Origin of the sequence: Nitrospira moscoviensis (genome assembly GCF_001273775.1) — a bacterium.
Taxonomy (GTDB): domain Bacteria; phylum Nitrospirota; class Nitrospiria; order Nitrospirales; family Nitrospiraceae; genus Nitrospira_D; species Nitrospira_D moscoviensis.
The window spans coordinates 3,648,969-3,706,639 of sequence record NZ_CP011801.1; the positions used below are offsets into that span (position 1 = coordinate 3,648,969).

General features: G+C 65.3%; 49 protein-coding genes (2 of these 49 cut by a window edge). 1 reads left to right on the forward strand and 48 read right to left on the reverse strand.

The annotated features are described in order from the left end of the window. From NITMOv2_RS17755 to treZ, 14 genes are all read right to left on the reverse strand, one after another. A protein-coding gene (locus NITMOv2_RS17755) for an alpha-1,4-glucan--maltose-1-phosphate maltosyltransferase (protein WP_053381139.1) crosses the window boundary here: on the reverse strand, positions 1-513 show its 5' end (the start). It extends 1,482 nt beyond the left edge of the window; only the first 513 of its 1,995 coding nucleotides appear in the window; its start codon is at positions 511-513; its stop codon lies beyond the left edge, outside the window. A gap of 27 nt (positions 514-540) precedes the next feature. Next, positions 541-1,242 (reverse strand): hypothetical protein, encoded by a 702-nt coding sequence (locus tag NITMOv2_RS17760; RefSeq protein ID WP_053381140.1) that lies wholly within the window; start codon positions 1,240-1,242, stop codon positions 541-543. Further along, entirely contained in the window at positions 1,239-2,519 is a 1,281-nt protein-coding gene (locus NITMOv2_RS17765) for a hypothetical protein (RefSeq protein WP_053381141.1), read from the reverse strand. The genes NITMOv2_RS17760 and NITMOv2_RS17765 overlap by 4 nt, the downstream gene beginning before the upstream one ends. 40 nt (positions 2,520-2,559) lie before the next feature. Next, positions 2,560-3,765 carry a glycosyltransferase gene (locus NITMOv2_RS17770; protein ID WP_053381142.1) on the reverse strand — a complete coding sequence of 402 codons (1,206 nt, stop codon included), beginning with the start codon at positions 3,763-3,765 and terminating at the stop codon, positions 2,560-2,562. 234 nt (positions 3,766-3,999) lie between these two features. After that, positions 4,000-5,673, reverse strand: coding sequence for a maltose alpha-D-glucosyltransferase (gene treS / locus NITMOv2_RS17775; protein ID WP_053381143.1), 1,674 nt, complete (start codon positions 5,671-5,673; stop codon positions 4,000-4,002). A 19-nt stretch (positions 5,674-5,692) separates the two neighbouring features. Further along, the gene (locus tag NITMOv2_RS17780) at positions 5,693-6,361 is read right to left on the reverse strand and encodes a DUF5752 family protein (RefSeq protein ID WP_145976410.1); all 669 of its coding nucleotides are present in this window, start codon (positions 6,359-6,361) and stop codon (positions 5,693-5,695) included. A gap of 42 nt (positions 6,362-6,403) precedes the next feature. Beyond that, positions 6,404-9,298: a malto-oligosyltrehalose synthase gene (gene treY / locus NITMOv2_RS17785; RefSeq protein ID WP_053381145.1), complete on the reverse strand. Its 2,895-nt coding sequence runs from the start codon at positions 9,296-9,298 to the stop codon at positions 6,404-6,406. Positions 9,299-9,314: 16 nt separating this feature from the next. Continuing rightward, complete coding sequence (locus NITMOv2_RS17790) at positions 9,315-10,571, reverse strand: glucose-1-phosphate adenylyltransferase (RefSeq protein WP_053381146.1); 1,257 nt, start codon at positions 10,569-10,571, stop codon at positions 9,315-9,317. A 60-nt stretch (positions 10,572-10,631) separates the two neighbouring features. Beyond that, entirely contained in the window at positions 10,632-11,261 is a 630-nt protein-coding gene (locus tag NITMOv2_RS17795; RefSeq protein ID WP_053381147.1) for a TetR/AcrR family transcriptional regulator, read from the reverse strand. A gap of 37 nt (positions 11,262-11,298) precedes the next feature. Beyond that, entirely contained in the window at positions 11,299-11,595 is a 297-nt protein-coding gene (locus NITMOv2_RS17800) for an isoamylase early set domain-containing protein (RefSeq protein ID WP_053381148.1), read from the reverse strand. A 39-nt stretch (positions 11,596-11,634) separates the two neighbouring features. Continuing rightward, complete coding sequence (locus NITMOv2_RS17805) at positions 11,635-11,892, reverse strand: hypothetical protein (protein WP_053381149.1); 258 nt, start codon at positions 11,890-11,892, stop codon at positions 11,635-11,637. A 32-nt stretch (positions 11,893-11,924) separates the two neighbouring features. After that, a complete protein-coding gene (locus NITMOv2_RS17810) occupies positions 11,925-12,146 on the reverse strand; it encodes a YtxH domain-containing protein (protein ID WP_053381150.1) in 222 nt (73 codons plus the stop codon). 54 nt (positions 12,147-12,200) lie between these two features. Continuing rightward, a complete protein-coding gene (locus NITMOv2_RS17815; protein WP_053381151.1) occupies positions 12,201-12,476 on the reverse strand; it encodes a hypothetical protein in 276 nt (91 codons plus the stop codon). 197 nt (positions 12,477-12,673) lie between these two features. Next, positions 12,674-14,557 carry a malto-oligosyltrehalose trehalohydrolase gene (treZ, locus tag NITMOv2_RS17820; RefSeq protein WP_053381152.1) on the reverse strand — a complete coding sequence of 628 codons (1,884 nt, stop codon included), beginning with the start codon at positions 14,555-14,557 and terminating at the stop codon, positions 12,674-12,676. Positions 14,558-14,719: 162 nt separating this feature from the next. Between treZ and glgX the strand changes: the two genes are divergently transcribed. Further along, positions 14,720-16,867: a glycogen debranching protein GlgX gene (glgX, locus tag NITMOv2_RS17825; RefSeq protein WP_053381153.1), complete on the forward strand. Its 2,148-nt coding sequence runs from the start codon at positions 14,720-14,722 to the stop codon at positions 16,865-16,867. Between the two features lie 81 nt (positions 16,868-16,948). Here the strand turns inward: glgX and NITMOv2_RS17830 are convergent, their stop codons facing one another. The 34 genes from NITMOv2_RS17830 to NITMOv2_RS18000 form a co-directional block, all read right to left on the reverse strand. Then, entirely contained in the window at positions 16,949-17,875 is a 927-nt protein-coding gene (locus NITMOv2_RS17830) for a mechanosensitive ion channel family protein (protein ID WP_083448163.1), read from the reverse strand. A 31-nt stretch (positions 17,876-17,906) separates the two neighbouring features. Next, positions 17,907-18,842, reverse strand: a complete 936-nt coding sequence (locus NITMOv2_RS17835) for a hypothetical protein (RefSeq protein ID WP_145976411.1) — start codon at positions 18,840-18,842, stop codon at positions 17,907-17,909. A gap of 355 nt (positions 18,843-19,197) precedes the next feature. Beyond that, the gene (locus tag NITMOv2_RS17840) at positions 19,198-21,963 is read right to left on the reverse strand and encodes a cation-transporting P-type ATPase (protein ID WP_053381156.1); all 2,766 of its coding nucleotides are present in this window, start codon (positions 21,961-21,963) and stop codon (positions 19,198-19,200) included. Continuing rightward, positions 21,960-22,193 (reverse strand): adenine nucleotide alpha hydrolase family protein, encoded by a 234-nt coding sequence (locus NITMOv2_RS17845; protein ID WP_053381157.1) that lies wholly within the window; start codon positions 22,191-22,193, stop codon positions 21,960-21,962. The genes NITMOv2_RS17840 and NITMOv2_RS17845 overlap by 4 nt, the downstream gene beginning before the upstream one ends. A gap of 4 nt (positions 22,194-22,197) precedes the next feature. Beyond that, positions 22,198-22,539, reverse strand: a complete 342-nt coding sequence (locus NITMOv2_RS17850) for a NapC/NirT family cytochrome c (RefSeq protein WP_053381158.1) — start codon at positions 22,537-22,539, stop codon at positions 22,198-22,200. Beyond that, on the reverse strand, positions 22,536-25,004 hold the full coding sequence (locus tag NITMOv2_RS17855) for a phosphoketolase family protein (RefSeq protein ID WP_053381159.1): 2,469 nt from the start codon (positions 25,002-25,004) through the stop codon (positions 22,536-22,538). Before NITMOv2_RS17855 ends, NITMOv2_RS17850 begins: the two co-directional genes overlap by 4 nt. 178 nt (positions 25,005-25,182) lie before the next feature. Continuing rightward, a complete protein-coding gene (locus NITMOv2_RS17860; RefSeq protein WP_202967257.1) occupies positions 25,183-27,015 on the reverse strand; it encodes a glycoside hydrolase family 15 protein in 1,833 nt (610 codons plus the stop codon). A 129-nt stretch (positions 27,016-27,144) separates the two neighbouring features. Beyond that, positions 27,145-28,542, reverse strand: coding sequence for a glucose-6-phosphate dehydrogenase (locus NITMOv2_RS17865; protein WP_053381160.1), 1,398 nt, complete (start codon positions 28,540-28,542; stop codon positions 27,145-27,147). Between the two features lie 36 nt (positions 28,543-28,578). Further along, the gene (locus tag NITMOv2_RS17870) at positions 28,579-29,247 is read right to left on the reverse strand and encodes a cyclase family protein (RefSeq protein ID WP_053381161.1); all 669 of its coding nucleotides are present in this window, start codon (positions 29,245-29,247) and stop codon (positions 28,579-28,581) included. Positions 29,248-29,272: 25 nt separating this feature from the next. After that, the gene (locus NITMOv2_RS17875; protein WP_053381162.1) at positions 29,273-29,728 is read right to left on the reverse strand and encodes a c-type cytochrome; all 456 of its coding nucleotides are present in this window, start codon (positions 29,726-29,728) and stop codon (positions 29,273-29,275) included. A 130-nt stretch (positions 29,729-29,858) separates the two neighbouring features. Further along, on the reverse strand, positions 29,859-30,146 hold the full coding sequence (locus NITMOv2_RS17880) for a sll1863 family stress response protein (RefSeq protein WP_053381163.1): 288 nt from the start codon (positions 30,144-30,146) through the stop codon (positions 29,859-29,861). Positions 30,147-30,161: 15 nt separating this feature from the next. Next, positions 30,162-30,593 (reverse strand): cupredoxin domain-containing protein, encoded by a 432-nt coding sequence (locus NITMOv2_RS17885; protein WP_053381164.1) that lies wholly within the window; start codon positions 30,591-30,593, stop codon positions 30,162-30,164. 239 nt (positions 30,594-30,832) lie between these two features. Beyond that, positions 30,833-31,453: a response regulator transcription factor gene (locus NITMOv2_RS17890; protein WP_202967258.1), complete on the reverse strand. Its 621-nt coding sequence runs from the start codon at positions 31,451-31,453 to the stop codon at positions 30,833-30,835. Then, positions 31,450-33,417, reverse strand: coding sequence for a PAS domain-containing sensor histidine kinase (locus tag NITMOv2_RS17895; RefSeq protein WP_053381165.1), 1,968 nt, complete (start codon positions 33,415-33,417; stop codon positions 31,450-31,452). The genes NITMOv2_RS17890 and NITMOv2_RS17895 overlap by 4 nt, the downstream gene beginning before the upstream one ends. A gap of 122 nt (positions 33,418-33,539) precedes the next feature. Beyond that, positions 33,540-34,712 (reverse strand): ATP-binding protein, encoded by a 1,173-nt coding sequence (locus NITMOv2_RS17900; RefSeq protein WP_053381166.1) that lies wholly within the window; start codon positions 34,710-34,712, stop codon positions 33,540-33,542. A gap of 131 nt (positions 34,713-34,843) precedes the next feature. After that, complete coding sequence (locus NITMOv2_RS17905; RefSeq protein WP_053381167.1) at positions 34,844-36,112, reverse strand: PAS domain-containing sensor histidine kinase; 1,269 nt, start codon at positions 36,110-36,112, stop codon at positions 34,844-34,846. 142 nt (positions 36,113-36,254) lie between these two features. Further along, positions 36,255-39,605: a CheR family methyltransferase gene (locus NITMOv2_RS17910; protein WP_187299259.1), complete on the reverse strand. Its 3,351-nt coding sequence runs from the start codon at positions 39,603-39,605 to the stop codon at positions 36,255-36,257. A gap of 200 nt (positions 39,606-39,805) precedes the next feature. Then, complete coding sequence (locus NITMOv2_RS17920) at positions 39,806-40,477, reverse strand: chemotaxis protein CheB (protein WP_053381170.1); 672 nt, start codon at positions 40,475-40,477, stop codon at positions 39,806-39,808. Then, positions 40,464-40,856, reverse strand: a complete 393-nt coding sequence (locus NITMOv2_RS17925; RefSeq protein ID WP_145976412.1) for a hypothetical protein — start codon at positions 40,854-40,856, stop codon at positions 40,464-40,466. The genes NITMOv2_RS17920 and NITMOv2_RS17925 overlap by 14 nt, the downstream gene beginning before the upstream one ends. A 56-nt stretch (positions 40,857-40,912) precedes the next feature. Further along, positions 40,913-43,687, reverse strand: coding sequence for a cation-translocating P-type ATPase (locus NITMOv2_RS17930; RefSeq protein ID WP_083448166.1), 2,775 nt, complete (start codon positions 43,685-43,687; stop codon positions 40,913-40,915). An 8-nt stretch (positions 43,688-43,695) separates the two neighbouring features. Beyond that, positions 43,696-44,703, reverse strand: a complete 1,008-nt coding sequence (locus NITMOv2_RS17935; RefSeq protein ID WP_053381172.1) for a sodium:calcium antiporter — start codon at positions 44,701-44,703, stop codon at positions 43,696-43,698. Positions 44,704-44,926: 223 nt separating this feature from the next. Beyond that, complete coding sequence (locus tag NITMOv2_RS17940) at positions 44,927-48,061, reverse strand: efflux RND transporter permease subunit (RefSeq protein ID WP_053381173.1); 3,135 nt, start codon at positions 48,059-48,061, stop codon at positions 44,927-44,929. Beyond that, on the reverse strand, positions 48,058-49,242 hold the full coding sequence (locus tag NITMOv2_RS17945) for an efflux RND transporter periplasmic adaptor subunit (protein ID WP_053381174.1): 1,185 nt from the start codon (positions 49,240-49,242) through the stop codon (positions 48,058-48,060). Before NITMOv2_RS17945 ends, NITMOv2_RS17940 begins: the two co-directional genes overlap by 4 nt. Before the next feature lie 150 nt (positions 49,243-49,392). Continuing rightward, positions 49,393-50,034, reverse strand: a complete 642-nt coding sequence (locus tag NITMOv2_RS17950) for a DUF2238 domain-containing protein (RefSeq protein WP_202967259.1) — start codon at positions 50,032-50,034, stop codon at positions 49,393-49,395. 8 nt (positions 50,035-50,042) lie between these two features. Next, positions 50,043-50,681 carry a DUF2238 domain-containing protein gene (locus NITMOv2_RS17955; protein WP_238590390.1) on the reverse strand — a complete coding sequence of 213 codons (639 nt, stop codon included), beginning with the start codon at positions 50,679-50,681 and terminating at the stop codon, positions 50,043-50,045. A 140-nt stretch (positions 50,682-50,821) separates the two neighbouring features. After that, positions 50,822-51,280, reverse strand: a complete 459-nt coding sequence (locus NITMOv2_RS17960; protein ID WP_053381176.1) for a response regulator — start codon at positions 51,278-51,280, stop codon at positions 50,822-50,824. Positions 51,281-51,481: 201 nt separating this feature from the next. Beyond that, positions 51,482-51,883: a response regulator gene (locus NITMOv2_RS17965; RefSeq protein WP_053381177.1), complete on the reverse strand. Its 402-nt coding sequence runs from the start codon at positions 51,881-51,883 to the stop codon at positions 51,482-51,484. Between the two features lie 32 nt (positions 51,884-51,915). Beyond that, positions 51,916-54,441 carry a hybrid sensor histidine kinase/response regulator gene (locus NITMOv2_RS17970; protein WP_053381178.1) on the reverse strand — a complete coding sequence of 842 codons (2,526 nt, stop codon included), beginning with the start codon at positions 54,439-54,441 and terminating at the stop codon, positions 51,916-51,918. 18 nt (positions 54,442-54,459) lie between these two features. Beyond that, a complete protein-coding gene (locus tag NITMOv2_RS17975; RefSeq protein ID WP_053381179.1) occupies positions 54,460-55,158 on the reverse strand; it encodes a S16 family serine protease in 699 nt (232 codons plus the stop codon). Continuing rightward, positions 55,155-55,574 (reverse strand): PilZ domain-containing protein, encoded by a 420-nt coding sequence (locus NITMOv2_RS17980; RefSeq protein ID WP_053381180.1) that lies wholly within the window; start codon positions 55,572-55,574, stop codon positions 55,155-55,157. Before NITMOv2_RS17980 ends, NITMOv2_RS17975 begins: the two co-directional genes overlap by 4 nt. Positions 55,575-55,626: 52 nt before the next feature. Then, on the reverse strand, positions 55,627-56,043 hold the full coding sequence (locus tag NITMOv2_RS17985) for a response regulator (RefSeq protein WP_053381181.1): 417 nt from the start codon (positions 56,041-56,043) through the stop codon (positions 55,627-55,629). A gap of 139 nt (positions 56,044-56,182) precedes the next feature. Further along, entirely contained in the window at positions 56,183-56,842 is a 660-nt protein-coding gene (locus NITMOv2_RS17990) for a response regulator (protein WP_053381182.1), read from the reverse strand. Between the two features lie 76 nt (positions 56,843-56,918). Further along, complete coding sequence (locus NITMOv2_RS17995) at positions 56,919-57,506, reverse strand: response regulator transcription factor (protein ID WP_053381183.1); 588 nt, start codon at positions 57,504-57,506, stop codon at positions 56,919-56,921. Positions 57,507-57,541: 35 nt separating this feature from the next. After that, positions 57,542-57,671, reverse strand: the 3' portion of a protein-coding gene (locus tag NITMOv2_RS18000; protein ID WP_053381184.1) for a hypothetical protein. Its footprint extends 62 nt past the window's final position; 130 of the gene's 192 nt are visible here — the last part of the coding sequence; the start codon falls outside the window, past its right edge; it ends in the stop codon at positions 57,542-57,544.

Here is a 57,671-nt window from a genome sequence, read left to right on the forward strand (position 1 = left end):
GACGAGTTGTTGCACGTCTTGGCTCAAGGCCAGCCGGCTGCGGTCGGCGTCGCTCCGGTCCTGCCGCCCGAGCTCGTCCGCCCACCGCTGCAACTGCGCGCGATCGTCTCCGGACGCGCGGCGGCCCGTCTCCTGGATCAGGCGGGCGCCGACGAGGAGCTCGACCGGCACGCGCTGACCCGCCTCGAGCTTCTTGGCGAGGTCCCGGCGCCAGGTGGCGAAATGATCGACCCACCCCAGGACCGTGTACCGGTAACGGCCCAGCGCGGACACCTCGAAGGAGGCCCGCCAGCGATCGTTGCCGAGCGGTTCCATCGGCGCCTCGGCCCAGTGGGCGTCCTGTTCGCGGCGGTACGCCAGCCGCACGCCCAGGACGTCATGGCCGTCGGCGAACACGTCCGCTTCCACCACGACGGTCTCGCCGCAGGCGCGCTTGATCGGAAAGCGCCCGCCGTCGATCTCCGGCGTGACGCCTTCCACCACCACCCGCCGCGGTCCGGTTGCCTCCTGCATCGATGAACGCTCCTCTTCGCCGCCCGTTCAAATGTGCGTCAGCTCGTCCTCTTCCGTCTTCTTCTTCCGGAGGCGGCGCTCCAGCCCTTCGCGTGCGATGTGCCGGCCGCCCAATCCCAGGGCGATCGCGAGCGCCAGCACGATGCCGCCGAACGTAATGCTGAACGCGGCCACCACGATGTCCTTCGCGATCCCGAGCTGCGTCAGCACCATGGCCGCCGTGAGCAGCCAGATGCCCCAGCGGACCAGATTGGCGATGATGCGCGCCTCCCGAACCTGCGCGTTGACGGCGGAGATCAACGCCGCCTCCGCCATGAAGTTGGCGAGCATGACGCCGAACAGCAACAGAAACGCCGCGGCCACGACGTTGGGCAAAAACCAGAGGAAGAGGCTCATGAGATTCGCCGTCGCCGGCAGGCCGAGCGCATCGATGCCCATCAGCGCAAACAAGAGGAAGACCATCCAAAACGACAGGCGGCCGATCACCAGCGACGTGCGCTGCGGCACCCCCGCCCGCGTGAGGGACGGCCAGAGGCCCATCCGCTCGCAGAAGGCGTCGAAGCGGACGGCGGACAGGAGCCGCAACAACAGAAATTTGACGAGCCATCCGGCCGCGACGCCCAGCACTAAGAAGGTGACCAGCGCGAGGAGCTTCGGCAGCAACAACGCCAGCCGCATGCTGGTGTCGCGGAACGCCTCGGACATCGCTTCCTGCCACATCTCGCTCATGAGAACCTCCATCGCTCGACCAGATAGGGCTTGGTGCGCGCAAAGGTGTCGCAGAGTTCTTCGATCGCGTCCTCCACGTCCTCCGGCTTGCCGTCGCGCGTCCGCAGCACCAGCGACGCCATCCATCCCAGATAGAGCGGCGTCAACGACTTGAGCACGTGGTCCTGATGCAGGACCTTTTCATGGTAGGCCAGCGCGAAGTCATACACCGTCTGGGCCCACAGCGCGGCCGGGAAACGGAAGTCCTCCGCCTCGGTCAACCCCAAGGGGAGGATCCCGGACAAGGTCTCGGGCGACAGGATGATCTCCCAGAGCGGCAGCAGATCGCGCAGCCCCTGCCGGAACCCCCGGATCATGCGCTCGACGTTGACCGGAGCGCGATCCTGCCCCGGCCGATAAGGCAACCCGACCTGGGGCACGGGCAGTGATCCGCTGCGCTGTTCCCACACGTCCTGGTACCGCTCCATAAAATGGAAGAGCGAGCCGACGGCCTGGGTCAGCACCGACGAGAGGTCCTCCCCGATCCGCCCCGGCTCCACGATCTTCTCGCCCAGCCCGGCCTGGCAGATCGGTCGGCCTTCCGCCACGGCGACCGTGGTCAACCAACTCTCGATGCCGTACTCCGCCGCCTTTCCTTCCCACAGGTCCCGCTCCAGATAGAGGCCGGCCAACGCGCCGGAGAATCCATAGCCGCCGCCGGTGTGATACCGCACCACCGCGCCGTACAAGGCACGATTGAGCGGGTAGATCAGGCTGTTCGTCAAACTGCCCTCGTAGCGGGGCCGAAGAAAGACCGGCGCCACGTAGTCCGCGCGGCCTTCCATCACCGGCCCCAGCAGCCAGGGCAGCCAGTCCGACGTGACGGAGCGGACGGCCGGGTCGACGACGGCGCAGGCCGACGCTCCGGCCTGCCGCGTCGCCGTGAAGAAGGTCCGAAACGCCTCTTCGCGGCCGGGCACTCCCGACTCCGACAACCGGGGCAACGCGCCCATCCCCACCGACGCGCCGCCCGACTGCCGACGGAAGAAGGCGGTGGGGATTTGCTCGCCGATCGCCTGTTTCAAGAGCTCCGGAGTGCCGTCCTGCGATCCCGCGTCGGCGTTGATCAGCACCGTCGCGGAGCCGGGAAACGCCTGGCGCAACCCCGCCGTGACGGCCTGGGCCACCGACCGCACCGTCGCCGCATTGTTGAAGGTCGGCAGGCCGACCAGGATATCGACGCGCGTGAGAGCCGGCAGCTGATCGCGGATCTCCTGCCACAGGGTGTCGCCGGTCATGGTCCCCGCCTCTCCCTCGCCGGTGCCCTGTCTTGCGGCGTCACGCGAGGCGCCCCGTGAACAGATTCAACAGAGTCAGATATTCACTGAGGTGCCGCGTGATGAGAAAATTCCTCCGGACATGCTCGCGGCCCGCGCCGCCCATCCGCTGCATCAATCCCGGATTGTTCAGCAGATGCCGGATGCGGAAGGCCGCGCCTTCCTCCGAATGCACGAGGAACCCGGTGACGCCGTCGATGATTTGCGCGGAGAGGCCGCCGGCCACGCTGCCGACGACCGGCTTCCCCTTCCACATGGCTTCGGACACCGCGATGCCGAATCCTTCCCGAAGGGGCTTGTGCACGACGATCGCCGCCGCCCGCTGCAGCGCATTGAGCTCGAGGTCCGCTTCGGGGGGCAACTGTAACACGTGCACGTCCGGGTCGTTGCCCGCCGCGTTCTTGATCTCCGCCACGACCGCTTCGCCCTCCGGATTGTGCGCGACGCCGCCGCCGGCCAGCACCAGCCGGCACGCGTGATGCTGCTTGACCAACCGATAGGCCCGCAGCGTGCCCATGGGATCTTTCACCCGTTCGAACGGGGTCATCTGCAGCAGGATCGGCTTGTCTCTCGGAATCGCCAGACGTTCGAGCGCCTGGCTCACCTCCGCCCGCGGCAATTCCCGGTTCTTGGCGCTCAGCGGATCGATCGACGGGTAGATCATGAACTTCGGGATCGGCAGGCGTTGCGCGAATCCGTCCAGGGAGAAGATCGCGGCGTCATACTTGAGGACGAAGCGACGCACGAAGCTCCAAGCGCGCCGCTGCGGCTGGGCCAGGTCCAGATGGCAGCGCCAGATCCATTTGCCGCCCTTGCGGTGTTCGACGAGCGCCGCCGGCTGCGGATCGTGGATCATCACGAGATCGGCGTCCAGGTTGAGCGCCTCGGCGTTCCGGCGGTTGACCTTCAGATAGGCCTGTTGCATCGGCTCGGAGAGCTCCTGCTCCCGTCCCTGAAGCGCATGGACCATGCGCCGGGAGATCTCCAGAAACTGCTGGTCGCCGGTCAGGACTTCCCAGCGCGCCACCACGCCCAGCGCGTTCAGGATCGGAATCAGGCGGCGCAGGATCTCCGCCATGCCGCCGCCGTACCGGACGGCGCTGATGTGCAGAAACTGCCGGCCCGCCACCGACTCGCTCAGTCGGTACAGAAAATCGATCGTCCCTTTGGGGGCGACGTCCCGATAGTCATCCAGTTCGCGTGCCATGTCCCTCTTATACGAGGATCGATATCCCGCGGTTCGACTCAGAAAGTGTTGTCATCATGTGGTGATCCCACAGGATGCTCAAAAAGACCGTCCAGCGCGGCCGCAGGCGACGCAAGAACCGCAGGCGTACCCTTTTCACCCGCCGACCCCGAGCTGAGGCAGCTCCGACCCGGGGGGTACGTTGAGGATTCGTGCGAGCCGAGAACAAAGCTGGCGGTCTTTTTCAGCATCCTCTCAAATCAAGCTGTCTTCGATGCCATACGTCGGTTCTCCGGCGGTCGTTCGTTGGAGCTGGAACCAATAGTAGCCGTAGGGCGCGAGGCTGAGCATGTACGGCGCCTCGCCGACGGCGGGAAACCGCGATTCGCCGAACAACTCGATCGGCACCGCCCCCTTGAACTGCCGGATCTCCAGCTCCACCGCCTGGGCGGAGCCGGCGAGATTGTGCACCAGCAACAAGACGTCCTCGCCGTGCCGGCGGAGATAGGCGAGGACTTTTTCGTTGCGCGGCCGGAGAAACTCGATCGTGCCGCGGCCGAAGGCGCGATGCCGCTTCCGCACGGCGATGAGGCGCCGCATCCAATGCAGCAGGGAATGCGGAGTCTGTTGCTGCGCTTCCACGTTGGCGGTCTGATAGCCGAACAGCGAGTCGGCGATCACGGGCAAATAGAGCGCCGCCGCGTCGGCTTTCGAGAACCCGCCGTTCCGGTCCGCGCTCCACTGCATCGGCGTGCGGACGCCGTTCCGGTCCCCCAAGTGCACGTTGTCCCCCATCCCGATCTCGTCTCCATAGTAGATGATCGGACTGCCCGGCAGCGTGAACACGAGGCTGTTCAGCAGTTCGATCCTGCGGCGGTCGTTGTCCAGCAGCGGCGCCAGGCGCCGCGCGATGCCGATGTTGCGCCGCATCTGCGGATCCCGGGCGTAGGCGTAATACATGTAGTCGCGCTCCTCGCCCGAGCACATCTCCAGCGTCAGCTCGTCGTGATTGCGCAGGAACAGGCACCACTGGCAGGTCTCGGGAATCGGCGGCGTATGGATGAACATGTCGACGATCGGATGCCAGTCTTCGCTCCGCAGCCCCATGAACAGCCGGGGCATCAAGGGAAAGTGAAAGGCCATGTGGAATTCGTCGCCGTCGCCGAAATAGGGCCGCACGTCGGCCGGCCATTGATTCGCCTCCGCCAGCAGGATGCGGCCCCGGTAGGCCTCGTCGATCCGCTTGCGGACCTCCTTCAAATAGGCGTGGGTCTCCGGCAGGTTCTCGCAGATCGTGCCTTCCCGCTCGAACAGGTACGGGACCGCGTCGCACCGGAAGCCGTCCAGCCCCTGGTCCAGCCAGAAGGACAAGACGTCCAACATGGCGCGGCGCAGATCGGGATGGTCGTAGTTCAAATCCGGTTGATGGCTGAAAAACCGGTGCCAGTAATAGGCCTGCGCCACGGGATCCCAGGTCCAGTTCGATTTCTCCGTGTCGATGAAGATGATGCGGGCCTTCTCGTATTTCTTGTCCGTGTCGCTCCAGACGTAGTACTCGCGCTTGGGGGACTGCGGCGAGCTGCGCGACTCCAGGAACCACGGATGCTGGTCCGAGGTATGGTTCAACACCAGATCGGCGATGACCCGCATCCCGCGCCGATGCGCCTCGTCCAAAAACCGGCGGACGTCCTCCAGCGTGCCGTAGTCCGCGAAGACGCCCAGATAGTCCGCGACGTCATAGCCGTCGTCGCGCAGCGGCGAGGGAAAAAACGGGAGCAGCCAGATGCAGTTCACGCCGAGCCACTGGAGGTAGTCGAGCTTTTGGGTCAGACCGGGAAAATCCCCGATGCCGTCGTCGTTGCCGTCGAAGAACGCCTTCACGTGGACCTCGTAGAACACGGCGTCCTTGTACCAGAGCGGGTCCGTCATGGGCACAATCGTTCCCTCCTCATGCCCGACCGGCGGGCTCTTGTGCGAGGAACTCGTCGCAGGCGGTAATCAGGGCCGACCGCAGACGTTCCAGGCTGCCCACATAGGGATTGATGGACTGCAGCTTCTGCGCGAGGTCCGGCAGGCCCAACCCTTCGCGAACCCAGGCCGAGAAGTCGTTCTCCGCACGGGCCAGACGGTGGCGCGCTTCGAAGACGTGGTAATAGATCGCGCTCACTTCGACCTCGGCCAGGGCGCGGCGGAACGCCCGCAGCGTGGTCACTTCCAGCCCCGTCGGCACCTCGAGAATCCTCGACTGGTTGAAATGGAACGGCGCGCCGAAGATCACCCGCGGCACGATGGAGGTCCGGGACAGATGATCGTCGATGACCGAGATCAGCTCGTCGCGCAAGGCCTCCAGGTTGCCGTAGGCGAACGGGTCGACCACGGCCAGCCGTTCTCCCAGAACATGATCCCGCACCTCCATCGCGACCCACTGGGCAAAATCGTTCGGGTAGACCCGCTCCACATAGCTGTGGCGGAGGAAATAGCTGTGCGTGTGGAAGTAAATGGAGTCGAGCGGCACCTCCTCGATCAGCTCGACGAGGCGTTTTTCGTCCTCCGCCTCCTTCCCGAGGATTTCCCGCAGCTCGCTGCACCCGATGAATCGAAAGCTGTGCTCCGTCACGTCCATAGTCCTTCCGCCTGATCCGACCGACGCTCCGCCTCGCTATGGCCCGACCGACTCCAACAGCGCCACGGGACAGTCGCTCAAGACGTCCGCCACCCGCAGCACCTGACGGCCGACCTCTTCCTTGGAGGTCACCGTATCACCCGTCAGCACGTTTCGATAGTGCGCCGCCCGGCCGTCCGCCGGGATCCGCACCACCGTCTCACCCCACACCGGCGACCCGACCGGAACGGTGCCCGCCTCCCCGACCAGCCCGGACACCAACCGCGGCACGACGACCACCACCCGCGCCTCACCCCGCTGCCGCGCGTAGGCGCAGAGATGCCCGGCCTTGCTGCCGGCCGTTTCCGCCGCCAGGTAGTCGCCCTGCAGAAAGATGTCGGGTCGCGCGCGCCGGTACTGTAACCCCGTCATCGTCACGTACAGCTTGATCCGGCCGTCTTGCCGCGATTGGATCAGCTCACGCACCAAGCTGCGCCGATCACCCCCGGCCTGTATGCGCTCGGCGAGCGCGTCGAGGATGGCCGCGCGCGCCGCGACATCGACGGGCCGGCGGTTGTCCGGATCGACGAGGCTCAATTCCCACAGCTCGGTCCCTTGGTACACATCCGGGACGCCCGGCGCCGTAAGCTTGAGCAGCACTTGCGCGAGACTGTTCCATAGGCCGAATTGTGCCACACGAGCCTGGAACGGGAGAAACGTCGTCAGAAATCCGTTATCCGGGCGGCGATCGAGGACCGCCGCGACGAAGCGGCGCACCGCGGCTTCGTACGGCTCATGGGGGTTGACCCAGCTGGTGTGCACTTTGGATTCTCTGATCGCTTTCGTCATGTACGCCTCTATGCGCCCGCAGAACGAACGATACTCCCCGTCCTCCATCGGCCCGAACGGCCAGGCGCCGATCAGCGTCTGATAGAGCAGGTACTCCTCGTTCCGGTCGGGCGCCGGTTGGCCTTCGACGTCGCGCTTGTGACGCCGGTTCGCCCGGCTCCAGCGATTCACCAGCCTGCTCCAGTCCCGCGGCAGCTCGGACAGCACGTCGATGCGGGCGCGGACGTCCTCGCCGCGCTTCGTGTCGTGGGTGGACGTGGCGGAGAGGGACCAGGGCCAGAACCGCCGGCGCTCTTCCATCCGAGCGTGGAAGTCGGCCACCGAGACTCCGAACCGGCGCGGGTCGCCCCCCACCTCGTTCAGCGACACCAGGCGGTTGTACCGATAGAACGCCGTATCCTCGACGCCCTTGGCCGTCACGGGGCTGGTCGTCTGCTGAAACTTCATCACGAACTCACGTTGCTCTCGGCGATGCTCCTGGGTGCGGTCGTCCCATTCCTTCAAGAGCAGGGACCGGACGAAGTCAAAGACGACTCCGCTGACCGCCGGATTGCGCCGCTTCGCCCTGGCCACGGCCAGGCGGATGTAGGCGCGGTCCCGGTCGGACACCGGCTCGGGCCCGTCCGTCACGTAGGTGCGATAGATCGGAAAGCAGGCGATGATCTCCCGGATCGCATGGGTCAGGCTGTTCAAGGTGAAATCCCGCGAGCGGCGGTCCCGCTCCGACAGGAGGTTGAGCCGGTGCCCCAGGACGTTGATCTCGCTCGACATGGAAGCGGTCATGATCAATTGTTTGCTCTCGTACATCACGTCGTCGAAGGACGGCCGATGACGAAGAAACCGCGCATAGACGGCGTCCATGTCCCGTTCATGCGCGCCGTTCACGAACAGGCCGTTGACAAGGTTCAAGAAATCGTATCCCGTCGTCCCGTAGCACTGCCAGTCGGCCGGAAGCGACTCATCCGCGCCCAGGATCTTTTCCACCACGACGAAGAGGGGGCGGGGCTCGGCTTCGCCCGCCGCCATCGCCTGCAACCGGCGAAGATAGCGGCCGGGATCGTACAACCCGTCCACGTGGTCGATGCGCAATCCGGTGACGGCGCCCTCCCGCACGAGACGAACGATCAGCCGGTGGGTCTCGGCCAGGACCGTCTCCTGCTCCATGCGGATCGCGGCCAGCTCGTTGATGTCGAAAAACCGCCGATAGTTGATCTCTTCCGAGGCGACCCGCCAGTAGGCCAGCCGATAGGCCTGCTCGTTCAGCAGCGCGTCCAGAAGGTCGAAGCTCGCCGGATCCCCCGCCGTGCCGTTGAACCGCCGGATGTTGGCCTCCACCAACCCGCCCACCGTCCGGCTGTCCCGGACCAACGCCGCCAAGCGCTGGCGGATGATCTCTTTTTCCCGGTACCGCTCGCGCACCGATTCGGGAGCCGCGTCCGTGCGGCTCGGCAGATGGCGGAGCGCCGTGACGATGCTCTCCAGTTCCTGGAGATCGGGCGGCTCGTCCTCCGTGCGCCGAATCACCGCATCCAGCCCATGCGTGAGGATCATCGCCGACGGCTTGGGCGCGACCGGCAATTCATGATCGTAGTAGCGAACGACGAACCGTCCGTCGTCGAAGGCCAGGCGGATTTCCTGGTTTTCGAGGACCGCGCCGTAGAGATCGCCGAGAATGGGGAGCAGCACTTTGCCCTCGAGCTCGCGCTTGAGCGGAGCCCAATCGATGTCGAAGACCTCGGCATAGCGGGAACTGGGCCCGTTTTCCAGCACGTCCTGCCACCAACGGTTGGCCGATTGCGCGATCCCCATGTGATTCGAGACCACGTCCAGGATCAGCCCCATGCCGTGCGCCTGCAGCGTCCCGACGAACGTCCGGAAGTCTTCCTCCGTTCCCAGCTCGGGGTTGAGCGCGGTGGGATCGACGACATCGTAGCCGTGCAGGCTCCCGGGCACGGCGCTGAGAAAGCTCGACGCATAGCAGTCCGTGATGCCGAGCCGGTGGAGGTACGGCACCGCCGCCGTGGCGGCCGCGAACGGAAACGACTTGTTCAATTGCACCCGGTAGGTGGCCACCGGAATGCGCGGAGCGGTGCAGGGTGCCACGTGAAGCCCGTCCTTTTCAGCCGACGTGAGAGGGGCGGCTCCGGTCCCGTTGCCCTCGGGGCAAGACGACCAGTCCGGATTTGGTCACGTGATAGCGCGCCCGGTCTTTCGCCGCATCGAACCCGAGCTCGGTCCCGGCGGGAATCACGTTGAAGCGGTCCACGATCGCCCGGCGCAGCCGGGCCTTGGCGCCGACGACGGCGCCGTCCATGATGATCGACTCTTCGATCTGCGCGCCCTGCTCGATCGTGACATGCCGGCCGATCATCGAACGGCTGATCGTCGCTTCCACGATCCGCGAGCTTTGCTCGATGAGCGTGTCGTCCGCGCTGGTCCTGATGAGGCTGGCGGCCGGACCGTCATACTTGTCGGTCAGGATCGGCCAGCGCGTGTTCCGCAGATCGAAGATCGGGCATTCGCCCAGCAAATCCATGTGCGCCTGCCAGTAGGTCTCCAACGTGCCGACGTCGCGCCAGTAGCCGCGCTCCTCATAAGCGTGCAGCCCCGGCACGGCATTGTCCAGAAAGTTGTACGCCATCACGCGATGGGTCCGGATGAGCCGGGGAATGATCGCGCGCCCGAAGTCATGCGAGCCCGGCTTGGCGGCATCCCGCTCGAGCGCATCCAAGAGGACATCCGTATTGAACAGATAGTTGCCCATGGAAGAATAGGCGCGCTCCGGATCGCCGGGCATCGCCTTGGGCTGCTTCGGTTTTTCTTCGAACCCGGTGACCCGCGCCTCCTGCCGGCCTCGCCCGACCTCCACGATCCCGAACCCATGGGCGGCGTGCAGCGGCACCGGGAGCGCCGCCACCGTCACCTCGGCCCGCCGGTCCAGATGGAACCGGATCATCTGGCCGATATCCATGCGATAGACGTGGTCGGCCCCGAACACCGCGACGAGATCCGGATGGAAGTCCCGGATGAGGTTCAAGTTCTGGTAGACCGCATCGGCGGTCCCCTCGTACCACCCGCCGCGCGCCTTCATCTGCGGCGGAACCACGGTGATGAAGGTGTCCTGGATCAGACCGCTGAAGCGCCACGCCCGCCGGAGGTGCTCGATGAGCGACTGGGAGCGGTACTGAACCAGCACATACATGGACAGGATGCCGGAATTCAGGCAATTGCTCAGGACGAAGTCTACGATGCGGTATTTGCCGGCGAAGGGCACGGCGGGTTTGCTCCGCAGCGCGGTCAACGGCATCAGCCGCTCGCCCTTGCCCCCGGCCATGATCATCGCGAGCACACGAGGCTGGTGGGTCCGGTCGTTCATGCGGTGCCGCTCCTGTGTCGCTGCTCCGGCGCGCAAGCCCGGCCGAACCGGGGGCGCCGCTCAGATCAACGCCGACAAGCCCTGCTCGATCTGGTCGGCAATGGCGGCCCGCCGGTGCTTGACCTCGTCCACCGAACCCAATACCAGGTGATAGGTGAGCAATCCCGACGTGAAAGCGGCCAGCGCGACGGCCAGGTCTCTGGCCGACGTCCCGCCCTTCCCCCGCCCTTGCAAGGCCGGCTTCAGCAATTGCGCCAGTTGATCGAGGTGAATGTTGTAGATGTCGCGCAACTCCTTGCTCACCGCCGTCTGCAACTGCAGCAGGCCTCGCACCTGGTGGAACAACAACAGATAGGCGGGATAGTCGAGAAAGAAGGCGAGACGGGATTCCACGACGACGGGAACGAGACCCGCCCCGTTCGCGGACGACACGGCCGCCTTCATACGTGCGAGCAGCAGCTCCAGGCCCTCGCGCAGCAGCTCCGCCAGCAGCTGTTCCTTGGTGTCGAAATATTGATAAAAGGTGCCCTTCCCGATGTCCGCCCGTTCCGTGATGTCTTCGATCTTCGTCCAATAAATTCCCTTCTCATAAAACAGGCCGAGCGCCACATCGAGCAGCGCCCGACGGGTCTTCTCCCGGCGTTTCGCCACCCGGGTCAACGGCCTTGCGGCCGGCTTTACACCGCGCATGATCGTGATCCCCCGTCCGTCGCGAAGGAAGAGGACGTCACGCGACGACCCGCAGCGAATTGAACGAGCCGTGCTCGTTCGGCACCCGCTCCAGATTCAACGGATCTTCTTCCCACCGTTCGCCGTTCACGACGAATTTGTACTGATACGTGCCTGCGGCCAGGCGTAGCGTGGCCTTCCACAGCCCTCCGGCGTCGCGTTTGAGCGGCCGCGCTTTCGGGTCCCACCCGTTGAAATCGCCGGCCACAGTGACGACGGTCGCGGCCGGATCGAAGTACTCGAAGGACACGGTTTTCTTCTTTGCCGGCGGTTCTTTTCGGGTCTTCGCTCTCATGACTGCTCCGTGGGCCTATTCTGGTTCTTCGGGCCGGGACTATGCAACCAGGATATTTCCGCCGCGTTCCGGTTCCCCGGCCTCTTTGACCGCCCGGGCCCGGCGCCGCTCGCCGGCCCAACGCCGCTGGCTGTAATACGGCGTCACCGCGCCGCTGCGGTGTTTCAAGATCACCTGGTCGAACAGGTCTCCGCAGTTGACGCAACGCCAACCGGCGGAATCCATCTGGCCGGTCTTTTCGAAGAGATCGTTGAACCGCTCCGGGATGAGATACCCCTGACACCGTGCGCATGTCATGATGACCTCCTTTCATCTCCTCATGCCGGTCGTCAGGCGACCAGCCGTTTGCCCCGTTCGGCGACTCGGTGGGTCATGTCGCGGGCCTCCTGACTCAGCTCGGCGATCCGTTCTTTGACGTCTTCGGCAAAGACTTTCAGATGCCGCCGCGTCCGCGCGCCGGAGTGCGGTGCGGTCACGAGACCCACGCCCGCGCCGACCACGAGTCCGGCTACAAAACCCAGCCCTCCGTAGAATATGCTCTTGTCGTTCATGTGATGCCTCCTTTCCAGCTTCGGCTCCTCCGAGATGTCCGGACGGCGCCTCCTTCAGCCGACCGCGGCGCAGCGCCGTTCGGCGCAGATCCGGTTCATGTCTCTCACCAACTGTTCGATGGAGAAGAGGTCCCGCTGCTCGTGGCAGCGGCTGCACCGGGCGGCCAGCCGGGCCCGTTCGCCTTCCCCGCTCGTGACCCGGAAGACGAGATAGTAATGGCGGGCGCCGCAGCAGCGGCAGGCCTCGCCGTTCAGCTTCTCCACGATCCGTCGAGGCCGGCGTCCGGTTGTCCCGATGCGTTCCCTTCCCAGGTTCACACTCGCGTGCATCGCGCCTCCTTTCTTCAGATCCTCGACCGTCTCAAAACGACCAGAAATTGTCCGTGCAACCATAAAAGACTAACTATTCATTTCTGACTGTATGGTCAATTTATACCGATCGGGATCCCGCCGTCAATCATTTTTTAAGCGCGGGGCGTAGAAATATGCGGGAGCCGGACGGGGCCCCGGTCTCCGTCGCGGCGCCGTCAGGACGCGCGAACGAACAGCCCCGCCGCAAAGGCCGGCATGGACACGGGAGTTCCTTGAGGAGAGATGACGACGCGCGTTGGAAGGGACTGTCGACCGGCGGCCCCAAAATCCGCCGACGCGGCATCCAACTGTACGTCCCAGGCTCCCACCGGTTCATGTAAGAGCAGCGAGACCGGGAGCTTGCTGAAACCGAGCAGGATCAAGACGGCGGGGCCCTCACCGGATCCGTAGTGAACCGCCAACACCTGTTCCCCCTCATAGGCCCACACCCGGCGCGAGCCGGCGGCCGCTCGCCATAGTTCCTTCAACGGGTCGCGCTTGCGCAGCCGAATGAGCGCTTGGGTCCACCGCAGCAGGGCCGCGTGAGGTTCCATGGACCGGCGATCCAGGTTCAACCGCGAGCGCTCCAGCGTGGCCGGATCGTACGGGTCGGGAATGTCCTCCGGATTCCATCCAAAATGCCCGAACTCGGCTCGCCGCCCCTGGCGCACCGCTTCGACCAACCCGGCATCGCCGTGATCGATGAAGTATTGAAATGGCGCCGTCTCTCCGTACTCCTCGCCCATGAACAACAGCGGAAGGTTCGGCGAGAGGAGCACCGCCGCGGCGACGACCTTCAACGCCTCGGCGGAGAGCTGCGCCGACAACCGGTCTCCGACCGCCCGATTTCCGATCTGATCGTGGTTCTGGGCAAACACGACGAACTGCCTCGCCGGCCTCCCCTCCGGCGAGTTGCCGTGCCGCCGCCGGCGCGAACGGGAGTACTGTCCCGCATAGACGAATCCCTGCCGGATCGCAGTCGCCAGGTGGCCGAGCGTCCCGAAATCCTCGTAATAGCCCTTCCGCTCCCCCGTCACGACGGTGTGCACCGCATGGTGGAAATCGTCGTTCCACTGGGCATCCAATCCATAGCCGCCTTGGGTGGCCGGAGCGATCAGCCGGCTGTCGTTCAGGTCGCTTTCGGCGATGATCTGGACAGTCCGCCCGAGGCGCCGGGCCTCGGCATGCACTGTTTCGGCAAGCTCCTGCAGAATATGCGTGGCGCTGAAATCGAAAATCCCGTGGACCGCGTCCAACCGGAGGCCGTCGATATGGTACTCCGTGACCCAGTACAGGGCGTTGCCGAGAAAGAAGTGCCGGACCTCGTCGCTGTCCGGCCCGTCGTAATTGACGGCCTCGCCCCACGGCGTACGGTAGCGGTCGGTGAAATAGGGACCGAAGTCGCTCAGGTAATTGCCCTCCGGTCCGAGATGGTTGTAGACGACGTCCAGGATGACGGCGAGGCCCGTGGCGTGACAGGCGTTGACGAGGGCCTTGAGTCCGGCCGGGCCGCCATAGCCGGCCTGCGGTGCGAAGGGATAGACACCGTCGTAGCCCCAGTTGCGGGAGCCCGGAAATTGCGCGACCGGCATCAGCTCGATCGCCGTCACCCCGACTTCGTCCTTCAGATAGGACAGATGGGGGAGGATCGCGTCGAAGGTCCCGGCGGCCGTGAAGGTCCCGGTGTGGAGCTCGTAGAGGATCAACTCGTCCAATGCAAGTCCCGGCCAGCCTTGATCCGTCCAGTGAAACGCGCCGGGATCGACGACGGCGGAGGCGGCGTGGACTCCGTCGGGCTGCCACCGCGAAGCGGGATCGGGCCGGTGCTTCTCTCCGTCCAGGACGTAGCGGTACCGAGCCCCGGGGCCGATGCCTGATAAAACGCCCTCGTAGTATCCACGATCGCGCGGCTCCAGCGCCGCAGAGGTCCGGTTTGCATCGCACACCTGCACCGAGACGCTCTGCGCGCGAGGCGCCCAGACACGGAACCGGACGGTAGACGGGCTCAGCACCGTGGCGCCGAGATCCAATCGCCAAGTCTCCTCCTGCTGTCGCGGCATCAGGCGCCTCCTTATGAAACAGTCTGCCAGAACCGGCCGACGCAATGCCATGCGGAGAGCGGCATCGGTCGCCGGCCTCAAAGTCGCTTGCGTAATGGGCCGCCGCGCCGCTATAGGTAACTGACCGGGCGACTGTCCCGACGGCAGAACTCAGGAGGCTTCATGGAGCGAACATCTCTACGGGCTTGGCCCGGGCGCCCGTATCCCTTAGGGGCGACCTGGGACGGGGAGGGAGTCAACTTCGCGTTGTTTTCCGAGAATGCGACCGCCGTAGAGCTGTGCCTGTTCGACGGACCGGACGCCGGCTCCGAATCGCAGCGCATCCGAGTGGAAGAGCATACCGACCAGGTCTGGCACGTCTACATTCCGGGCTTATGGCCCGGACAACACTACGGCTATCGCGTCCATGGCCCCTATCAACCGGACGCCGGGCATCGGTTCAACCCGCACAAGCTGCTGATCGATCCCTATGCGAAATCGATCGCGGGCACCGTGGAATGGTCCGACGCCATGTTCGGGTACCGGATGGGCGATCCCAAGCAGGATCTCTCGTTCGATACGAGAGACAATGCCGGCAATATTCCGAAATGCGTCGTGATCGACCCGGCGTTCACCTGGGGCGGCGATCAGTTGCTCAGGACTCCCTGGGACAAGACCGTCATTTACGAAGCGCACGTGAAGAGCCTGACCGCACGCCATCCCGACGTCCCCGACGCCATGCGCGGCCGCTACGCGGGCTTGACGACGCCCGCCGTGATCGATCACCTGCTCGCGCTCGGCGTGACGGCCATCGAGCTGCTGCCCGTGCATCACTTCGTGCGGGACAAGCATCTGGCCGACCGGGGGCTCACGAACTACTGGGGCTACAACTCCATCGGGTTCTTCGCCCCGGACATCCGCTACGCCACGTCCCCGGTCCGCGGCCGGCACGTGCGGGAATTCAAGACGATGGTCAAAACCCTCCACAGCGCCGGCATCGAGGTCATCCTCGACGTGGTGTACAACCATACGGCGGAAGGCAACCATCTGGGACCGACCCTGTCGTTCCGGGGCATCGACAACGCCTCGTACTACCGGCTCGTGGACGACGACAAGCGCTACTACATGGACTACACGGGCTGCGGCAATACGCTGAACGTGACGCATCCGCGCACGCTGCAACTCATCATGGACAGCCTGCGCTATTGGGTACTGGACATGCATGTGGACGGATTCCGGTTCGATCTGGCCTCCGCGCTCGCCCGCGAGCTGCATGCGGTCGACCGCCTGAGCGCGTTTTTCGACATTCTCCATCAGGATCCCGTGCTCTCCCAGGTCAAGCTGATCGCCGAGCCGTGGGACGTCGGGGAGGGCGGCTATCAAGTCGGCAATTTTCCGGTGGGCTGGGCCGAATGGAACGGCAAGTTCCGCGACACCATCCGGCGCTATGTCAAAGGCGACGGCGGCCAAGTGGCGGAGCTCGCCTACCGATTGACCGGCAGCAGCGATCTGTACGGCATGAGCGGCCGCCGGCCCTATGCCAGCGTGAATTTCATCACCGCGCACGACGGCTTCACGCTCCATGACCTCGTCTCGTACAACGAGAAGCATAACGAGGCCAACGGGGAGCAGAATCGGGACGGGACCGACGACAATCTGAGCTGGAATTGCGGCGTCGAAGGGCCGACGGACGATCCGGCCGTGCTCGCCCTCCGGGAGCGCCAGAAGCGGAACTGCTTGGCTCTCCTGCTGCTGTCGCAAGGCGTGCCGATGCTGTGCGGCGGGGACGAGATCGGGCGCACACAGCGCGGCAACAACAACGCCTACTGTCAGGACAACGAGATCAGCTGGTTCGACTGGAAGCTCGACCGGACGCAGCGGGCGCTGCTCACGTACACGCGCACGCTGATCGCGTTTCGCAAGCGGCATCCCGTTTTGCGGCGCCGCCGGTTCTTTCAAGGCCGCCGCATCCGCGGCTCGGAGGTCAAGGACATCGCCTGGTTCCGGCCGGACGGCAAGGAAATGACCGACGACGACTGGAACGCGGGCTACGCCAAGTCGCTGGCCTATCGGCTCGCCGGCGAGGCGATCAGCGAGCGGGACGAGAAGGGCCGCCCGATCGTGGACCACACCCTGTTGTTTCTCTTGAACGCGCACCACGAGCGGCTGGCGTTCACGCTGCCGGCCCACAAACGGGGCGTGCGCTGGCAGCCGATTCTCGACACCGCCGTCGCCGAGCCGTCCGCGCGCACCGCCCGCCTGCTGAAGGGGGGCGTGCAGTACGATGTCGAAGCCCGCTCCGTCGTCGTCTTGGTGCTGCAACCGAAGTAAGACGTACCGTGGCGGACTCGCGCCGGCTGCATGAAGATCGGCCTCCTTGGACAGCCGTGTTTCCGACGCGGCGGCTCGCCGTCACACACCGGCCGGCGCTCCGCCTCGGTCCGCCTGCACGAGGAACGGCCGGCTCGCCTCCCCCATATATAGGGTGCGGTGGGGGAACGGGATCTCGATGCCTTCGGCGTCAAAGGCCTTCTTGAGCCGGCGGCGGTATTCACGCCCGACAGTCCATTGCTCCAACGGCTTGGTCTTGATGCGGATGCGGATGTTGACGGCCGAGTCGGCGAAGTGCTCGACCCCTACGATCTCGATCGGCTCCACAAATTTGCCCCCGAATTCCGGATCGTTCCGCAAGGCCTCCCCGACCTGCCGCATCACCTCGGCAGCCCGGTCCGTATCTTCTTTGTAGGCCACGCCCATATCCAGCACGAAGGCCGACCATTCCTTAGTCATGTTCGATAAGGTGGTGATCGCTCCGTTGGGAAAGATATGGACGACCCCGGAAAAATCGCGGAGGTTGGTGGTGCGGAACGTGATGGCCTCGACCAGGCCGCCGGTCCCGTTGATGATCGCCACATCGCCCAATCGGATTTGATCTTCCAGGATAATGAAGAACCCGCTGATCAGATCGCGGATCAGGTTCTGTGCGCCGAAGCCGATGGCCAAGCCCAGGATGCCGGCGCCCGCCAGCACCGGCCGGACATCCAAGCCCACCAGGGTCAAGATTTCGATGATCACGATGGACCAGATAAACGCCAACGCGATGGTGCGCAGAATGCCCGTGAGTGTCGCGGCTCGTTTCTGGGCCGTCCCGGGCACCGACTCGGTCCGTTCTCCGGCCAGCCTGATGATCCGTTCCAGATGCCCCAACCCGATCCGCACAAACCGGATCGCCGCGTACCCGAGCAGCACGACCACGCCGATCCGCACCGCCGCTTCCGCCACGGCGGCCCCCAGATGCATCAGCCACGGAACCATTCCTCCCCAGGACCATGCCTGCATACCATCCTCCTTTTGCATGATTTTCGATGCTCTAAAACTCGCGGATCACACGAACGCCGATCTCCGGCAGCGTCAGGTCCGTCGTGATGCGCACGCCCGCCCCTGCCTGGATCATCCAATGCAGGCCCACCTCATAGTGCGCCTGCGGCATGACCAGGACCGACGTGTCACCGCCGACGACCTGACTGACGTTCGTTTCCAGTCCGGCCACGAGCCGGGGCGTGACGTCGGCAAACAACGACACATTCGCCAGCAGCTCCGCGCGCCGCGCGGGCACGGCGCCCGCCACCTCGCCGCGGGCTCCCGTCATACCGAACAGGCTCCAGGTGTCGTCAAAACGCCATCCGGCTATGTACAGGAGCGCGGCCGTCCACACCGCCGGGTCGCGATCATACTGAATGATCGCCTGGGCGCCGTGGATGAACCGCTGGCGGAACGCCGTCCCGAAGGTCGTCTGGCCCGCGAACTTGTAGGCCTCCACCGTCGTGTCTTCCACGGGCAACTCGAATTCCACCGCCGACCCGTCCGCAAAGGCATACTCGATCTCGGGAGCCCATTCCACCCCTTTGCGGTCCCGGCTGCGGCGCACCAGCCCCAGCGGGTCCGGCGTGTTGTCGACACGGCGCGACCGCGGCCGGAGGGGAAACAGCGCCAACGTATTCGCTTCCCATTCTCCCCGCTTCGCGCCCAGCGGACGGACGAGGTCGAACACCATCGGCTCGGGAATGCGCGGGCCGCGCTCTTCTCCCGACACCCGTTCGATCGTCTCTTCTTCTCCCAGGTCCGGCATCATGCGCGGCACAACCACATCAGGAGCCTGAGTCCGCAGGGAGGCCATGACATCCCGAGCATGCGCGGCATTCAGGGATGGCGGCGGCGGAGCCGGCGGGCCGATGTCCATGGCCCGCGCCGGCCCGCAGAACATCCCGATCCATACAAACATCCATGTCGCCACCGATCGTATCATTGCGCCGCTCGATCACCATCCGGCTCATTCCGGCTCATAGCCGATTCCGACGATGAAGGCTTGACCCGTCCCTTCGCGGCCGGGCGCCGGCGCGCCGTTGTACCAACCATCATCATGGTGAGGAGGGCGTGAGCACCTGCTGTGGGAGGGTGAGCGCATTGCGCAGGACATCGATGGCCAATCGCGGGTGGTCCGTCAAGCCTGTGGCGAGAGATGAAGATCCCGCGGGCCGCAGGATCACCGGATTTTGCTCTTACGGCCTTTCACCAGCACGACGACGCCGATGATGCCGATCACGACGGCCAAAACGCCGAGCCATGCCAACGGTTCCATCAGAGTCTCCTTTCCATGTCCGTCAGACCGTCCGCGGCCGCCGCTGATTCGCCGCGTCCCACTGCCGCCGCAGCCATTTTTCCGCGCCGACGATGAGATAGACGGCGAGCGAGAGGGCTAGAATCGGCAGCCACGCGACGGCGTCAATCGGCACCGTGTGAAAGAGCCGGTTCATGATTGGCTGGTACGTCAACAGCAGCTGCAGCGCGACCATCGCGGCCACTCCGCGCCAGATCCACGGGTTGCTGAACAGGCCGACGTGGAACATCGTGTGCTCCAGCGACCGGCAATTGAACAGATAGAACAGCTCCACCATCACGAAGACGTTGACCGCCGCGGTCCGGGCAGCCGCGATCGACTCGGTCCGCTGCTCTTCCCAGAGAAACACGCCGTAGGCCCCGGCTAGCATCAACAACGACACGAGCACGATCCGTTCAATGAGCGTTCCGGTCAGAATCGGCTGGCTCGGCTCGCGCGGGGATCGCCGCATGATATCCGGCTCCTTGGGCTCGAAGGCCAGCATCAGGCCCAGCGCCACCGCCGTCGTCATGTTGATCCAGAGGATCTGCACCGGCAGGATCGGCAGCACCGCGCCGGCCGCAATGGCGGTCAACAGCACCAGCCCCTCCCCCATGTTGGTCGGCAGCGTCCAGACGATGAACTTGGTCAGATTGTCGAACACGCAGCGGCCCTCTTCGACGGCCGCCGCGATCGACGCGAAGTTGTCGTCGGTCAGGACCATATCGGCGGCTTCCTTCGCCACTTCCGTCCCGCCGCACCCCATCGCCACGCCGATGTTCGCCTGTTTGAGCGCCGGCGCGTCGTTGACGCCATCGCCCGTCATCGCGATGATCTGATCGCGCGCTTGCAGCGCTTCGACCAGCCGCAGCTTCTGCTCCGGCGACACCCGGGCGAACACGGCCGTGCGTTCCGCCGCGTCGGGCAGCGCCTCCCGCGACGTGGCCGCCAGATCCTGCCCGGTCATGACGGAGAGCTCGCCGTTCGGCTGATCCGTCCGCCCGTCCAAACCGATCTGGCCCGCGATCGCGCGCGCGGTCAACGCATGGTCGCCGGTGATCATTTTGACCGCGATCCCCGCGCTCTGGCAGGCGCGCACCGCCGCGACGGCTTCCGGCCGCGGCGGATCCATCATGGCTTGCAGACCGAGGAAGACGAGCCCTCCGTCGACATCGCGGTCGGCCAGCCTGTCGGCGCCCGGCGGCGGCGTTTTGCGCGCGAACGCCAGCACGCGGAGTCCCCGTCCGGCGAACGCCTCCGCGCGATCCAGGACGCGCTGCGGATCGAACGGCTGCTCCGTGCCGTCCGCCGCGAGCATCCGGTCGCAGAGGCCGACCACCTTTTCGGCGGCGCCTTTGAGGTAGATCATGACGTCCCGGCCCGACTCCAGACGGTGCAGCGTCGCCATGAACTGCCGTTCCGACTCAAAGGGAATGGCGTCCACCCGAGAGCACGCGCTCGCCATTCGATCGGGATCGACTCCGCCCTTGCGCGCCGCCGCGAGCAACGCCCCTTCGGTCGGATCACCCACGACCGTCCACCGGCCGTCGCGCTCGATCAGCCGGGCGTCGTTGCACAGGGCGCCGGCCAGCAGGACTTCGCGCAGCACATCGCGCAAACCAGGCTCAGGTTGAGGTCGAGGTTTAGCTTCAGCCTTAGCCTCAACCTCAGCCTCTCCTGCCTCCACAATACTCCCCACCGGCTCATAGCCGGCCCCCTCGACATCGAACACGCGATCTCCCGCGAGGATCGCCTGCACCGTCATCTCGTTTTTCGTGAGCGTGCCGGTCTTGTCCGAACAGATCACGGTGGTGCTGCCGAGTGTTTCCACCGCGGGCAGCTTGCGGATGATGGCGTGCCGGCGCGCCATCCGCCCCACGCCGATCGCCAGCGTGATGGTGACCGCGGCGGGCAATCCCTCGGGGATCGCGCCGACCGCCAGCGCTACCGCCGCCATGAAGATGTCCGTGACCGGCCGGCCGCGCCAGAGGCCCAGCGCAAAGGTGACGGCCGCCAATCCCAAAATCGCCGCGGTGAGGACCTTGCTGAAAGAGGCCAGCTTTTTGGTGAGCGGCGTCGCGAGCTGGGTCGTCTCGCCCATCAACTGGTGGATCCGCCCCAACTCGGTCTCGGTCCCCGTGCCGACGACGACGCCGGTCCCTTGTCCGTAGGTGACGAGCGTGCCCGAGAACGCCATGTTCTTCCGGTCCGCCACGACCGTTTCGGGAGGCAACACCTGGTCGGCCTTTTCGACCGGCAGGGATTCGCCGGTCAGGGCCGATTCATCCACGCGCAGCTCGCGCACTCCGGTGAGCCGCAGATCGGCGGGCACTTTGTCGCCCGATTCCAGCAGCACGACATCGCCCGGCACGATCTCGGCGGAGGTGATCCGGTGCTTCCGCCCGTCGCGCCGGACGGCGGCCTCGGTCTTCATCATGGCCGCCAGCGATTCCAGCGCCGCCTCCGCGCGCGATTCCTGGATGAAGCCGACGACGGCGTTCGCCAGCACGACGCCGAAAATCACACCCGCGTCGACCCATTCGCCGAGCAGGAGGGTGACGGCCGTCGCCGCCAGCAAGACGTAGATGAGCGGATGGTGGAATTGAAGCAGGAAGCGGATCAGCGGCCCCTGGCGCCGGACTTTCGGCAGGACGTTCGGACCGAACCGTTCGAGCCGCCGCGCCGCTTCATCGGAGGCCAGCCCCTTGGCCACATCGGTCTCCACGAGCAGCACGACTTCGTGGGCCGGCAGATGATGATGGAGGCTCATGAAGCCTCGTTCCCCTGCTCGTGAGGCGCGTCGAGCGGCGCTCGATGCGCATGCCGTCCGACGATCAGCACGGGGCATCCGGCCCGCCTCAGGATGGACTCGGCCACGCTGCCATGCAGGATCTCCACCTGCGCATCGAGCACCAGGGCCAGCTTGACCGCATAGGCGAAGGCCCGCCGGGCCGGCCGTTCGAAGTCGGTCGGAACGACGATGGCAGTCAGTCTCCTCATGGTCTCATCCCTCGCCCTGCCGTCCGGTTTCATCGGGGAAGCGGCCGGTCGTAAAGGCGTAGGTGTGCAGAAATCCGTACATCGCCTTGGCGGCGTATTTGTCGATCACGCCGTCCGACGTATGGCAGTCATTGCAGACCGCGACCGAGCGGTGGCTGCCTTTGATCCAGCCGGCGTACTGCTCCCGCATCACGTGGCAATTGACGCAGGCTTCGGGCTTGTCGGTGAGATAGGAGCCGCCGCGCGCGTAGACGAACGTGTAGACCCCGAGGCCGATCAGCATGCCGAGGCCGAGGGTCAAGGCCCAGATCGACGTCTGCCTGAGCGCCGGGCCGCGATGGCTCACGAGACGGGCTCCGGAATGATGAGCCCATGCGGACTCCGCTTGCCGGCCAGCGCCTCGCGCTCATCCTGCCTCAGGACCTGGTCGACCGGAAGCTGCAGGAGCGACGCCGCGTGAACCAGGCAATGGGCCCAGCTCGAGCGATTGACGAACAGCATCCCCGGCGTGCTCAGCGTCCCACCGTGGTTGATGTAGCCGAGCCCCGCCGTCTGCGGGCCGGTGTGCAGCGGGCCGAGCAGACCCAGGATCGTTTCCGGTCTGGTGTGCGTGACGAACAGGCGCGGCGCGACGCCGGCCGGGAAGAGCCGCGCGATCACCTCCGGCGAGGCCTGGTGGGTCTGTTCCGCGGCGGATCGCGCCGCGCGGAACCGCCCCGGCTCAAGGAGGTAGACGACGGTATGCGGGATTTCCTGCTCCGCCAGCCGCCGCGAGGCCGCCAGCACCTCCATCAACTGATAGGCGCCGACGGCCGCCAGGATGAGACGGGCCTGCTCCCGCCGGTAGCCGGCCCAGTCGAGCCGCAGGCCGCCGTCCTTCACCAGCGTCCGCGCTTCTTCGGGAGTCAAGAGATCGGGAATGACGTCCGCTTTCGGGACGACGAGGGTCCAGATCTGGCCGTGCGTCTGATAGAGCTGTTCCATCACGGCGGCGGCGCTGTTGAAGTCGGCGGGAAAGAGCACGCGCGAGACGTGCGACGGCTCGCCGAGCATCGCTTCCGCCATGCTCGGATCTTGATGTGATTGCTCGTTTTTCCCGTTCTCCCAGGTGTGCGACGTGAGGATCAGCGGCATCGACAGCCACCGCTGCGGCCGCCCCGCTTCCAGGCAATGGTTCGCGAAGATGATTTCCTGCCGCACCGCCCCATGCATCTTGCTGCCGAAGGCTTCGTACGTGTGCACCAGGTTGATGCCGCCTTTGTTGGCGAGCGCGGCGGACACCACCGCTTCTTCATTCAGCGCGGTGATGACGGCGCCGTCGATGGATTCCGGCACGGCCGGCTCGGGATCGGTCACGCGGAACTTGAGCCGTCCCAACGTCGCGACGAGCCGGTTCGACAGCATCTCATCCGGATTGCCGACCCGCGGGCGCAAGCCGGGATTCGCCTCCAAGACTGCGACGAACATCCGATCCACCGCCGTCATCGGCGAGGCCGTGGTCCAGCCTTCCAACGCGCGGCGCGCTTCTTCCAACACCGGCCGGAACGGCGGATCCGGAATCTTGGCCGCCGGCACGTCGCGATGGGCCAGGGCGTGATCGCGCTCGCGCGCTCGGGACGACGTCTCGTGCTGTTGAAAGAGGGTCACGGCGGCGGTGAGATCGGCCGGCGGGACCCAGAGCCGTTTCGCTCCCTCGTTGAACAGATCGGCGGCGCGGCCGTCGATGCGCGGATTCGCCATCAAGGGAAGGTTATGCGCCAGATTCGTGCCTTCGCCGGGAAAGCCCGCGCCTTTCGGGGCGACCGCGATCCCGTACGGCAGCGGGATCGGGTAGCGGCCGAGCCCCGATTGGACGGAGCCCCCCGCCGCTTCAAGCCGCCGCTCCATCTCGAGGATCGCCCAGAGAAAGGCGGCCGGGTCGCGGCCGTCGAAGACGATCGGATCGAACCCGTTCAGCTTCAAATGCTCGCTGAACCAGGCCGCGCCGCCCTGCTGCGACATCGTAGTCCGCTGATCGATGCGCCGGCCGTTCTTGATCATGATCGGCGTCACGATCCCGGAGTCTTCGGCCCGCCACCACCGCGGAGCCCAGTCGCTGCCGCGCTGTTCCTCGAACGCGCCGTCGGAGAGAAACGCGACGAGGCGCTCACCCGGCAGCGGCATGTGGACATACTGGAGCTCGGAGAATCCCAGGTACCCGCCTTCCGACACTCCTCCCGCCGTATGGACGTTGACATGGCTCCCCAGCGGAGAATCCTGGCGGCCGTCCCGGCCCAACCGGTACGAATAAAAATCCCGCACGTAACGGGTCAACCCGTCGTCGGTGACGCTGTACCGGGCGGCATGGGCGGCCGTCATGTTGCCCACCAGCAGATTCAATGAATCAACGGCGGCCACGCAATGGCCCTGTCCCATCAGCCATCCGCGGGTCACGCCCGTCAGGACGTTGGCGCCGAGATAGCCGGCATAGGCCGGCACCATGTTCAGCGATCCGCCGGTGTGGCCTTCGGGACGGACCTTGAAATCTTCCGTGTCGAGCGCCCGGCCGTCGAGGTACACGTTGCGGGCGTAGGTTTGATGGACGACCAGCCAGAGGGCGGCGCTCGTCAGGCGATCCAAACCCATGAGCAGGTCATAGAAGGCGACGGCATCTCCGGCCGCGCCGCGGCTCGTGAGGGACTGCGCCAACTCGTACACCGCCGCCTGCGTCTCGTCGTTGTGGCGGATCACGCCGTAGCCTTCGGCCCACCGGGCGAAGGCGGGGTCGCTCCGGCGGTACGCTGCGGCTTGTTCGGACGTGTGATCGTTCACGGTGAGGCTCCTTTGTTACCGAACGCTTGTCGTGTCGCACGAGCCGGTCGGCTTCGTCCCGCGCGGCGGCCCGCTCCCCTCCGGCGTCTTTCTTTATGATGCTCTCCGATACCGGATCATGTAGTACGGGCCCCACATGAGCAACCCGGCAACTACCCCGGTAAGTCAGAGAGCACGGTCATACGGTGCGCCCGGCCTGTTGGAACAGCTTGGCCAAATTGACGCCGCTCGAAATCACACCGATGTGGCTGAAGGCCTGCGGATAGTTCCCGAGAAAGGCGCCGGTGTCGGGATCGATTTCTTCGGGCAAGAGCCCGAGCGGGCCCGCCCGGGCGCAGAGCGAGTCGTACAGCTCCAGCGCGTCGTCGAGCCGTCCCTGCTTGGCCCAGTTGTCGACGAGCCAGAAGCTGCAGAGCAAGAACGCGCCTTCGTGGCCCGGCAAGCCGTCGGGCGAATCCTCCGGCAAATAGCGATAGAGCAGTCCGTTCCCTGCGCCCAGCCGCTCAACGATCGCGCGGGTGGTCGCCACCATTTTCGGATCGTCCGCGCGGACCACGCGCCGGAGCGGCAGCGCCAGGAGGCTGGCGTCCAGCCCTCCGCCGCCGAGATGTTCGGTGAGCGAGCCGATCGCGGGGTCCCAGGCTTCCGTCAGGACCGCTCGTTCGATCTCGGCGGCCGTCCGGCGCCACGCGTCGATGGAACCGGCGAGCTTGAATCGATCGGCCAGGCGGGCCGCGCGCTCCAGCGCCACCTGGCACATCGCAGCTGAATAGGTGAAGGGCCGGCCGCTCGTCCGCACCTCCCAGATGCCGTGATCGGGTTCCCGCCACTCGCGACCGGCGGCGTCGGCCAACTTGGCCAGGCGGGCCCAGAGCGTTTCCGGAATTTCGCCGTGATGCGCCGCCCACTGATAGGCGCAGTCCAGGATTTCCCCGTAGACATCGTGCTGCCGCTGCGCCGCGGCCGCGTTCCCCCAGCGCACAGGTCTGGACCGCCGGTATCCTTCCAAGCCGGGATCTTCGCGCTCCGTCGGCGGCATGCCGCCGTCGAGGTTGTACATCACCCGCGGACGGCCGTCCCGCTCCACGGCGTCCAGCACCCAGCCGAGAAAGCCCGCGGCCTCGTGCGACAGGCCGATGCGGTGAAGCGCATAGACGGAGAACGCGGCGTCGCGGACCCACGCGTACCGGTAGTCCCAGTTGCGCGTGCCCCCCATGCGCTCCGGCAATGACGAAGTCGGGGCGGCCACGATGGCGCCGTTTTCAAAGTGATCCAACAGTTTGATCGTGATGGCGGACCGGCGCACGAGGGCCGCTTGAGGACCGCGGTACTCGAGCGCCGCCAGCCAGCGCCGCCAGACCGAGACGGTGTCGTCATACAGTTTCGCCGGCTCGAAGTGATCGAGATGCGTATGGGACTGCCGCCAGCGCAGGAGCAGGTGCGCCGACTGTCCGGCCTTCAGCGTGATCCACGTGCGTAAGCCGGTGAGCGGGACGGTGGAGGAGAGATAGAGGTTGAGTTCCGGCAATGCGCGGCAACGGATTCGCAGCCCTCCGTCGCGCGGCTCCGCTTCCCCGCCGCCCCGCGGGGCGATGTCGATCCGCAGGCGTACCGTCCCGTCAACCACCGTCGCACGGCGCAGCAACTCGCGCCGTGTCGCCGGCACATCCTCGGTCAGGTCGGCGCCGGCCATGAGCGGACAGAAATCCGTGAGGCGCACCCGCCCCGTGGCGCTCTGCAAGTCCGTGATCAGCACCGCACTGTCCGGCTCGTACCATTGTCCCGACGCCAGCAACCCGTCCGGCGAGATCGTGAACGCCCCGCCGTCGACCGCGTCCAGCAGGCTACAAAACAGCGGTGGCGCGTCGAAGCGCGGCAGACACAGCCACGCGACGCTTCCGTCGCGGCCGACGAGCGCCGCGGTGGCGCCATCGCCCACCAGACCGTAGTCGGCGATCGGCAGATAGCCGTCGGTGTGAAGAATCGGTTTCATCGCGGATGGAGCCATCATGCCAGCCTCCTTCACGTCGAACGCGGGGCGAGGACGACCCGCTCGCAGGCGCTCCCCGTCATGCGGACGCCGCCGGGCCGCCGGACACGACCGGCACGCCGAGCTCCATCCGACTGAGTCTCCCGGCTCTCATGACGCCTTCCCGAACAGCACGGTCTGTTCCGCCTCCGGCGGACCGGCGGACCCCGCCGGATACTCGAGCAGCGGCACGCGATCTTCGGCCCAGCTCTCCAGAATCGGCTCGACGATCCGCCAGGATTCCTCCGCTTCGTCGTCCCGGATCGACAAGGTCAGATCGCCCTGCAGCACGTCGAGGAGCAGCCGGGCGTAGGCGGGCAGCCCGCCCGAGCCGCAGGGGCTCTCGAGCTCGACCCGGTCGAGCGCGAACAGCTCGCCGGGCGCGTTCACGTTGATCGCCAGTCCGATCCGGTCCGGATCCAGCTCGATCGTGAGCACGTTGGGCTGCGGCTGGGACTGCTGGCCGAACGCGAGATGCGGGACCGGCTTGAAGTGGATCGCGATCACGCGGCGGTCCCGATTCAACGCTTTGCCGGTCCGCAGCAGGAACGGCACGCCCGCCCAGCGCCAGTTGTCGATCACCAGCACCACTTGGGCAAAGGTTTCCGTCCGCCGGGCGGGATCGACGCCCCCCTCCTTTATATAAGGGAGGATCTCCCGCTCCCCGATCGCCCCGCGGCCGTAGCGCCCGCGCAACGTGCACCGGGCGACCTCGTCCGGCGAAAGCCGTCGAACCGCACGGAGCACGTCCACCTTGCGATCCCGCAGCTGCCGCTCGTTCAAACTCTGCAACGGCTCCATGCCGATCAGCGCCAGAAGTTGGAGCAGGTGATTCTGGATCATGTCGCGCAGCGCGCCCGTGCCGTCGTAAAACGACGCCCGCCCGGCGGCCGTCAGGGTTTCGTCCCAGATGATCTCGACCCGTTCGATGTGCTGGGTGTTCCAGAGCGGCTCGAAGATCCGGTTCGTGAAGCGGAATCCCAGGATGTTCTGGACGGTCTGCTTGCCGAGAAAGTGATCGAGCCGGAACACGTCCGGCTCGGGAAACGTGTCGTGCAGCAGGCGGTTCAGCTCCTGCGCCGACGCCAGGTCGGTTCCGAAGGGTTTTTCGAGCACCAGTTTGCTGCCCTTCGGCAAGCGGCCCGCGGCCAACGCTTCGACTGCCGGCTTGAAAAGGGCCGGTGGGAGCGCGAGGTAGGCGACGAGGGGATTCGCAATTCCGCCCAAGGCCTCCGCAACCTGACGCCGGTCGGTCACATCGACTTGCCGGTACTCCGTCCAGGCGAGCACGGCCGCGCGCGCGGAGGCCAGGATGGCCGGCGGCGCCTGGGCCATCTGCTGCTCGAGGTGACGGCGGAAGGCGTCGGTGTCCCACGCGTCCCGCGCCAACCCGACGATGCGGAAGCGGGCCGGCAACTGCCCCGCCTGGTGGAGCCGCGCCAGGGCCGGCATGAGATAGCGGGACGTCAGGTCGCCGGATGCGCCGAAGATGAGGAGCGTGTCGAGCATGGCGGTGGTTTGTTTGGTTTATCTGGTTTGTTTGGTTTATCTGGTTTGTTTGGTTTGTCTGGTCTGTCTGGTTCGGGGTTTGATGAAAGCGCGGGCGGGCGCGCCGTCGCCCTGCGCGATCTTGAGGGGGAGACAGATCAAGTCGTACGAGCCGGCCCGCACCTTCGACAGATCCAGCCCCTCGATGATCCACACGCCGGCATTGAGCAGCGCGCGGTGCGTGACGGCCGGGTCGCGATGAAACCCCGCCACCGACAAGTAGTCGATGCCGACGGTGCGCACCCGGCGCGCGGCGAGCCACCGGGCGGCCGCCTCGTCGAGATAGACGAAGTCCGTGACGAACCGATCCGTCTTCCAGCAGCGGGACGAGTTGCGGGTCTTGAACAGCAGGCGCTCGCCGCGGCGAATGCGCTGCGCGCGCAGCTCATGAAGCGTGATCGACTCCGGATCGCGGATCTCGATCACCCGCGCCGGGCCGATGGTCGCCGCCGCCGGCATGGTCTCGATGCCCCGACCGCCGGCCAGAAAATGCGCCGGCGCATCCATATGGGTACCGGTGTGAACGCCCAGCGCCAGCTCCGTCACGGTGCAGTCGTCGCCGCGTTCCATATCCAACCGCCGCGTGATTCGGACGGGCGGGTTGTCGGGCCAATGCACCATGCCGTCGCGAAGCGGCACCGTGATATCGATCCAACCGACAGCCATGTCCTCCCCGTTCCGGCGCGAGACGCTATTTGCAGAAGCTGCGCACGTACGCGATGATCTTCCAAGCCTCTTCTTCGCTCACGACCGCGGGCGACAACGACACCATGCCGGTTCCCTGAATGCCGTGCTTGACCGTCCAGAAGAGCTCGCCGTCCGTGCGCGCCTTCTGGAACGCGCAGTTGGTGAAATCGCGCGGCCCCGGATCGAGCATGGCGCCGGCCATGCCGTCGCCTTTGCCGCTCTTGCCGTGGCAGTTGAAACAGGTGCCTTTGCCCTCATAGAGAGCTTTGCCCTCTTCCACCATTTTGGCGGGCGCGCTCTTGGCGTCCTTGAACAACGGCGTGCCGAGTTTTTTCGCCTCGTCCAATTGCGCCGCCGGCACGCGCGGCTTCAGCGGATCTTTTTCCGGCGCGGACAGGGCGAGCGTCGCGGCCAACACGCTCACGCCTGCTGCGACCAGCCCGAATGTCCTTGTGTGCATGAAGGCCTCCCTCCTCGTCATGGTGGTTCTCGCAGCCTCAGGCTGCGCGCCGTTCCGACTTTCGGCCGCGCACGGTTTCCCGCTCCGCCTCTGGCGAACGCCAGAATCTCCCGTCGTCCGACGCCGACAGCTACTTGAACTTGGAGACGGCTCCGTCGACTGCGGTCTTGAGGTTGGCCCACGTCTCCTCGACCCCGCCCTTGAGTGATGCCCATGCATCTTCGGTCGACGCCTTCAGCTCGTTCAACTTGGCTTGAGCGGCTGCGATCTGAGCCCGCGCGCCGTCGATCTGTTTGTAGTACTCGATCCTAGCGCTCGCTTCCGCTGCATCCGCCTTCGCCTTCACCTGGTCCAGTGTGGCGGTCCATTCTTTGAGCTGCGCTTCCAGCTTGTCTTGATATGCCTCTTTGAGTCCCATGGGATCGATCCTTTCTTATTTGCCCATCGTGCCGATTCGGATAACTCCTGGAACAATGTTCTTCCCGCCAGGCAGCGCGGATTCCATTCTCAGGTTGTAGTTGACCACGCCCGGCTTCGTGAAGCACACGCTCGCGCTTTCGTTCGGCTTGATCGTCGCCGACTCCCGCATCGCCCCGAAGAGGTTCGAGAATCCGCGTTCACAAGACACGTCTTCCGCTTTGACATTGACCAAATCGATCCGCAACGGAAGCGTCCGCGAGTTGACCCATCTGACTTCGTCGCCGGGGTTGACGATCAGGTCCGCCGGTTCAGGTCCTTCAGCGATCCGAATATCGTGCACGACGCCCGAACGGCTGGTAGGCGGATGCGCGCAGCCCGCCACGGACAACCCCGCCACGAAACAAATCGACCACATGACCGCCAGACGACGACTGTGTGAATACATGTTCCCCTCCTCGATGATTAGAGATAGAAATCAAGCGTTCCATCGGCCCCAGAATCGAATAGCACGCTCGCTCTGGTTATGGATAGCGGGATAACTCCGACAGGACCGGCATGGTTGTCGGGGAAAGCCTGACAATGGAGGGAGTGGAATCGGCCGGCCGGCCGAGGAGAGGCGCTTACTCGATTCGAGCCAGCCCTTCCGCCGTCAACAGTCCCGATCCGACGGCGAAACGGACCAATTCAGCGCGGGTGCGCAAGCCGAGTTTCTCTGAGGAGACGCGCCCGGTAGGTTTCGACGGACTTGACGCTCAGCCCCAATTCCTCGGCCACCTGGGCGTTCGTAAAACCTTGCGCGACCCGGAGCAGCACCTCGCGCTCCCGGCGGCTCAGCCGATGGAGCGGCGCCGACGGCTCATCCCCTTGACCGGTCAACAGCCCCATGGCTTCTTCGCGAAGCGCCCCATCGGTGACGGCCAAATCGACGAACGTCCGCCCTTTGGCGACCGCGCGCACGGCGATCAGCAGCTCCGCATCGGCGACGCTTTTTGCGACGTAGCCCGTGGCGCCGGCCGCCAGCGCGGTGCGGACGTAGGAAATGTCGGTGTGCATGCTCAGGACGAGCACGTGCACGGCGGGCTGCGCCTGCCGGATCGCCGCGATGGCTTCCAGCCCGGAATGGCGCCCCATCGTGAGGTCCATGATCACGACGTCCGGCTCGATCTCCCGCGCCAGGGCCGCAGCCTCATCGCCGTCTCCGGCCTCCCCCACGACCTCCAAGTCCGGCTGGGCATTCAACAGCATCGCGAGACCGGTCCGCAGCACCGCATGGTCGTCCGCCAGCAGCACGCGAATCGCCGTCATGCACCCTCCCTCAACGGGATCTGCACGTAGACGGACGTGCCTTTCCCCGGTGATGATTCGATCGCCACGGTCCCGTTGAGCAATGCCGCCCGTTCATGCATGCTTTGGATGCCGAGCCCGGGCGGGCGGCAAGGTGCGCCGCCCCCGTCCACGTCGAACCCGCACCCGTCGTCTTCGATGACGGCTTTCACCTGTCCGGCCGTGCCGTGCAACACCACGCTCACCGTCCTCGCCGCCGCATGCCTGGCCGCATTGGTCAAGGCTTCCTGGATGATCCGGTACAACGTCGTTTCCACGGCGCTCGGTAAGCGGTCGGCCGCCAACCCATCCACGTGGACATCCGCCGCAATGCCGTGGGCCCGTCGGTACTCGCGCGCATATTGGCGCACCGCCTCCGCAAGCCCCAAATCGTCCAGCACGCTGGGCCGCAACCCCCGGGCGATGCGGCGCACTTCGTCGACCGCCTCCGCGGCGATCCGTCTCAGCGTCTTGGCCTGAGGCGCCGCCTCCTCCATCGCGCGGGCTTCCTCCAGCGACCGGAGCCCCACGGCGAGCGAGGTCAAGGTCTGCCCGATGCCGTCGTGCAGGTCGCGCGCGATCCGCCGGCGCTCGTCTTCCTGGGCCACCATGATCTTGCCAACCAGCCGCTCCCGCATGGCTTCAGCCCGTTTCCGCTCGGTAATGTTCTGGACCATGCCCAACGCAAAGATCGGCCCGTCTTCGCGATAGCGGAGCGCGGTGACGGTCAACTGTCCCCAGACCACCCCGCCGGCCTTGGTCCGATAGCGCTTTTCGATGTGATACGACCGGCGCGCGCCGCGCAACACTTCCTCCGCCAACCGGAGGTCCGCATCGAGATCGCCCGGATGCGTGATCTCTCCGAACGTCCTCCCGATCAGCTCGGGCGGGCGATACCCCAGCATCTCGCCGAACGCCTCGTTGACTTTCAGAAACCGGCAATCGGACCCGACGATGCCCATCCCGATCGGCGCCCCGTCGAAGATCCGGCGGAAACGCTCTTCGCTTTCCTTCAGCTCGCGGGTGATGCGCGTGGGCTCCGTGACATCGTTCACCACGGCGAGCCGCGCCCGCCAGCCGTCGATCGTGAACGAGTAGAGCCCGAGTTCGACGTCGATGATCGATCCGTCCTTCTTGCGGTGGCGCCAGTTGCCTTCGATCCTGGGGCTGTCTTGCGCCAGGGGCACGGCCTCCAGAAAGCGCGGCACGTCTTCGGGCGGCCGAATGTCCTTGGCGGTCATCCGCAGAAACTCCTCCCGCGAGTAACCGTAATGGCGCACGGCGGTCTCATTGACGTCCAGAAACGCGAGCGTGTCCAGATCCACGATCCACATCGGATAGGGCGCATGGTCGAACAGGAGCCGGTACCGTTCACGGCTTTCCGCCAGCAACCGCTCAGCCTTCGTCCGTTGCAGCAATTCGTCCTGGAGCGAGTCGACGGCATGGGACAGTTCGCTCGTCCGCTGCCGCACGCGGCGCTCCAACTCGGCATGGGATTCGCGCAGCGCCTGATGCGCCTCTCGTCTGGCTAGGCCCAGCTCCAGCGTGATCCACAGCAACACCACCGCAAAAAACCGGTTTGCCAGGTCGATCCAGACCGCCGTGCCGGCCGGCGAGAGAAGGAATCCCACCAGAGTCAATCCCGTGCACCCGGCGGTCACCAGCAGCGGAAACTGCCGGCGGGAGGACCACAGAGAAAAATACACCACCCCCGCGTAGAGAAACTCCGGCGCGGCCCCCAGCGGCAGCTCGAGATCAAGGACGAACAATCCGAGTATGAGCGCGATGAGCACGCCCTCGAAGAGGCCGCCGCGCTGGGCGTATCGGGCGCAGGACGCCAGCACCACCTGTGACCATTGTCGCCGGCCATTCCCTTCGCCATCGAGGGGATTGTCCGGCGCACCGCCAGGACAGTTCAGCCGGCTCCGAAAGAACGCGCGGGTCATGACTGCACCGCCTCCGCCGCCTAGTCTAGAGAGCCCCCTCAGGCTGCGCAAGGCGAACCGCCGCCGCAGCGGTGTCGGGACTGCCGCTTCGCGGCCCTGTCAAAGACGGGAGCCGGCCCGGCTCACAGCTCGCGGACGAATTGCAGCCAGGACATCGCTTTGACGCCTGGAGCCAAGGCGGTGGTCCCGAACGGGGTCGTCGAAGGCTGGTAGACCAGAAACATGTTCACGCCGCCGTGCGCTCTCTTCTCCCTCAAGGCTCGACCCAGTCGCTGCATCGGCGCAGCCATCGCCGGCGCCACCGTGCGCCCGGCCTTGCATTCCACGAGCGAAACCGATCCTCGCCGACCCGGAATCAAGAAATCCACCTCCAGCCCTTGCTCGTCCCGAAAGGAGTAGATCTCGGGGCGCCGGCCGGCGTTGATCTGAGCTTTGACGATTTCCGACGCGACGAACCCCTCGAAGAGCGGGCCGAGAAAAGGCGACCGTGCCAATTCGCGCGCCGAATCGATGCCCAGCAGATGGCAGGCCAACCCTGCGTCGGCGACGTACAGTTTAGGGGACTTGATCAGACGCTTGCCGAGATTCTCATAGAACGGCGGCACGATCAGCACCTGCGCCGTGGTCTCCAACACGCCGAGCCATTGCGTGATCGTCGGCACGCTGACGCCCAACGGCGCGGCCAAGTCGGTTTTGTTCAGAATCTGCCCATGGCGGCTGGCCACCAATGCGAGGAAGCGCCGAAATGTCGAGAGGTCCTTCACGGCCGTGACGGCGCGCACGTCCCGCTCCAGATACGTCTGCACGTAGGAATTGAACCACTGCGGCGCGGCGCCCGGACGCGCCACCGCCTCGGGATATCCTCCCAGGAGCAGGCTGACCTTGGGGCTTTCCCGCGTCGACAACGGGCGCAGTTGCAGCACGGCGGCCCGGCCGGCCATGGACTCCGTCACTCCCTGCATCAACGGCGCTTCCTGCGAACCGGTCAGCAGCCATTGGCCGGTCTTCCGGGGGCGCTGATCGATACGCACCCGCACCAGGCCGAACACTTCCGGCACATTCTGCACTTCATCGAGAATCACGGGCGGCGTCACGGAGTCGAGAAATCCGTGGGGGTCGGCCCGCAATCGAGCCACGATGGACGGATCTTCCAACAGGAAGTAGGCGGCCTCGGGGAAGAGATGCCGCAGGAGCCATGTCTTGCCGGCCCGCCTCGGCCCCGTCAGCACAACGGCCGCAAAGTTCCTTGCCGCCTTCCTGAGCGGCCCTTCCAGTTCACGATGAAGATATCGCATGGATGAGTATTCTAAAGTACGAGTTTAGAATTCTCAAGCCTGACGGAAGGTGATCGCCGACACCGGCCGGCGCATCATGATGACGAGAGGCGAGAAGAGGCGAGTGCGTGAAGACGACGCGCCGAAGACCGTCACGCCTCGCGGGGCGACGGAATCGTGACGGTGATCGTCGTGCCTTCGCCGGGGCGGCTCTCGATCGAGACCGTTCCGCCGAGCGGCCGCACTCGCTCGTGCATGCTGGTGAGGCCGATGCCCTTCCGGCTCTCCGACGGGCGGCCGGGATCGAATCCCGCTCCGTCGTCGGCGACCGTCAACGTGAGGCGGTCGGGACTGCCGGCCAGCCGGACGCGCACATGGGTCGCACGCGCGTGTTTATGGATGTTGGACAGGCTCTCCTGCAGCAGGCGATACAGGCAGACGATGATCGGCATCGGCAGGCGGCCGGGCACGTCCTCTTCCTCGAACTCGATCCGGAGACCGGCGTAGTCGGCCATCTCCTTGAGATGGCTCCGCATGGAGCTGGCCAACGACACGGTATCGAGATTTCGCGGATGGAGGTCGTGGGCGAGATGGCGGAAGTCCTCCAGGAGGTCGACGAGCTTTTTTCGCACCGATTCCAGGCGCGGGACCAGCGCGGGCTGGGCCGTCCGGAGCACTTTCGCCAGCGTATTGGCTTCCAGAATCGCGGCGGTGAGGCGCTGGCAATGATCGTCGTGCAGCTCGCAGGCGATCCGCCGGCGCTCTTCTTCCTGCGCCGAGAATAGTTTCCCCGCGAGATCACGCAGCTCGGCCCGGTTTCCTTCCAGCTCGAGTTGATGCCGGCGCAACACCTCTTCCGCTTCCTTGCGCCGCGTAATGTCTTTGAACGTGACACGCAGACAGCCGCCCTGGCCTTGATCGTTCCGAGCCGGGGCCGCTTGGAGGGAGGCAAAAAAGCCTCCACCGCGGGCTCGCTTCATTTCGAACTCACCGCTGTTCGGTTCTTGCTTGGCAACCACCTCCCGGCAGAACAGGATGAACCGATGGACATCGCGCTCGGAGAAGTAGGCATTGAAACTGGTCGGCGTCCGGCGTACCGGCTGTTCGCCCAGTAGCGCTAAACCGGCGGGGTTGATATCGATCATCCGGCCGGTAGAATCGATCGTGACGTAGCCGATGGGGATCGACTCGTACAATTCGCGATACCGGTTCCGGCTCTCCTCCGCCTCCGCCTGCGCCTTCCGTAGCTCGTGGCATTGCATCTCGAGCTCGATCTGATGCACGCGCAACTCATGGACCAGCGCCTCGACATTTTCCGGCGCGAGACTGGGGACCGACTGCTGCACCAGGCGGCTCAACTGCGTTTCGGCGCGCCGGCGAAGATCGTCCGGCTCTTGGGCGCGGCTCGCAAGGTTAGCCATAGAGACACCAGTCTTTCCGGCTTGTCTTTCCGGCTTGTCTTTCCGGCTTGTCTTTCCGGCTTGTCTTTCCGGAGACGCACCAGCTACCTATCCTGTTCATCTCTCCCTTACCCCTTTACCCCCGTTACCCCACTACCCCTCTTTACCCCGCTACCCCCTCCCTAGGCCTGACGATGGTGCCGATGCCGACCGGCATCCCTTCGCCGCCGGTGATGCGGAAGATCGTCAGCCGCACCGGCACACGCGTTCCGTCTTGGCGGATCAACTCCTTGTCGAACTCGCGGGGTTCGCCCGTCCCGAGCACATGCCTGACTACGGCCTCGTTGTCGCTGAGATATTCGGGCGGCGTGAGGTCCTGGTAGCGCCGGCGGCCGACGAGGGCCTCGCGGGGATACCCGAGCATGCGGGCGAGGGCCTCGTTTACGTCGACCAGGAGCCCCTCGGCCGTGGCGAAGCCCATCGCTTCAGTTGCCGACTGAAACAGCGCCGAGGTCCGCTCCTCCGCCTCGCGCCGCGGCGTCACTTCCAATCCGACTCCCCATTCGGCCCACCCGGGAATCGGCACTCGGCCCGCCAGGTTGAGCCACGTCACCCGTTTGATTGTCCCATCCTTGGCGGCGAGGCGCCACTCCCATTCTCCCGAGTCGGCGCCGCGCTGATCCCGCCCCCGGCCCAGCCGCGCGCGGGCGGCCGCCTCGTCGGGGAACAGCAGCTTCAGCTGGTCCGGGCGGCCGATGACCTCGTCCGCCCGATACCCCGTGACCCGTTCGCACTCCCGGTTCCACGCGATGATCCGATGATGCTCGTCGAACGCCGCGATCATGACCGGCATGTTCTCGAACAAGGTTTGCAGCCGCCGCTCGCTCTCGCGCAGCGACGCCTCCAGCTTTTTCACCGTGCCGATGTTCGTGAAGGTCAGCACGCCGCCGTCGATCACGTTGTCCATCGTCCGGTAGGGCATGATGCGCAGCAGATACCAGTCGCCCGTCTTCGTTTCGACCTGCAGTTCCTTGTACACCAGCGTGTCGAGCACCTCTTTCAGATCGTCGGCCAGCGATTCGTACTTCAAATTGGTCGCGATGTCGCTGATCGGGCGGCCGACGTCGGTCGGAATCAGCTTGATGACGGCCGCCGCCTGCGGGGTGAAGCGGGTGATGTGCAGATGGTTGTCGACGAAGACGGTCGCGATGTCCGTGCTGTTCAGCAGATTTTTCATATCGCTGTTGGCCCGCGACACGTCGTCCATCTTCTGCTGCAGCTCCGAGTTCACCGTGACCAGTTCTTCATTCAAGGATTGCAACTCTTCCTTCGATGTCGTCAGCTCTTCGTTCGTGCTCTGCAGCTCTTCGTTGGTCGACTGCAGTTCTTCATTGGCCGACTTCAACTCTTCCTGGGACGTTTCCATTTCCTCGATGGTGATCTGCAACTGCTCCTTGGTATGCAGCAGTTCCTTGGTAAGCGCGGTCGTTTCCTTGCCCCGCTTGCCGGTTCGTTCGGCGGCTCGGCCGTCGGGCGCCGGCTCCGGGCGTTTTCCCTCCTCGAACGCCACCAGCACCATGCCGCGGAGTCCCACCCGCCCCGTCACCGGCCTGACGATCACCGACACCGTCTCATAGCCTCCGTTCGCCTGCACGCGAATACCCTGTCCCGTGATTTCCCGCCGGTGGAGCAGGGCCTTGCGGATGAGGCTGCCCAATTCCAGCCGCAACCCTTCCCGGGCCATCGTGAAGATGTTCATCGCCGCTTCCCCGGACGCCGGCTCCAGATACTTCCCCGTGCGCCCCTGGATGTACAAGATTTCTCCGCCTTCGTTGACCAGGACCGACGGGGGGGCGAACCGCTCCAAGAGAATTTGGCGCGACGCCTCGGCCAGGGAAATGCCCAGCTCCGTCTCCGACTTGCGGGCTCCCGGCGCCTTGCCCGCATCGCGGGGCAGCAAGGTGGACGGCAGATCCACGTAGGACGCGGTGCCGGCACGGGACTCCTTGCGGCGGAAGATCTTCCACTTGTTGTCGACGGGGGCGAACAGATCGTGATAGCTTCCGATCGTCTCGCTGGAACCCAAAAACAAAATCCCGCCGGGGTTGAGCGTGTAATGGAACATGGGCAGCAGCTTGCGCTGGAGCTCGGCCGTGAAATAAATGAGCAGATTCCGGCAGCACAGCAGATCGAGCTTGGTGAAGGGCGGGTCCATGATGACGTTCTGCGGTGCAAAGACGATCATCTCCCGGATCTGCTTCGCCACCCGATAGCCGTGATCCTCCTTCACGAAAAACCGCTGCAGGCGGGCCGGCGACACGTCCGCCCGAATCGTCGGCAGATAGACGCCCTGGCGGGCCCGATCGACCGCCTCCTTGTCGATGTCGGTGGCGAAGATCTGCACCTTGACGGTGCCCTCCAGCTTCAGCTGGTCCAGACACTCCGCCGCCACGATGGCGACCGAATAGGCCTCCTCGCCGGTCGAGCAGCCGGGAATCCAGATCCGCACGGCGCCGCCTTTGGGCTTGTTTCGCAGCACCGCGGGCAGCGCCTCCTTCAGCGCCTTGAACGCCTCCGGATCGCGGAAAAAACTCGTCACGCCGATGAGCAGCTCCCGGAACAGCAAATCCAGCTCGTGGGGATTGTCCTGGAGAAACTTGGCGTACTTCGCGAGCTGCGCGATCTGGTGCACGTTCATCCGGCGCTCGATTCGGCGGTAGATCGTGTTTTTCTTATAAAAGGAAAAATCGTGTCCGGTATGGGTCCGCAGCAGGGCGAAGATGCGGGCCAGCGCCCCGGACACCGTCCGCTCCGTCCCCAACGCCTCGCGCGGCACCTTGGAAGAATGCCGCGCGTAGGCGAGAAGCTTGTCGGGCATATCGTGAGGAGCGGCCACGTAATCCACCAGCCCGGTGCCCAACGCGCTCTTCGGCATGCTGTCGTACTTGGCCGACGACGCCTCCTGCACCACCGCAAGCCCCAAATGCTCCTTGATCGCTTTGATCCCCAGCGTGCCGTCGCTCCCCATGCCGGAAAAGATGACCGCGATCGCCCGGTCCTGTTGGTCCTCGGCCAGGTGCCGCAGGAACAGGTCGATCGGCGCGCGCGCGCCGCGGGGCGTCGTCGGTTCATGCAGGTGCAGCACGCCGTGAAAGATCGTCATGTCTTTATTGGGCGGAATGATATGGAGGCGGTTGGGCAGGACCGGCATCTCGTCTTCCGCCTGCACGACTTTCATGGTCGTGCAGCGGCGCAGCAGATCCGGCATCATGCCCTTGTGCGTGGGATCCAAATGCGGCACGAGCACGAAGCCGAAGCCGCTGTCCGCCGGCATGTGGGCGAAGAACTGCTCGAAGGCCTCCAAGGCGCCGGCCGACCCACCCATGCCGATGATGTACGACGGCCGCTTCGTCGATGAGGACCGGCGCGGCGTGCCGGCGGCAGACTTCTTGCGAACTGCCGGGCGTGGCGCCGACCGAAACTCTCCGCGTCTAGTCGCCGGTCTCTTCGGCATCGCGATCAGGCTCCCGGTGAGTTGGGAAATCGGTTTGCAAAGGGAGCAAATTGTAGGCTTGTGCCGGGATGCTCGCAAGAGGCTTGGAAGCCTTATAGGGAGCCGGAACGGAGTCAGGGGAGCCGGAAGGGGGTCAGGCACCATTTGTCGGGACGACCCGTAGGGCGCTGCGCGCAAATGGTGCCTGACCCCTTGCATGCTCACCGCCTCGTCGCCCGCCGTGCCGGGATTTCGCGACCGGCGGCCAGCGCCGCCACCACCGGCCCCAGCTCGTCGATCCGAAACACCCCGTTCACGTCGTCGTACCGCAAGGCGTTCAACGGCATGGACGGCATGTAGGCTTCTTCAGGATCTTGTGCGAGGGTGAGCCCGGATGCCTTGGCGATCGCGATCAACCCGCTGACCCCGTCTTCGCCGCAACCGGTCAGGAGTATGCCGACGACGCGCCGCCCGTAGGTCTCCGCCGCGGACCGAAAGAGCGGATCGACGGCCGGCCTGGTGCTGTGCTCTCGCGGGCCGCGCCGAATGGCGAGGCGGCGGCCCGTTTCGAAGAGTAGATGATGATCCGGCGGAGCGAGGTAGATGTGCCCCTGTTTCATGGCGGTGCGACCGGCAGGTTCGATCACCGGCAAGGCCGAGCGGCGGCCCAATACCTGCGCAAGCTCCCCCGGCGCCGCGCTGCGGTGGAGCACCACCCCCACGGCAGCCGGCATGCCGGCGGGAAACGCCGCGAACAATTCCCTCAACGCCATGACGCCCCCGGCCGACGCGCCGATCACGACGACGTCCCGTTTGATGCCTTCTGAATTGATCGCTGTGCGAGGCCGTGGGAGTCGAATCGGAAAACCGTTGTCGGCCTTACTCCACGGCATGGCTGGCCTCGATCATGGCGCGAATCGCGAGGCATTGCTTCCTCACTTCGTTGATGCGGCGGCGGATCTGTGCGCGCCGGCGCCCGCCCGCCGTTTTCATTTCGGCGAGGAGGTCTTCATAGACGTAGACCAATTGCTTGAGCAGGAGCGCGGCTGACCACAAGCTCCGCTCCAATTGGGCTTCTTTGGCGTCGAGCAGACTGGCGGGGGCATAGCGATGATCCACCTGGCAGCGGTACAGGAGGTGCCCGTGCGGTCCTTCCCGTTCGAATCGCAGCACGCCGAAACAGTCGGGGCACGAGATGGGAACGACACAGGGTTCCCGAGCGGCGGAAGGAGGAGAGAGAGAAGAGGTCGTACGCCGCCGCGCCTGTTTCATGGCAGCGCCACGGTAGTACGGAGGAATAAGCGCGGGATACTAGGGAGAACCCTAGGTCACGCGGGAGCGCTCCGGCTGCGCCTCACCGCCTTCGCCGCTTCCATGATAAAGAGCGGCAGCAGCCCCATGGCGGCCATCAGCTCCCAATCTTCGAGGGGCAGGGGAGCGACCTTGAAGATCGGACCCGCGGCGGGGATGGTGATGACGGCCAATTGCACGCCGAGCGACAGGAGAAACGCCCAGACGAGGGAGCGATTCGTGGCGATCCCCAGTTGGAAGAGCGAGAGCCGCTCGCTTCTTGAATTGAACGCGTGCACGAGCTGCGCGACCACCATGACGGTGAAGGCGACCGTCCGCGCCTGCTCGACCGTCTGGTGCCAGAGAAACAAGCTCGCGCCGAATGCCGCTAAGGCGATCAGCGCCAGCATCAGCCCTTCACCGCCGATCGACAGAAGGCGCGCGCGATCCAGGAGCCGATCGCCGGGGCGGCGCGGCGGCCGCTGCATCAGGTCGGGCGCCTTGGGGTCCACCGCCAAGGCCAAGGCGGGAATGCCGTCCGTGACGAGGTTCATCCAGAGAATCTGGATCGGCAGGAGCGGCAGCGGCAGGCCGAGCAGCGCGGCGAACAGCATGACGAGCACTTCGCTCACGTTGCAGGACAGGAGGAAATGCACGGTCTTCTGAATGTTGTCGAAGATGCCCCGGCCTTCTTCGACCGCCGCCGCGATCGAGGCGAAGTTGTCGTCCGTCACCACCATGTCGGAGGCTTCCTTGGTGACATCGGTGCCGGCGATGCCCATCGCCACACCGATATCCGCGGCTTTGATGGCCGGCGCGTCGTTGACCCCGTCGCCGGTCATCGCGACGACGGCGCCCCGACGTTTCCAGGCGCGGACGATGCGCAGCTTGTGCTCGGCGGACACGCGGGCATAGACCCCCACCCGCTCGACTCGTTGAGCCAGTTGCTCGTCCGTCAGATTGTCGAGCTCCGACCCCGACAACGCCGTTTCCCCGTCGCGATGCAGACCCAGCTCGCGCGCGATCGCGACGGCCGTGTCCTTGTGGTCGCCCGTGATCATGGCGGTGCGGATGCCGGCTTGCCGGCACAGGCGCACGGCCTCCGCCGCTTCCGGCCGCAAGGGGTCCTTCATCGCGAAGAGGCCGAGGAAGACCAGCTCCCGCTCGATGTCATCGTCCGAATCGGCACGCCGATGGCGGAGCGGCCGATGCGCCACGGCCAGCACGCGGAGGCTTTGCTGCGCCAGTGAGGCGTTGGCCTCGGCAATCCGACGCCGGTGCGCGTCGTCCAACGGCTCGGTCCGACCGTCCAGCGTCATGCGGCTCGTGCAGCGCCGCAGCAAGACGTCGGGCGCGCCTTTGCTGTAGGCGGTGCCGCCTTCCGCGGTCCGGCGGATGATCGTCATCATCTTGCGCTCGGCATCGAACGGAATTTCTCTTTCCAAGGGAGCCCGACGCTCCAGCTCGTCCTTCGCGAGCCCCGCTTTCGCCGCCGCGACGAGCAACGCGCCTTCCGTCGGATCGCCGATGACCTGCCAGACGCCGTGTTCTTGCCGCAGCGTGGCGCCGTTGCAGAGCACCGCGGCGGTGAGGAGCTCGCGCAAGCCGGCACCCCCACCATCGTCACCCCGATCATCCTCACCCCCACCCTCCCCTCCCCCCTCAAGGGGGAGGGCCGGGGAGGAGGCGCGGATCTCCCCCGCCGGCTCGTACCCCTCGCCCGTCACTTCGAAGACACGGCCGTCGACGAACAGGCGGGTCACCGTCATCTCGTTCTTCGTCAACGTGCCGGTCTTGTCGGTGCAGATCACCGTGGCCGATCCCAAGGTTTCCACGGCCGGCAGTTTTCTGATCAGCGCATGCCGCTTGACCATCCGCGTCACGCCCAACGCCAGCGTAATGGTCACGACGGCCGGAAGGCCCTCGGGCACGGCCGCCACGGCCAGGCTCACCGACGTCAAAAACATCTCGACCAACGGCTCGCCGCGCAGGTAGCCGAGGGCGAACACCACCGAGACGACGCCGAGCGCCAGCCACAGCAGCTGATAGCCGAACTGTTCCAGTCGGCGCTGCAGCGGGGTTTCGGCCCGCTCGGCCTCGGCCGCCTTCTGAATCATGGCGGCGATCCGGCCCAATTCCGTGCCGGAGCCTGTCGCCACCACCAGCGCGCGCGCCTTGCCGGACACCGCCACGGTGCCCATAAACATCATGTTGCTCCGGTCGGCCAGCGGCACGTCGGCGGCCAGCCGCTCCGGGCGTTTCCGAACCGGGGTGGACTCGCCGGTCAGGGACGCCTCCTGAGTTTGGAAATTCGCCGCGTAGATCAGCCGCGCGTCCGCCGGCACGCGGTCGCCCGCTTCCAGCGCGATCACGTCACCCGGCACCAGCTCGCGCGCGGGAACGGATTGCAGCGCGCCGTCACGGAAGACGCGGGCCATCGCGACGGACAGCTTGCGCAGCGCCGCCAGCGACCGTTCCGCCCGATACTCCTGCACGAACCCGAGCAGGCCGTTCAGCAGGACGATGGCCAGGATCGCCGCCGCATCGAGCCAGTCTTTCAGCAACCCCGACACGACCGCGGCGCCGATCAAGACCCAGATGACGATGTTCGTGAACTGGGACAACAAGAGCCCGAGCCAGGAGGCCGCGGCCGCTTCAGGCAGCTCGTTGAATCCGTCGCGCGACCGCCTCCGGGCGACCTCCTCGCCGGTCAGGCCCCTCTCCGGATGCGAACCCCACTGCGCCACGACCGCCTCTGCAGTCAAAGCATGCCACGGCGCGGCTCCGGGTGTCTGTCGCTCTACGTCCATCATACGTGTCGTCACTGAAAGAGCAGCCACAATCCCAGCAGATACATCGCGATCATCAACAGGCTGTCCGGTTCGATCAGCATGAACCGCTTCTCGGCGCGGTAGATGATGCCCATCAGTCCCACGTTCATCATCACGATGGACCAGAGGGCCGTGAGCGCATGCGCCGGGCCGACGTGAGCGAGCAGCCCGCCGCCGCGGTACGCCAGGTCGGCAAAAAAGAACGCCGCCATGTTGAAGGCGTTGCTGCCGAAGAGGTTTCCCACGGCGAGGTCGAACGCGCCGAGGCGAACCGCCGCGAAGGACGTCACGAGTTCCGGCAACGACGTCGCGATCGCCAGCAGCGACGTGCCGATGAAGGTCGCGCTGATGCCGGTCTCCTCGGCAATGCGATCGGCCGACCAGGCCAGGGCCGGCGCCGCCACGAGCAAGGCCAGTGCGCCGAGCGCGAAGCCGCTCCCCGCCCGCCGGAGCGCAGCGCCCCGCGCGGCCGATGCATCATGAGACCCCGCCAATCGCTCGACCAACGCTTCCTGCTCCAGTCGACGCCGCTTCATGTCCTCCTGCCGGAATACCAGCCGCATGCCGAGCACGTAGAGCATGAGTAACGAGAGACTCCCTAAGCCGACCCCGAGAGGAGCCACATGGATGTGCAGCAGCACGAAGAAGGCGGCAAGCCCGGTGAGGACCATCGCCAGGGCCGCCGTCAAGGTATGCTCCAGCGCCGCCTGCTGCCACACCCGTTTCTGCCGGTGCAGCAGGTCGATCAGCCCCAAGGTCAACATGTTCGTGAGGCCGGCGCCGAAGAGGTCCCCCGCCGCGAGATCCGGAGCGTCCATCCAAGCCGCGCTCACGGTGGTGAAGACCTCGGGCAGCGAGGTCGCCGCCGCCATCAACACCACGCCGATCCACAACCGGCCCAATCCCGTCAGCTCCGCGATCTGATCGCCAAAGCGCGACAGTTTCGTCCCGACCACCACAATAACGCCAGCGCTGACGGCAAACACGAGCCAGATCATCACAGGTCTTCTTCTTGCCCTTCTCAAGCGGCCGGGCCGGCGGGCTGTTGTCGCGGCGGTATCGCAGCAGAGAAGATCGCAGCCACTGAAAGCTCGCGACGACATTGCGCCGCCAGGTGCAGCCTTATAGGAGCGAGCGGCGCCAAACCACCTGTTCAGCAGCCCACGATCTTCAACGCATGATGCCGCCACGACAACAGCCCGCCGGCCCGGCCACCCTCCCTCACACCCATTCCGGCGCCTGCTCCTTCGCCGCCCGCTCCTCGGCGAAGGCCTGGTACAGGGCCGGCAGCACGACGAGCGTCAGCGCGGTCGACGTGAAGAGGCCGCCGATGACCACGGTCGCGAGCGGCCGCTGCACTTCCGCGCCGATGCCGTGCGCCAGCGCCAGCGGCAGAAGGCCGAGCAGGGTCGTCATCATCGTCATCACCACCGGGCGCAGCCGGAGACTGCAGCCCGCGACGATCGCCTCTTCCTTCGACGTCCCTTCCTGCCGCAATTGATTGATATAGGACACCAGCACGATGCCGTTGCCCACCGCCAGCCCGAACAGCTCGATGAAGCCCACCGACGCCGGCACGCTCAGATACTGTCCGCTGAGCCACAGTGACACGACGCCCCCGACCAAGGCAAACGGCAGATTGAGGATGATGAGCGTCGCGTAGCGGAGCGAGTGGAAGGCCCAGAAGAGGAGAAAGAACACCAGCCCGAGCGTGATCGGCACGACGATCAGCAGCCGGGCGTTGGCCCGTTCCATGTTCTCGAAGGCCCCGCCCCAGGCGATCCGATAGCCCTCCGGCAGGTGAACCTGCGCCGCGAGCTTCCGCCGTCCTTCGTCGACCACGCCGCCGATGTCGCGCCCGACGACGTTGAACCCGATGTAGATGCGCCGCGTGACCTGCTCGCGGCTGACCCGGAGCGGACCCTCGCGCATCTCGATGGCAGCCAGATCGCTCATCGGAATCAGCGCGCCCGACGCCGCCTTCACCCGGATTTCGCCGATGGCGGCCACGCTGTTGCGGGCCGCCTCAGGAAATCTCAGGACCAGTTGAAACCGTCGTTCTCCTTCGAACACCTGCGTGGCGGGCCGGCCGCCGATCGCCGTCGTGACGATCTCCTGGACATCGGCCACGTTGATCCCGTAGCGGGCGATCTTCTGCCGGTCGATGTCCACCGTGAGGTACGGCTGCCCGGCGATCTGCTCGACTTTGATGTCCTTGACGCCCTCGATCTGCTGCATCAGCGCCGCGATCTCCTCGGCCTTTTGATGCAGGACGTCGAGGTCGTGACCGAAGAGCTTGATCGCGCATTCCGTCCGGATGCCCGAAATCAGCTCATCCACCCGCTCCTGGATCGGCTGGCTCATGAGGACGGAGATGCCGGGGATTTCGGCCAGCTTCCGCCGGATGGCGTCGGTCAATTCCGCCTGCGACGACGCCGTCGTCCACGTGTCGCGTTCATGCAAGGAGACGATGGGGTCGCTTTCGTTGGGCTCCTCCGGGCCGAAGGCGATGTCGGCGCGCCCGATCTTGCTCACCGCCATGCGGACCTCCGGGAACTCCAGCATCGCCTTGTGGGTCTGTTTCTCCATCTCGATGGATTCCGGCAGGGAGACGCTGGGCAGCCGCACGATCTGCGGCGTCAAGGCGCCTTCTTCGAGGATGGGGATAAATTCGCGCCCGACGAACGGCACGATCAGCAAGCTCGCCAAGACCAACACCGTCGAACCAGCGAGCACCACGCGCCCGCGCCGGAGCGTCCAGCGCAGCACCGGCAGGTATCGCCGCTTCATCCAGCGGGTGAGCCGCGTCTCTTCGGGATGGTCGCCGCGCAGCAGCAGCGAGGCCAGGACCGGCGAGAGCGTGAGCGTGACGATCACCGAGGCCAGGAGCGCGATGACCAGCGTATAGGCCAGCGGCGCGAACATCTTGCCTTCCATGCCGTGCAGCGTCATCAGCGGCAGAAACACGACGCTGATGATCAGAATGCCGAACAGGATCGGGCGCCCGACTTCCTTGGTCGCCTGCAGGATGATTTCCGACTTGGGGCGTCCCGCCCGGCCCTGACCCTGATCGGCCAGATGGCGATAGACGTTTTCCACCACGACCAGCGAGCCGTCCGCGATCTCGCCGATCGCGATGGCGAGGCCGCCGAGCGTCATCAAATTGGCCGACAGCCCCAGCCGCTCCATCACGATGAAGGCGATCAGCGGCGTCACGATCAGCGTGGCCGTCACGACGACGGCGCTCCGCACGTGGCCGAGAAAGAAGAAGAAGACGAACACGACGAGCACGATGCCCTCGATCAACGCGTCCCGCACGGTGCGGACCGCCGCCGTGACGAGCTCGATGCGGTCGTAAAAGGGCACGAGGGTCGTCCCGGCCGGCAAAATGTGCTCGCGGTGCAGCTCGTCGACTTTCGCGGAGACGGCTTCCACCACCCGGCGCGCATTGCCGCCGCGCAGCATGAGAATCGTCCCGGTCACCACTTCCCGCTCTCCGTTGAGCACCGCCGCGCCGTGCCGGACCGCGTGGCCGATGCGCACGTCCGCGACATCGCGCACGAAGATCGGCGTGCCGCCGGACTCCTTCACGATGATCGATTCGATGTCGCGCACGGTCTTGATCAGCCCCAGGCCGCGGACGATCGCCCGCTCCGCATGGCGCTCCAGGATATTGCCGCCGGCGTTGGCGTTGTTCTTCGCCACGGCCTCGAAGACCTCGTGCAGCGTCAACTCGTATTTGCGCAGCTTCGCGGGATCCACCAGCACCTGATACTGCTTCACGAACCCGCCGAGCGCGTTGACGTCGATGACGCCCGGCACGCTCTTGAAGAAGGGGCGCAGCACCCACTCCTGGAGCGTCCGCTGCTCCGTCAGCTCGTCTTCGACGGCCCGGGGATCCGGATCGTGCGCGCGCGGGCCGTTCAGATAGTATTGATAGACTTCGCCCAGTCCGGTGCTGATCGGCGCCATCGTCGGCTCCACGCCGTCCGGCAACCGCTCTTTCGCCGCGAGCATCCGCTCGAGCACCAGCTGGCGGGCGAAGTAGACGTCCACGTCGTCATGAAAGACGACGGTCATTTGGCTGAGCGCGAATTTGGACAGGGACCGGATCTCCGCCAGACCGGGGAGGCCGGTCATCTGCAGCTCGAGCGGATAGGTGATGAACCGCTCCACCTCGACGGGCGACCATCCGGGCGCTTCGGTGAGCACCTGAACTTGGATGTTCGTCACGTCGGGGTAGGCGTCGATCGGGATGGATTGGAACGCCGCGACGCCGGCCACGGACAGAAACGCGGCGAGCCCGAGCACCAGAATCCGCTGGCGGAGCGAGAATGCGACGAGGGATGCGATCATGGCGCCGGTTCGATCTTGTGCCGCTCCATCTCGGACCGGAGGACGAACGCCCCTCTCGTCACGACCGGCTCGCCGTCCTGCAGTCCGTCGAGGATGACGACCACGTCGCCGTACTCCGGGCCCAGCCGGACGGTTCTGGCTTCGAATTCCGCGGGCGCCCGTTGCACGAAGACGACCTTGCCGGTCGGTCCGCTCTGCACGGCGGACAGCGGCACGGCGAGCACGTCGGCATCCGGCGCGGCATACACCCGCACGAGCGCGAACATCTCGGGCTTCAGGCGCTTCTCCGGGTTGGGCGCGGTCACGCGCACCCGCAGGGTGCGCGTGGCGGCATCGAGCACGTCGCCGATGTAGGTCACCGCGCCCTGGAACAACGCATGCGGATAGGCCGCGGCCACGATATCGACCGTTTGGCCTTTTTGGATGTACTCCACGTCCTTCTCCGGCACGTTGGCGATCACCCACACCTCGGACAAATCGGCGACCGTGAAAAACTTCTGGTGGGTCTCGACGACCTCTCCCCGCGTGATGTTGCGCATGATGACCCGGCCGTCGAACGGCGCCAGCAGCGGCACATCGGACCTGATCGTCCCCTCGCGGTCGAGCCGTTCGATCTCGCGCCGCGAGACGCCGAGCAGCTCCAGACGGTTCCGCGTTTCACGCGCCTCCGCCTGCGCGGTTTTCATCTCCGCTTCCCGGCGGAGAAACTCCGCCAGGCTGACGACCTTGTTTTCGTGCAGATCCTTGGCCCGCCGATAGGCCAGATCCGCTTCGTGCAGCCGGGCCGCAGCCTTCACATAGGCGCTTTCCGCCAATCCCAACTCGGTGCTGTGGAGCAGGGCCAACAGATCGCCCTTCTTCACATCGGCGCCGACGTCCACCTGCACGGTGACGACACGCCCGCGGATCAGCGTGGTGACCTCCGCCAGCTCGTTTTCGTTCGCTTGAATGGTGGCGGGAAATTCGCGCGAGACCCGATGGGGCCCGCGCACGATCGGCCGCGCTTCGATCCCCGCCCGCGCCAGCTCTTCGGCGGACAGCCGGATGAAGCCAGACCGCGCGCCGGGAACCGGCTTCGCGGCGGAGCTGTCGTCCGGTTGCCTTCCGCAGGCGCCGAACCAGCCGGCCGCCACGGCAATGATCGTGATCAGCACTCCGGTTTCGACACCTATCGGTCGCATAGACGCGCCCACGGACACCTATCCTCCGCCGATTCTTCAGCATGAGGCGTGCCTCGAAAAGGGCCGGATTTCCAGGCGATCCGGAGGACTCCGTAGCCTTTTGCTACGATCGGCGAACCAGGCCCGTGGTGAAAGGCGACAACCGGACGATCATGGCCGCCGGGGAAACGACCGGGCGCCGAGCATGCGGGTCGTCGCCAGCGCGAGCACCGCGCCCGTGAACGCCGCAGCCATATCCTTTTGCGCGTCCCATTCGTCGCCCTGCGTCCCCAGATACAACGTCCCCAATTCGGGGCTCACGACGATGGCGACGATCGCTTCGATCACCTCGAACAGCCCGCTCAGCGCCAGGATGCCGCTCGCCGGGAGGTAGTAGGACCAGAAGCCCCGGACGCCGGCCAGCCGTATCTGGATCTCCCGCAGCGGATAGGCCAGCAGAGCGCCGAACGCGAAATGGACGATGCGATCGAACGGATTTCGGCTGAGCCCGAACGCGTCCTTCAGCCAAAAGCCGACCGGCACTTCGGCGTAGGTATAGTGCGCGCCGACGGCGTGCAACGTGAGGAACAGGGTGATGAGGCAGTACGAGACGGCGGAGAACCGGAACCGCCGGTAGGTCAGCAGCAGGACGGCGACGGCCGTGACGGCCAGGATGTTTTCCAGCAGCCAATCCCGGCGGTCGTGCGGATCGATCGCGGCCCAACTCCAGAGGGCCGCATACCAGAGCAGAAGTCCGAGCAAGAGAGGCCGGGGCGGCGCGTCCATCAGGTCCCGCTCGGTGCCCGGCTCCATGGCGCGGGCTACTCGGAGAGCGCCGCGTCCGGTTCGAACGACGGTTGCGCGCGCCGCCACCCGCGCGCGAGCGCGAGCAGGGCGACGCAGAGGAGCGCCCCGTAGAACGCGGCCGCCATGTCCTTCTGCGCGTCCCACACATCGCCCTGGGACCCCAGATAAGTGACGCCCAATTCCGGATGCACCGCGCCCGCCACCCAGGATTCGATGATCTCCCAGAGACCGCTCAAGCCCAACACCGTCATGACGGGCAGATAATAGACCAGCCAGCCGCGCACGGCGCCCGTGACGCGGAACAGTTCCTCCAACGGATAGGCCAACAGAAAGCCGAAGCTGAAGTGCACGAGGCGATCGAAATGGTTCCGGCTCAAGTGCAGCGCCTGTTGCAGCCATGACCCGACCGGCACCTCCGCATAGGTGTAGTGGACGCCCACGGTATGGAGCGTGAGAAACACCGTGATCAAGGCGTAGGACGCCGGCGAGAGCGGAAAGCGGCGGTAGGTCGCGATCAGCGCGACGACGAACAGCGCCGGCAGGATGCTGGCGAGCAGCCAGAATTGCGGATCGGCCGGCCCCTGCGCCATCCAGACGGAGACGACGACGTACCAGACCAACAGCCCCGCGGACACCCAGTGATTGCGCGACACGGAGGTACTCCTTCGATAGAGGGATACCGGCAGCGCCCTGTACTGTACTGGACAGGACGATTCGCTGCAACCGCCCCGGCGGACGGCTTCATGTCTACCCCCGTACGGATGGACAAAGAGAGGAACACATCGTAGGCGGGTTACCGGGCCACGTCTTCGGAGCGAAACCGGGCCGTGAGTGTACCTTCCAGCGCATCGAGCAGCTCGCTCCCCAGGAAAGGCTTCCCGAGAAAGGGGTGGGCCAGCTCTCTGCGGACCATTTGCACCTCTTCAGACAAGACGTTGCCTGAGATGAGGAGGACCCCCGTGTGACAGCCGTTGGGAATGGCTTGCCGCACTTCTTCAAGCCCGGCCTTCCCCAGCGCGCTGAGATCGGCGAGGATCAGGTCAATCGGTTCGGAGCATGTTCGCGACACTCGGACGGCCTCCCCGCGACCGGCGCACGCCGTCGCCCGGTACCCGTGCGCGGTCAGCGTTTCATACAGCATGGCGCGGACCGGTCCGTCGTCTTCGATGATCAAGACGTGCCGCCGCTTTGCAGGCGCCGGCCTCCGCTGGATCAGTTGCAGGTTGGATGGCGGGAACGGATGGAACTTCATAGAGAGCTGCCTTTCGGTACCGGCACCTGAAGACACAAGAGGGCCCTCATCTTAGGTGAATACGTTCTGTCCGAGAATCGGAGCGGCACCAGTATGGCGTCGGAATTCTACGTGCCAGCCTCCCGAAAATGGCTCACGGGAAGAGTCAAAAGTCTCTTCAACGGAAGAGACTCGCGGAGATGAGACGAGAGAACCGGAAGGTCATGATCGTCGCGATCCTGGCGCCGCACTTGGCCGGTGAAGGAAGTCCGTGACGGCGCCCACCAATGTCGACATCGGAAAGGGCTTCTGGAGGGCTCCGGCCGCCCCCAGGAGTTCCGCCGCTTCCAGGAGCAAGATCGAGCCGATCCGTTCGCTTCCCCCGCTCATCGCGAGAAGCTTGGTGCCGGGAAATCGCCGGCGAAACTCCCGAATGCCTTCAATCCCGTCTACGTCCGGCATCAGGATATCCATGATGACGAGGTCAATGGGGGTTCCCGCACAGTACGCAAGAGCTTGCGCCACGGTACAGGCGCTGAGGACGACGTGCCCGGCTTTTTTCAGGCCGCCGGCGATCAACGTTCGGACATGAGCGTCGTCATCCACCACCACGATCGCCGCCATAGGGTCATCGCCTCCGCAACCACGCGTTGCCGTCAGCACGCCTGGGCATGAACCAGCTTTCCGTCGAGGACTTGCCGAACCATGAGCAAGAGGGCCTCGCACGTGTAGGGCTTCTGGATGAAATTCACCGCATCGCTCACGATGCCGTGACGCAGCACGGCGTCGTCGGTATAGCCGGACATATAGAGAATCTTGATGGAGGGATCGATTTCGGCTACCGCCTCCGCAACCTCCCGGCCGCTCATTTGGGGCATGACGATATCGGTAATCACGAGGTGAAGGGGGCCGACATGAGCCTGCACCAAGCTCAGAGCCTCGATGCCGTGCCGGGCTTCCAGCACCGTATAGCCGTGGCGGCGTAACGCGGCGCACACGAACGTTCGGACGCCGGGTTCATCTTCGACGACAAGGACCGTCTCACGCCCGGATACGGTTGCCGGCATCGGCGAGTCCTCTGCGGCTTCGGTTGCCTCTTCGACGCGCGGCAAGTAGAGCGCGACCTCGGTTCCTTTCCCGGGCTCGCTGGCGACGGTGATCGCCCCGCCGCTCTGCTTGATGATTCCGTACACGGTGCTTAAGCCGAGCCCCGTTCCTTTCCCTTTCGGTTTGGTGGTGAAAAACGGCTCAAAGATTCGGGGAAGAATCTCGGGATCGATGCCGATGCCCGAGTCCTGCACTCTCAGTCGTACGTAGGGACCCGGCTTCGCTTCCAGCCGGGAGTCTTTGATCGCACGGTCATCCAGCTCCACTCGATCCGTCGCAATGGTCAGGCGGCCTCCGTGCGGCATCGCGTCCCGGGCATTGACCGCGAGATTCAACAGCGCCTGCTCGATTTGGCTGGGATCCGCTTTGACATGCCCCCCGCCGGCATCCGGCGTGATGCACAGCTCGACTTCCTCTCCCGCCAGGGTTCTCAGCATCGATTCCATATTGAGCACGATGGCATCGGCATTGATGGTCTTCGGTTGAAGAACTTGCCGGCGGCTGAAGGCCAGCAACTGGGAGGTCAAGGCCTTGGCTCGCTCGCTCGCCTGCCTAATTTGCTCGATGGCCTCGCGCTGCTCTCCGGTCAGGGTCCGGTCCTCATCGAGCAGATCCGTGTAGCCTCGGATCACAAGCAGCATATTGTTGAAGTCGTGGGCCACGCCGCCGGCCAGTTGGCCCACCGCTTCCATCTTCTGAGATTGGCGAAGTTGTTCCTCCAGATTCTTCCGGTCCGTGATGTTCCGCAGGACCAGTTGCATGCTCGGCAAAGCCTCCCCGTCACCTACTGCGGAGACGACCAAGTTCACGTGGATCGGCGAACCGTCGAGCCGCAACATCGCCAACTCCGTGAGCGGAAGGGCCAGCCCCTCGTTCAGCGATCTGCGGACGGCGCCGATCGCGGCGCGGTCGGCATGCGGATGGAAGAAATCGGCCGGATCCCGTCCCAGGACCTGTTCCGGGCTGACGGCGCCGAACAACTCCATGCCGGCGCGGTTCAAGAAGACGATGCGGTTGGTCCGCGTCAGAAGAATCGCATCGGGCGACACCTCGACCAGACGGCGGTAGCGGTCCTCGCTTCTTTTCAACGCCTCTTCGGCTTCTTTCCGTTCGGAAATATCGCGGATGAACGCAGTAAACACCGTATGGTCGTCCATGCGCAGCGGCGACACGGACAACTCCAAGGGGAAGACCGTTCCATCCCGCCGCAGACCTTCGACTTCGATCCGCTTGCGCAGCAACACCCCTTTTCCCGTCCGGAGAAAGCGCCGCACTCCTCCCTCATGGGCCTGGCGGTACGGCGGCGGGATGATCGTCTCGGAGAGGCGCCGCCCCATGACTTCGGCGCGCGGCCAGCCGAACAGAGCCTCGGCCTCTCGATTCCACTCGAGGATGAGGCCTTCCTCGCTCATCATGACGAAGGCATCCAGGGAGTGCTCCAGCACCATCCGCATTTTGTGTTCGCTGTTTCGAATCGCCCGTTCGAACCGGCGGCGGTGACTCAAGTGATCGATCAGCGTGGAGCGGTCGCGGCCCAGCTTCCGCACGGATTCGTTGGAGATCCCGTAAAACACGGCGAGTATCAGCAGGATGGGAACTTGCAGCAAATGACTCCGGCGGGCGGCGGTGAGGTCGCCCAGGTCGGCGTAGAGGACGCCCGCATAGGCCCCGCACAGCAGCAGGGAAATCACGACGACTTGATTCAAGGTCGGAGCGATCGCGGCGATCAGCATGATGATGAAATAGGTCACGTACAGGTTCGTGCTCGCGCTGCCCGAAAGATAGATAATCGACGAGGTCGCCGCCGTATCAAACAGCGCAACGGCCGGAACGAGCCAGCGTTTCTTGAATACGGCGGCGGGCAGGCTGATCGCCCCCACCATGGTGCCGAGGAGTCCAAGGACGATGAAATCCACCGCACCGGAAGACAGCAGCGGCGTCTCGCTGAACAGCAACTGATAGCTGAGGACAATGGCCACGAGCGTGTGCAGCAGAATCAGCTGGTGTTTTTTCGCGCCCAGGGGGGATCGCGGCCCGCCCGCACCCGCCGGAGCGAAAGGATTCACTTCAGGCATGGCCCCTCGCAATCGGCTTCACTCTGTCGTCGTCACCGATTCCGGACTCGGCTTCCTCAACAGTTGAAACGCTTCCTGCACCGTTCTGACGGAAACGAGGGCCGGCCAGGACGACGAAGGAGGCGGCCTGTCCCGGCGGACATCTTGTTCGGGCACCAGCACTCGACGGAGCTTCGCCGCGCCGGCGGCGCTCACCTTGGCCTGAAGCGCGCCCACCGAGCCGATCCCCCCATCCTGCGCAACGGTCCCCGTCATGGCCAGATCCGCAGGGACCGTGATGCCCTGCGCCAAGGCGGCGACGCTCAATCCCACCATCGCGCCCAGACTGTCTCCCGCGATCGTGATGCCCGGGTACGAATGAGCCACCGTGACGGTCCACGAGGCGGATGAGAGCCCGAGCGCGCGCGCCGTCCTCTCGATTCCTTGCTCAATCGCCCGCTCCGCCATCGAAGAGAACGTTCCTGGCGCCTCCATCATGCGGATGACGAGCCCTCCCTCATCCTGCCGCTTTTCCAACGACACGGTGACATAGAGCACGACGCCGCTCCGATCCTGGCCGGACACCCCCAGGATGGGAATGGTTTGGCGCGGGACAGGGGGCGGTTCCGTCTCGCCCCACCCCGGTACGGCCGGAGCCGACCAGCAGGTGAGGCAGAGCGCGCAGCTGAGGAGCGCTCGAAGCCTCGCGACACAGACGGTCGAGGCGGCGCACGTCATGCCGTTGACCCTCCGTACGCGGCCGAGTCGGTGACGGCGCCGAGGGCGTGATCGCGCTCGATGTATCGCAGGAGAAGGCGCAGCCGTTCCTGCTGAACCGGCTCGATGCGGATGATTTCCAATCCGGAGACTTTTCGGCCGGCCCACCGTACGACCGCAAGATCGATCACGAGAGGGTGCGAGCGGACGACGAAATCCATCTCAAGCCGGAGGTACTCTCCGGGAGTCATCGCGGCGTCTGTTTCCACTCGACAGCCCCCGAAAGACAGGTCGGTGATCGCGCCCCTGCCGCCAAATCGCTCGCCGATCAGCCGGCACGGCAACTCCACGGCGTACCGGACATGCTTGCGGCGCTGCGCAGGCTCAGTGGTTGCGGCTGGTTCCCCCTTCTCAAGGCCCGTCACATCGTGCGACATACGTCTCCCCAAGCAGGACGAATACGCGTCCGACTCTCTCCGGCCCAACGCGTCAATTCCGTATACCGAGGAACGGTGCTGTCGGGTGCGTAATCGGCGGGCGCCGGCTTGATTCCTTGAGCGCGACTCTCAGGGCCTCACTCAGCTTGTGCAACGAGAACTCCTTTTTCAGGAACGCCGTCACTCCAAGAGAACGAGCCCGCCGTTCGTCCTCCTCCGTGCCAAGGCCGGTCAGGAAAATGATCGGAACCTCGGTGTTGGTGGAACGAACCTGTTCAAGCACCGCGATCCCGTCCAGGCCGGGCAGCCGCAGATCCAAAATGGCGACGTGAGGCTGTTCCAGGCGAAATGCCGCCACCGCCTCCTCGCCGCTGGACGCGAACGCCACCGAGTGCCCGAGCCGCCTCAACACCGTGCCGAGCAGATTCCGCACCAGTTCTTCGTCGTCGACCACGAGAATATGTGCCATGCGCTCCCCCTTCGGTGCCGGCCGTCAACAGCCGGCGTCATTGAACGCTGTGACACTGTAATGAGTACCAATGAATAGAGAATACGTCTGGAGGAATTTGTCTCTTCTTTAGGTCCTTACCAGGAGAGGACTTTTGTCTCTACGCGTGATGCTGCTTGAGATACAAGCGCATGGCTTGAGAGCGCCGCTTCACATTCATTTTCTTGTACAGTTTGTAGAGATAGTTGCGGACGGTTTTTTCGGTCAACCCCAGCTCCGCGGATATTTCTTTGTTGGAGTACCCTTCCGAGACCAGGGCCAGGACCTTGTGCTCCTGTACGCTCAGCACGTCGACGGCGGCCTCCGCCTTGCCGGACGATCCGTCGCGCAGACGCTGCAGGACTTCGTGAGTCACGGCCGGATCCAACACGGTCTGGCCGGCGGCAACCTGTCTGATGGCCCGCAGCAATACATCCGGATCGATGTTTTTCAACAAGTACCCGGCGGCGCCTCCGAATACGGCGCCGACCACCGCCTCCTCGTCCGTATACGACGTCAGCATCAGCACCCGAACAGCGGGGTAGTCCGCCCGAATTTGGCGGAGGGCGGCCACGCCGCTCCCGTCGGGCAACCGCACGTCCATCAATATGACGTCGGGCACGTCGCGTTGGACGGCTTCAACGGCCTCCGCGATGGACCCCGCTTCTCCGATGACGCGTATGTCGCCGTGGCCGCCGAGGGCTGCTTTCAGCCCGAGGCGGACCACGACATGATCATCCACGATGACGACACGAATCGGCCCGCCGCCCGAGTGTGCCATTAGGCGTCCTCCTTGCAGCGGTCCCAGAAGGGCCGTGACCATGCGATGCGCGCAACGACCATATCGATGCACCCGGTCATTCGAGCAAACCTTCTTCCGTCGCATACCGCGCAAGGTCGAGGAGAGTGCGGAAACCCAGCTTCTCCTGGATTCTGGCCCGATACGTGCTCACGGTTTTTCCGCTGATATGGAGGTGTTGGGCAATTTCTTTTCGACTCATCCCTCGAGCGAACAACCGGAGCACTTCGACTTCACGGTCCGAAAGAGTCGGCGAGGCGCCGGGCGCCGGACGGACGCGCTGCCCCCGAAGAACCATCTGCACCGTCTCGACCAGTTCGTGGGCCTCGCGATTTTTCGCCAAATAGGCGACCGCGCCCGCGCGTACGGCGCGGGCGGCATACTGCGCTTCCGGAAACAAGCTGAAGACGATGATGGGGATGGACGGGCAGCAGGTGCGTGCCTTCTTGATGATGTCGATGCCGTTTCCTCCCGGCAAATTGATGTCCAGGACGACGAAAGCCCACGGCTGCGCGCAGATTTCCTCAACGACTCTGTCGGCGCCCGCCGACTCCTTGATGAGGATCGCCGGAAACGCTTTTTGCAGAAGGTCCTTGATCCCTCCTCGGACGACGGGATGGTCGTCCACAACGAGCGCTTGTTTCATTGGGGAATCCATCAATATCTTACGAACGCACCTCCTCAGGACTTTACCGGCCGCCGGCGCGAAGATTCATCATACTTCGTTGCGGTCAGCGCAAGCTGGACGAGGACGAGATGATTTTCGATGTTGATTCGGTCATCCATACTGATATTCCGCTTTTCCTTGAGA

Excerpts from the sequence above, each read along its gene's own strand:
- NITMOv2_RS17760 (WP_053381140.1), bottom strand. The coding sequence starts at position 1,242 with ATGAGCGAGATGTGGCAGGAAGCGATGTCCGAGGCGTTCCGCGACACC.
- NITMOv2_RS17765 (WP_053381141.1), bottom strand. The coding sequence starts at position 2,519 with ATGACCGGCGACACCCTGTGGCAGGAGATCCGCGATCAGCTGCCGGCT.
- NITMOv2_RS17770 (WP_053381142.1), bottom strand. The coding sequence starts at position 3,765 with ATGGCACGCGAACTGGATGACTATCGGGACGTCGCCCCCAAAGGGACG.
- treS (WP_053381143.1), bottom strand. The coding sequence starts at position 5,673 with ATGACGGACCCGCTCTGGTACAAGGACGCCGTGTTCTACGAGGTCCAC.
- NITMOv2_RS17790 (WP_053381146.1), bottom strand. The coding sequence starts at position 10,571 with ATGAACGACCGGACCCACCAGCCTCGTGTGCTCGCGATGATCATGGCC.
- NITMOv2_RS17795 (WP_053381147.1), bottom strand. The coding sequence starts at position 11,261 with ATGCGCGGTGTAAAGCCGGCCGCAAGGCCGTTGACCCGGGTGGCGAAA.
- NITMOv2_RS17800 (WP_053381148.1), bottom strand. The coding sequence starts at position 11,595 with ATGAGAGCGAAGACCCGAAAAGAACCGCCGGCAAAGAAGAAAACCGTG.
- NITMOv2_RS17805 (WP_053381149.1), bottom strand. The coding sequence starts at position 11,892 with ATGACATGCGCACGGTGTCAGGGGTATCTCATCCCGGAGCGGTTCAAC.
- NITMOv2_RS17810 (WP_053381150.1), bottom strand. The coding sequence starts at position 12,146 with ATGAACGACAAGAGCATATTCTACGGAGGGCTGGGTTTTGTAGCCGGA.
- NITMOv2_RS17815 (WP_053381151.1), bottom strand. The coding sequence starts at position 12,476 with ATGCACGCGAGTGTGAACCTGGGAAGGGAACGCATCGGGACAACCGGA.
- treZ (WP_053381152.1), bottom strand. The coding sequence starts at position 14,557 with ATGCCGCGACAGCAGGAGGAGACTTGGCGATTGGATCTCGGCGCCACG.
- glgX (WP_053381153.1), top strand. The coding sequence starts at position 14,720 with ATGGAGCGAACATCTCTACGGGCTTGGCCCGGGCGCCCGTATCCCTTA.
- NITMOv2_RS17830 (WP_083448163.1), bottom strand. The coding sequence starts at position 17,875 with ATGCAGGCATGGTCCTGGGGAGGAATGGTTCCGTGGCTGATGCATCTG.
- NITMOv2_RS17835 (WP_145976411.1), bottom strand. The coding sequence starts at position 18,842 with ATGATACGATCGGTGGCGACATGGATGTTTGTATGGATCGGGATGTTC.
- NITMOv2_RS17840 (WP_053381156.1), bottom strand. The coding sequence starts at position 21,963 with ATGAGCCTCCATCATCATCTGCCGGCCCACGAAGTCGTGCTGCTCGTG.
- NITMOv2_RS17845 (WP_053381157.1), bottom strand. The coding sequence starts at position 22,193 with ATGAGGAGACTGACTGCCATCGTCGTTCCGACCGACTTCGAACGGCCG.
- NITMOv2_RS17860 (WP_202967257.1), bottom strand. The coding sequence starts at position 27,015 with ATGATGGCTCCATCCGCGATGAAACCGATTCTTCACACCGACGGCTAT.
- NITMOv2_RS17865 (WP_053381160.1), bottom strand. The coding sequence starts at position 28,542 with ATGCTCGACACGCTCCTCATCTTCGGCGCATCCGGCGACCTGACGTCC.
- NITMOv2_RS17870 (WP_053381161.1), bottom strand. The coding sequence starts at position 29,247 with ATGGCTGTCGGTTGGATCGATATCACGGTGCCGCTTCGCGACGGCATG.
- NITMOv2_RS17875 (WP_053381162.1), bottom strand. The coding sequence starts at position 29,728 with ATGCACACAAGGACATTCGGGCTGGTCGCAGCAGGCGTGAGCGTGTTG.
- NITMOv2_RS17880 (WP_053381163.1), bottom strand. The coding sequence starts at position 30,146 with ATGGGACTCAAAGAGGCATATCAAGACAAGCTGGAAGCGCAGCTCAAA.
- NITMOv2_RS17885 (WP_053381164.1), bottom strand. The coding sequence starts at position 30,593 with ATGTATTCACACAGTCGTCGTCTGGCGGTCATGTGGTCGATTTGTTTC.
- NITMOv2_RS17890 (WP_202967258.1), bottom strand. The coding sequence starts at position 31,453 with ATGACGGCGATTCGCGTGCTGCTGGCGGACGACCATGCGGTGCTGCGG.
- NITMOv2_RS17895 (WP_053381165.1), bottom strand. The coding sequence starts at position 33,417 with ATGACCCGCGCGTTCTTTCGGAGCCGGCTGAACTGTCCTGGCGGTGCG.
- NITMOv2_RS17900 (WP_053381166.1), bottom strand. The coding sequence starts at position 34,712 with ATGCGATATCTTCATCGTGAACTGGAAGGGCCGCTCAGGAAGGCGGCA.
- NITMOv2_RS17905 (WP_053381167.1), bottom strand. The coding sequence starts at position 36,112 with ATGGCTAACCTTGCGAGCCGCGCCCAAGAGCCGGACGATCTTCGCCGG.
- NITMOv2_RS17910 (WP_187299259.1), bottom strand. The coding sequence starts at position 39,605 with ATGCCGAAGAGACCGGCGACTAGACGCGGAGAGTTTCGGTCGGCGCCA.
- NITMOv2_RS17920 (WP_053381170.1), bottom strand. The coding sequence starts at position 40,477 with ATGCCGTGGAGTAAGGCCGACAACGGTTTTCCGATTCGACTCCCACGG.
- NITMOv2_RS17925 (WP_145976412.1), bottom strand. The coding sequence starts at position 40,856 with ATGAAACAGGCGCGGCGGCGTACGACCTCTTCTCTCTCTCCTCCTTCC.
- NITMOv2_RS17930 (WP_083448166.1), bottom strand. The coding sequence starts at position 43,687 with ATGATGGACGTAGAGCGACAGACACCCGGAGCCGCGCCGTGGCATGCT.
- NITMOv2_RS17935 (WP_053381172.1), bottom strand. The coding sequence starts at position 44,703 with ATGATCTGGCTCGTGTTTGCCGTCAGCGCTGGCGTTATTGTGGTGGTC.
- NITMOv2_RS17940 (WP_053381173.1), bottom strand. The coding sequence starts at position 48,061 with ATGATCGCATCCCTCGTCGCATTCTCGCTCCGCCAGCGGATTCTGGTG.
- NITMOv2_RS17945 (WP_053381174.1), bottom strand. The coding sequence starts at position 49,242 with ATGCGACCGATAGGTGTCGAAACCGGAGTGCTGATCACGATCATTGCC.
- NITMOv2_RS17950 (WP_202967259.1), bottom strand. The coding sequence starts at position 50,034 with ATGGAGCCGGGCACCGAGCGGGACCTGATGGACGCGCCGCCCCGGCCT.
- NITMOv2_RS17960 (WP_053381176.1), bottom strand. The coding sequence starts at position 51,280 with ATGAAGTTCCATCCGTTCCCGCCATCCAACCTGCAACTGATCCAGCGG.
- NITMOv2_RS17965 (WP_053381177.1), bottom strand. The coding sequence starts at position 51,883 with ATGGCGGCGATCGTGGTGGTGGATGACGACGCTCATGTCCGAACGTTG.
- NITMOv2_RS17970 (WP_053381178.1), bottom strand. The coding sequence starts at position 54,441 with ATGCCTGAAGTGAATCCTTTCGCTCCGGCGGGTGCGGGCGGGCCGCGA.
- NITMOv2_RS17975 (WP_053381179.1), bottom strand. The coding sequence starts at position 55,158 with ATGACGTGCGCCGCCTCGACCGTCTGTGTCGCGAGGCTTCGAGCGCTC.
- NITMOv2_RS17980 (WP_053381180.1), bottom strand. The coding sequence starts at position 55,574 with ATGTCGCACGATGTGACGGGCCTTGAGAAGGGGGAACCAGCCGCAACC.
- NITMOv2_RS17985 (WP_053381181.1), bottom strand. The coding sequence starts at position 56,043 with ATGGCACATATTCTCGTGGTCGACGACGAAGAACTGGTGCGGAATCTG.
- NITMOv2_RS17990 (WP_053381182.1), bottom strand. The coding sequence starts at position 56,842 with ATGGCACACTCGGGCGGCGGGCCGATTCGTGTCGTCATCGTGGATGAT.
- NITMOv2_RS17995 (WP_053381183.1), bottom strand. The coding sequence starts at position 57,506 with ATGAAACAAGCGCTCGTTGTGGACGACCATCCCGTCGTCCGAGGAGGG.